This is a genomic window from Azospira sp. I09, assembly GCF_009177135.1.
Taxonomy (GTDB): domain Bacteria; phylum Pseudomonadota; class Gammaproteobacteria; order Burkholderiales; family Rhodocyclaceae; genus Azospira; species Azospira oryzae.
Genome location: NZ_AP021844.1, coordinates 1,966,345 through 2,024,015 on the forward strand (window position 1 = coordinate 1,966,345; position 57,671 = coordinate 2,024,015).

The window sequence follows — 57,671 nt, forward strand, 5'->3', positions numbered from 1 at the left end:
ATTGCGGGCCCGCAGGCGCTTCAGCACCTCCAGCCCGGGCAGCTTGGGCAGGCCCAGGTCGAGGATGAGCAGGTCGTAGGAATTGGTCATCAGGGCCGTATCGGCCTCCAGACCCGTATAGGCGCAGTCGACGGCGTAGCCGCCCTGCCGCAGGGAACGGGAAAGCCCGTCCGCGATGATTTTGTCGTCTTCAGCCAGGAGTATGCGCATGGAGGATAAGAGCCTGATCCGCGTAAGTTTTATGTAAGCCCGCGCCCTTAATCTGGCGCCGCTGTTCTCCTTTTATGGTCTTAGGAGTCTCGCTTCGGCGGGACTCGGGGGGCGGTTCGATTCCTGCACCGAATCGTCCCCTGCCATCTTTCTTGCGCGCTTTTTCTGTGCGTGCTGCGTTCCCGCCTCCGCTTCGTCCTCGCTCGGCCACTGGCCAAAAACCGCCTCTGGCGCCGCTTTCCGCCGCACGGACGTTCCTTACGGGAACCTTTTCAGTGTAACAAATTCGCCCCTCTCCGGTTGCTGCGCCGCGTCATGGACAGCACTGCCAGTTCCATCCGGACGGCATCATTTCATTCAAATGAATGAAATGGCACAATGGAGCCATTCAAAGCGCCGGCCATCCCCCAGGCGCCGCATCCTCCGCGGAGAATCCCCATGCCCTCCCCTGCCCCCACCTCCATCGCCCGCCGGGCCGTGCCCCTGGTCCTGGTCGCCGTGCTGCTGCTCGGCGGCGCCATCGCCTACCGCCTGCGTCCGCCGGCCCTTCCCCCCGGCATCGCCACGGGCAACGGCCGCCTGGAAGCCATCGAAGTGGATGTGGCAACCAAGGTGGCGGGCCGCCTGGCCGAGGTCAACGCCCGGGAAGGGGACAGCGTGCCGCTCAACGCAGTCCTCGCCCGCCTCGACGCCGAGGACCTGGCCGCCCAGCTGCAGGCGGCCGAAGCCCAGATCCGCCAGGCCCGGGAAAGCACCCGGGAAGCCAAGGCCGGAGTAAACAGCGCCGCCAGCCAGCGGCGCCTGGCCCAGTCCACCCTGAAGCGGACCGAAGCCCTGGTGCAAAAGGGCTACGTCACCGGCAACAAGCTGGACCAGGACCAGAGCACCCTGCAGACCGCCGACGCGGCCCTGGCCGCGGCCCAGACCCGGGTGGCCGAGGCCGTGGCGGCGGTGGAATCGGCCCAGGCCAAGGCCGAGGCCCTGCGCGTCAGCCTGCGCGATACCGCCCTGCGGGCGCCCCTGGCCGGTCGGGTGCTGTACCGCCTGGCCGAACCGGGCGAGGTATTGGCCGCCGGCGGCAAGGTGCTGACCCTGCTGGACATGAACGACATGTACCTGACCATCTACCTGCCCACGGCGGAAGCGGGCAAGGTGGCCGTGGGCGACGAGGCCCGCATCGTCCTCGACGCCCTGGAGGCGCCCATTCCCGCCCGGGTCAGCTTCGTCGCGCCGAAGGCCCAGTTCACGCCCAAGGAAGTGGAAACCCGCAACGAGCGGGAAAAGCTCATGTTCCGCCTGAAGCTGCGGGTGGAGCCGGAATGGCTGGCCCAGCACGCCGACCTGGCCAAGCCCGGCATGCCCGGCGTCGGCTACGTGCGCACCGCCGCCGACGTGGCCTGGCCCGCCAAGCTGCAGCTGCGCTGATCCCGCCTCCGGCCCTGCTCCAACCACTCCCACTCCCGGCCCGCCACCATGGCCTCACTGGACACCGCCGCTCCCATCGCCCGCCTCGCCGGCGTCAGCCTGCGCTACGGCCAGGTTGATGCCCTGGCGGACGTCACCCTGGACCTGCCCGCCGGCGGCATGGTGGGGCTGATCGGCCCGGACGGCGTCGGCAAGTCCTCCCTCCTGGCCCTGGTGGCCGGGGCCCGCAAGATACAGACGGGACGGGTGGAAGTGTTCGGCGAGGACATGGGCAGCGCCCGGGTGCGGCCCCGCCTGCAGCCGCGCATCGCCTACATGCCCCAGGGCCTGGGCAAGAACCTCTACCCCACCCTGTCGGTGGCGGAAAACGTGGATTTCTTCGGCCGCCTCTTCGGCCAGGGCAAGGCCGAGCGGCAGCGGCGCATCGACGAACTGCTCGCCGCCACCAACCTCTCCCCCTTCCGTGACCGGCCGGCGGCCAAGCTCTCCGGCGGCATGAAGCAGAAGCTGGGACTGTGCTGCGCCCTCATCCACGACCCGGACCTGCTGATCCTGGACGAGCCCACCACCGGCGTCGATCCCCTTTCCCGGCGCCAGTTCTGGGAGCTGATCGACCGCATCCGGGCCCGCCGCCCGGGCATGAGCGTGCTGGTGGCCACCGCCTACATGGAAGAGGCGGAGCGCTTCGACTGGCTGGTGGCCATGGACGCCGGCCGCATCATCGGCACTGGCAGCGCCGCCGAGCTGAAGGCCCGCAGCGGCGCCGCCACCCTGGAGCAGGCCTTCATCAGCCTGCTGCCGGAGGAACGGCGCCAGGCCCACAGCCAGCTGGTGATCCCGCCCCTGCCGCCGGACGGCCACGACTTCGCCATCGAGGCGGAGGGCCTGACCCAGCGTTTCGGCGACTTCACGGCGGTGGACCGGGTCAGCTTCCAGATCGGCAAGGGCGAGATTTTCGGCTTCCTCGGCTCCAACGGCTGCGGCAAGACCACCACCATGAAAATGCTCACCGGCCTGCTGCCGCCGACGCAGGGCAAGGCCAGCCTGTTCGGCAAGACGGTGGACGCCAACAACCTGGAGACGCGCAAGCAGGTGGGCTACATGTCCCAGGCCTTCTCCCTCTACGGCGAGCTGACGGTGGCCCAGAACCTGGACCTGCACGCCCGCCTCTTCCACCTGCCGCCGGAGAAGATCGGCCCGCGCATCGCCGCCCTCGCCGAACGCTTCGACCTGACGCCTTACGCCGACGCCCCGGCGGCGGACCTGCCCCTGGGCATCCGCCAGCGTCTCTCCCTGGCGGTGGCGGTGGTGCATGAGCCCCGCCTGCTGATCCTGGACGAGCCCACTTCCGGCGTCGATCCCATCGCCCGGGACCAGTTCTGGGCCCTGCTGGTGGAGCTATCCCGGGAACAGGGGGTAACCATTTTCATCTCCACCCACTTCATGAACGAGGCCGAGCGCTGCGACCGCATCAGCCTCATGCACGCCGGCAAGGTGCTGGCCAGCGACACCCCGGCCGCCCTGCAGGCCGCCCGGGGCGCCGATTCCCTGGAGGCGGCCTTCATCTCCTACCTGGAGGAAGCCAGCGGCGCCGCCCCGGCCCAGCACCAGGACCCGACACCCGCCGACGCCCTGCCCGCGCCGACGGCAGCGGCGCGGGCGCCCCACCGGCACAAGGCCTTCAGCTTGCGCCGCCTGCTCGGCTACGCTTACCGGGAAGCACTGGAGCTGCGCCGCGACACCATCCGCCTCACCTTCGCCCTGCTCGGCTCGGTGCTGCTGATGTTCGTGCTCGGCTACGGCATTTCCATGGATGTGGAAGGCCTGCGCTTCGCCGTGCTGGACCGGGACCAGTCCCCCGAGTCCCGGGACTACATCGACAACATCGCCGGCTCCCGCTACTTCCTGCAGCAGCCGCCCATCGCCGACAGCGCCGAGCTGGAGCGGCGCATGCGCGATGGGGAACTGACGGTGGCCCTGGAAATCCCCCCCAATTTCGGCCGGGACCTGCACCAGGGCCGCTCGCCGGAAGTGGGGGCCTGGGTGGACGGGGCCATGCCCTACCGGGGCGAGACCACCCGGGGCTACGTCCAGGGCCTGCACCAGCAGTACATCGTCAAGCTGGTGACCGAGGCCACCGGCACCGCCCCCACCCTGACCTGGACCGACGTGGCCCTGCGCTACCGCTACAACCAGGACTTCCGCAGCATCTACGCCATGGTGCCGGCGGTGATCCCCCTGCTGCTGGTGTTCATCCCGGCCATCCTCATGGCCCTGGGCGTGGTGCGGGAAAAGGAGTTGGGCTCCATCACCAACCTCTACGTGACCCCGGTCAGCCGCCTCGAATTCCTCATCGGCAAGCAGCTGCCCTACGTGGTGGTGTCCATGCTCAGCTTCTTCGCCCTGGCCCTGCAGGCGGTGCTGGTCTTCGGCGTGCCGATCAAGGGCAGTTTCCTCGCCCTGGCCTGCGGCGCCCTGCTCTACGTGGTGTGCACCACCGGCCTGGGCCTGCTCATCTCCACCTTCACCAAGACCCAGATCGCCGCCCTCTTCGGCACCGCCATCCTGACCATGCTGCCGACGGTGCAGTTCTCCGGCCTCACCACCCCGGTGGCCTCCCTGGTGGGCGGCGCCTACTGGATCGGCCAGTTCTTCCCCGCCACCTACTTCCTGGTCATCAGCCGCGGCGTGTTCACCAAGGCCCTGGGCTTTGCCGACCTGGGACAGCAGTTCCTCGCCCTGGCCTGCTTCATTCCGGTGCTGACCCTGATTTCCCTGGCCCTGCTGCCCAAGCAGGAGAAATAGGAAACGACCATGGACCGCCACGGCACGCTGGCCAACATCTTCCGCCTGGGGCTCAAGGAGCTGCGCAGTCTGTGGGCCGACAAGGTGCTGCTGGTACTGATCGTCTGGGCCTTCACCGGCGGCATCTACAGCGCCGCCAAGGGCGTCTCCCAGGAACTGCGCAACGCCCCGGTGGCGGTGGTGGACGAGGACCGCTCGCCCCTTTCCACCCGCCTCATCGGCGCCCTGACGCCGCCCTACTTCAAGACGCCGGACCTCATTTCCATGGCCCAGATGGACCGGGCCCTGGACCAGGGCCGCTATTCCTTTTCCCTGGTCATTCCCGCCAATTTCCAGCGGGACCTGAAGGAAGGCCGGCGCCCGACCCTGCAGCTGAACATCGACGCCACGGTGATGAGCCAGTCCTTCATCGGCGCCAGCTACATCCAGAACATCGTCGCCGGGGAACTCAACGAATACCTCACCGGCAAGCGGGACAGCAGCGCCCCGCCGATCCGCCTCACCACCCGGGTGCGCTTCAACCCCAATCTCACCGGCTTCTGGTTCGGCGGCGTCATGGAGGTGATCAACAACATCAACATGCTGACCATCATCCTGGTGGGGGCCGCCTTCATCCGGGAGCGGGAGCACGGCACCCTGGAACACCTGCTGGTGATGCCCCTGACCCCCTTCGAGATCATGATGGCCAAGGTCTGGGCCAGCGGCGCCGCCGTGCTGCTGGCCGCCAGCGTCGGCCTCATCGCCGTGATCCAGGCCATCATGCAGGTGCCCATCGCCGGCTCCGTGCCCCTGTTCCTCTGCGGCGCCGCCCTCTACCTCTTCTCGGCCGCCTCCATCGGCATTTTCCTCGGCACCATCGCCCGTTCCATGCCCCAGTTCGGCCTGCTCTTCATCCTCACCATCGTGCCCCTGCAACTGCTCTCCGGCGGCGTCACGCCCCGGGAGAGCATGCCGGAAGTGGTCAGCGACATCATGCTCGGCGCCCCCATCACCTACTTCGTGCGCCTGGCCCAGGCCATCCTCTACCGGGGCGCCGGCCTCGACACGGTGTGGCCCGAATTCCTCGCCATCACCGGCATCGGCGCCATCTTCTTCCTCATCGCTCACGCCCGCTTCCGCAAGTCGGTGACCCAGACCCAGGTGTAGGACGCGCCATGGCCGAACTGCCCGAACTGCACAGCGACGACACCCGGGAACGGCTCCTGGCCGCCGGCCTGGCCCTCTTCGGCCGCCACGGCTACGACGGCGTCACCACCCGCATGCTGGCCGCCGCCGCCCGGGTGAACCAGTCGGCCCTTCCCTACCACTTCGGCGGCAAGGAAGGGGTGTACCGGGCTGTTGCCGAATTCATCGCCGCCGAGATGGGGCCCCGCATCCAGAGCCTGACCCGGGAGGCGGAACGACGCCTGCAGGACCCGGCCACCGACCCGGGCGAACTGCTGGTGCAGGTGGTGCGGGACCTGGCCGCCGCCTCCTTCGTCCCCGGCCATCCCCTGGCCTGGTTCATCTTCCTCACCCGGGAGCAGTTCCACCCCACGCCGGCCTTCGACGTGCTCTACGAGCGCTTCACCCGCCCCGGCCACACCCTGGTCAGCCGGCTCCTGGCCCGGGTCAGCGGCCAGCCGGAGGATTCGCCCGAGAACCTGCTGCTGGCCCACGCCCTCATCGGCGCCATGGTCGCCTTCGGCTCCGCCCGCACCACCCTGCAGCGACGCCTGGGCTGGTCGGAAAGCGATTACGAGCCGGCCCAGCTGCAGGCCATGCTGGCGGTCATCGAGCAGCACTGCCGAGCTACGGTGGCGGGCCTGCGACGGCAGGCCTGAGAGACAGCAGGGACGCCACTCTCCAGGCATCCATGGCGGAGATGGCCGCCGATACTGGCTCCCGGGCCAGGCCCCATTACACCGCCAGCCGGTAACCGACGCCGGATTCGGTGAGGATGTGCCGCGGCATGGCCGGGTCGTCCTCCAGCTTGCGCCGCAGGCCGGCCATGTACACCCGCAGGTAATGGGCGTGCTCCACATGGCTGGGGCCCCACACCTCCCGCAGCAGCTGGCGGTGGGTGAGGACCCGGCCGGCGTTGGCCACCAACTGGCTCAGCAGCCGGTATTCGATGGGGGTCAGATGCACCGCCTCGCCGTGGCGGCTGACCTGGCGCCGGGCCAGATCCACCTCCACCGGGCCGAAGGCGAACACCGGCGGCATGTCGCCGCCCCGGCCGGCGCGGCGCAGCAGGGCCCGCACCCGGGCCAGCAGTTCGGGAATGCCGAAGGGCTTGGTCAGGTAGTCGTCGCCGCCCGCATCCAGGGCCGCCACCTTGTCGCTCTCGTCGCTGCGGGCCGACAGCACCAGCACCGGCACCCCGGACCAGTTGCGCAGGTCCCGGATCAGATCGACGCCGTCGCCGTCGGGCAGGCCCAGGTCCAGCACCAGCAGGTCGGGCTTGCGGGTGCCGGCCTCGATCAGGCCCCGGGCGGCGGTGTCCGCCTCCCACACGGTGCAGCCCTCCGACTCCAGGGCGGCGCGGACGAAACGGCGGATCTGGGGCTCGTCCTCGACGATCACCACCACCGGGGCAAGGCGCTCCTGGCCGGCGGCGGGATTCACAGCAGCTCCGTCGGCAGGGCCGGGGGCTGGCCCAGGGGTAGGGTGAACACGAAGCGGGCGCCGGGGCCGTCGCTACGGTTCTCCGCCCACACCTTGCCCTTGTGGGCATCGACGATGGCGCGGACGATGGCCAGGCCGAGGCCGACGCCGGGAATGGCCGACTCGTCCTGGCCCCGGGTGAATTTCTCGAACAGGCCCGCCTCCTTGCCCGGCGGCAGGCCCGGCCCGTTGTCGCTGACGCTCACCAGCACCCGCTCCGCCTCCCGGCGGGCGCCGATCTCGATGAGGCTGCCCGGCGGCGTGTACTTGGCGGCATTTTCGATGAGATTGCAGAACACCCGTTCCATCAGCACGGCGTCGAACTCCAGCAGGGGCAGGTCGGCGGGCAGGTCCACCCGCACCCGGTGTTGGGCCAGAACCGAGGCCCGGGCCTGGAGCGCCGCCCCCACCACTTCCTCCAGAGGCTGCCACTCCTTCTTCAGGGTCACCTGGCCCGACTGCAGCCGGGCCATGTCCAGCAGATTATGCACCAGGGCGCTGGTGCGCATGGCCTCGCCCCGGATGGCCTGGGCCAGCTCGGCCTGGGCCGGCGGCAGGGCGCCGCCCAGGCTGAGGGAGTCGGCCAGCCCCACCAGGGCCGTGAGGGGGGTGCGCAGGTCGTGGGAGAGGGCCGCCAGCAGGCCGTTGCGCAGGCGCTCCGACTCCATCTGCACCAGGGCTTCCTGGGCCACCTCGATGTAATGCACCCGCTCCACGGCGATGGCCACCAGGGTGGCGCAGGTCTCCAGCAGCCGCTCCTGTTCCGGCGAGGGCAGCCAGGGCTGCTCCCGGGGCAGCACCGCCAGCACGCCCCGGGTGCGCATCGGCGCCTTCAGGGGCAGGTAGCGCATGGGGGCCGAGGGCAGGGTGTCGGTGGAGTGGCCGGCGGCCTCGCCGTGGTCCGCCGCCCACTGGGCGATACCCAGGTCCACCGGCAGGTCGGCCGGCAGCCCTTCGGGCAGGCTCAGGCGCTCCTGCTGGCCGGGCACCAGCAGCAGGGCCCGGGCCTGGAAGCCCTGCTGCACGAAGCGCCGGGTGATGTCGTCGATCTGCTCCACGGTGAGGGCCGCCGACAGCTCCCGGGCCATCTCGTAGAGGGCGTCGCTGCGCCGCTCCCGGCTCTGGGCCACGTCCACCTGAAAGCGCAGGCCGGCGGTGAGCTGGGCGGTGATGAGGGCCACCGCCAGCATCACGGAAAAGGTCAGCAGGTACTGCACGTCGCTGACGGCGAAGGAGAGGCGCGGCGAGACGAAGAAGAAATCGAAGGCGGCGACGGAGAGGAAGGCGGCCAGGATGGCCGGGTTGCGCCCCAGCTTGACTGCGGCGAAGAGCACCGCCAGGAGGAACAGCATGACGATGTTGGCCAGGTCCAGGGCGCCGTGCAGGGGCGTCGCCACCAGGGTCACGGCAGCCACGGCGGCCGCCGCCAGGCCGTAGCCCCGCACATTGACTGCGGCGGGCCGGGCCGGACCGTCCGGGAGCGGCGGCGCTTCGCCGTCCACGCCATCGCTGGCCACCTGCATCACGTCCAGGTCCGGCGCCTGGCGGGCCAGGCGCCGCGCCAGGGAAGTGCGCCAGGGCAGCCAGCGGCGCCAGTCGCCGGGCAGTTCCCGGCCCAGCAGGACCTTGCCCAGATTGTGTTCCCGGGCGTACTGGATGGCCGCCGCGGCGGCATCCTGGCCCGGCCGGTTGGCCGTCTCGGCCCCCAGCTCCTGGGCCAGGCGCAAGCTCTTCAGCACCCGCCCCCGCTCCCCTTCGGGCAGCCGCTGGTAGCGGGGCGTCTCCACATAGAGGGCGTGCCAGGGCACCTCCAGCTGGGTCGCCAGGCGGGCGGCACTGCGCACCAGTCGCTCGCTGCCGGGGCCCGGACCGATGCACACCAGCAGGGATTCCCGGGTCGGCCAGACGGTGCTCACCGACTGGTCGCGGCGGTAGGCCCGCACGTCGTCGTCCACCCGGTCGGCGGTGCGGCGCAGGGCCAGTTCCCGTAGGGCCAGCAGATTGCCCTTGCGGAAGAAGTTGGCCATGGCCCGCTCGGCCTGCTGGGGCACGTACACCTTGCCGGCCTTGAGCCGGGTCAGCAGCTCCTCCGGCGGCAGGTCCACCAGCACCACCTCGTCGGCGGCATCGAAAAGGCGGTCGGGTACCGTCTCCCACACCCGGGCGCCGGTGATGCGGCCCACCACGTCGTTGAGGCTTTCCAGATGCTGCACATTGACCGTGGTGAACACGTCGATGCCGGCAGCCAGGAGTTCCTCCACGTCCTGCCAGCGCTTGGGGTGGCGGCTGCCAGGGGCATTGCTGTGGGCCAGCTCGTCCACCAGCACCAGGTCCGGCGCCCGCTGCAGGGCGCCATCCAGGTCGAATTCCTGCAGGCGGCGGCCCCGGTGCTCGACCTGCCGGGAAGGCAGCAGCTCCAGGCCCTGGACCAACTCGGCGGTTTCCCGCCGGCCGTGGGTTTCCACCACCCCCACCGCCACGTCCACGCCCTGGGATTGCAGGGTACGGGCGGCGGCCAGCATGGCGTAGGTCTTGCCGACACCGGGGCTGGCGCCGAAGAAAATTTTCAGGCGGCCGCGGCGGGCCTGGATTTCCTCCGCCTCCAGGCGGGCCAGGAGGGCGTCGGGATCGGGGCGTTGCAGAGGATCGGACATGGGTGGAGTTTATTCCTTGGCGGCAGCGCGCAGGGCCAGCTCGGCCAGGATGCGCTGCCGCACCTGCTGGCGCAGGCGGTGTTTGCACTGGGGGCCGCAGGTCAGCTGGCGGCCGTAGGCGAAGGGATGCTCGACGGCGTTGATCGGGTGCCGGGTGCCGCAGACGGGACAGATATGGATGGGCATGGCCGTACCCTCACAGGCGCTGCTCGGCGTAGCGGGCCAGGGCCGCCGGCTGGTCGGCGATGCTGGCGGCCACCAGATAGACCTCCCGCCCCGGCCCGTCGCCGAGGGCCACGGCCAGGGCGATGCCGGCGGCCCCGGCCGCCACCGCCAGCCGCAACGGCGCCTCCCAGGCCGCCAGGTAGCTGGCCAGGGCACGACGCCCGACGCTGTCGCGGGAGAAGGAAACCTGGCCGAGGGCTCGGCCCTGCTGGCGGGCAGCCAGTTGCAGCTGGTCGCCGTCGATACGGATTCCGATACAGACATTGGCATTCATAGGACACCTGGGAACGAAGGGTGGCGCGGCACCCGATGCCCACAGATTAGAAAAGGGGCCGTTGCAATGGGGTCAAAAATAGCCGAAGCCGTATCAAGATGGCGTTAAGAATCGCCCCCCAAATTCGGCAGCAACAAAAAAAACCGGCCCGGGCGAAGCCTGGGCCGGCACAAGAAACAGCTTCCCCGGGGGAGGTGGAAGCTGCTGTCGGAACCCGTTAGAAGGAACGTCCCACCTGGAGGACGAGACGGTCCTTGTTCAACTCCCGGGTTTCGCCATTGGCAGCGGAAAGGCCGCCTACCGGAGGCCGGTAGAAGCGGTCGTTGGTGGCGCCGACCCAGGCGCCGGAGAGGCTCCAGCCGCCGCTGAAGGTCCTGGTCAGACCGAGGCGGTAGTCGGTGTAGTCGGCGCTGATGCCGCCGTAGGTGGCTTTGACGTCGGTGCGGCCCAGGTGCAGGTTGAGGGTCAGGTCCTCGGCCAGGGGCACGTTGGCGCTCAGGTCGTGGTAGAGGCTGCCCTTGGTGTCGCCGCTGTAGCCGGTCTTGGCGTTGGCGCCGAAGTAGTCCGTGAGGGACACGGACAGCTTGTAGCTGAGCCAGCGCCAGGAGAAGCCGCCGTTCAGCTCGAAGTTGTCGAACTTCTGCCCCGGCAGGGAACAGGGGGCCGCCCAGGCGGCGGAGGGACAGGTCCCTTTGTCCACATTGGCACCGGGATACCAGTAGCCGTAGCCGCCGACGGTATAGCCCCAGTCGTCGTCCAGCTTGCCGTTGTAGCCGGCGTAGTAGTCCACCTCCAGGTTGCCGCCCGGGTAGGAGTTGCCGGAGACGTTGGAGGCCCACAGGCCGGCATAGAGGCCGTTGCGGTGGGCCAGGTCCACGCCGCCCTGGAGGGCGGGGCCGCCCCAGGTCTGGTCGATGCCGCGGAAACGGTATTCGCTGACCAGGTTGAGATTGCTGCTGACGGTAAGGTCCGGGGCGGCCTCCGCCTCAGCCCGGACAGTGCCGGCGGCAAGCAGAAGCAGGGGCAGAAGTACAAAGTGCTTGGAGTTGTTCATGGGTTTTTCCTGTTTTGGGGTGAAGGGGAAGAAGCCGGGGGACGGTGTCCCAGCAGCCAACCGGCCAGGGCGATGGGGGCGAAAATGGCCAGCAGCGCCAGCAGCAGGTGGCAGAAGTCCAGGAGCGGGCCGGTCATGGCGGGGCCTCAGGGCGCCACCTGGTCCAGGGCCCGGTTGAGGGCCAGGACATTGACCCGGGGCTCGCCCAGGAAGCCCCATTGGCGCCCTTCCGTGTGGCGCTCCAGCAGGGCCAGCACCCGGGCTTCGGGCAGACCCCGCAGGCGGGCCACCCGGGGCGCCTGCCAGCGGGCTGCGGCGGGGCTGATGTGGGGGTCGAGGCCGCTGGCGGAGGCCGTCACCAGATCCACCGGGATGGGGGCCTGCTGGCTAGGGTCCGCCGCATTGAGAGCAGCGATGCGCTCCTGTACCGCCGCTTCCAAGGCCGGGTTGAGGGGCCCCAGGTTGGCGCCGCCGGAGCTGCCGCCGTTGTAGGGCATGGGGGCGGTGGCGGAGGGGCGGCCCCAGAAGTAGCGGGGGTCGGAGAAGGGCTGGCCGATGAGGCGGGAGCCCACGGCCTGGCCATTCTCCTTGAGCAGGCTGCCGTTGGCCTGGTCGGGCATGGTGGCCTGGGCCAGGCCGGTGACCAGGGCCGGGTAGGCGGCGCCGGTGAGGGCGCTGAGCAGCGCCAGGAGGATCAGGGCGGGTTGCAGTTCCTTGAGCATGGAAGTCTCCTTAGGCCAGATGCAGGCCGACAAGCATGAGGTCGATGGCCTTGATGCCGGCGAAGGGCACCACCAGGCCGCCCAGGCCGTAGACCAGCAGGTTGCGGCGCAGGATGGCGGCGGCGCCCTGGGGCCGGTAGGCCACGCCCTTCAAGGCCAGGGGGATGAGGGCGACGATCACCAGGGCGTTGAAGATCACCGCCGAGAGAATGGCCGAGGCCGGCGTCGCCAGGCCCATGACGTTGAGCACGCCGAGGGCCGGATAGGTGGCGGCGAAGGCGGCCGGGATGATGGCGAAGTACTTGGCCACGTCGTTGGCGATGGAGAAGGTGGTGAGGGCGCCCCGGGTCATCAGCATCTGCTTGCCCGTCTCCACGATCTCGATCAGCTTGGTGGGGTTGGAATCCAGGTCCACCATGTTGCCGGCCTCCTTGGCCGCCTGGGTGCCGCTGTTCATGGCCACCGCCACGTCGGCCTGGGCCAGGGCCGGGGCGTCGTTGGTGCCGTCGCCGGTCATGGCCACCAGGCGGCCGTCCTGCTGGTGCTGGCGGATCAGCTTGAGTTTGGCCTCCGGCGTGGCCTCGGCCAGGAAGTCGTCCACCCCGGCCTCGGCGGCGATGGCGGCGGCGGTGAGGGAGTTGTCGCCGGTGATCATCACCGTCTTGATGCCCATGCGGCGCAGTTCGGCAAAGCGCTCCTTGATGCCGCCCTTGACGATGTCCTTCAGTTCCACCACCCCCAGCACCCGCGCGGCGCCGGCGCTGGATTCGGCCACCGCCAGGGGCGTGGCGCCGCGGCGGGCGATGTCGTCCACCGCCTGCTGCACGGCGGCGGTCCATTCGCCGCCCAGGGCCAGGATGTGGGCCTTGACTGCATCGGCGGCGCCCTTGCGGATGCTGCGCCCCTGCCAGTCGATGCCGCTCATGCGGGTCTGGGCGGTGAAGTGCACGAAGCTGGCGCCGTCGGCGTGGATGTCCCGGCCCCGCTGGTGCAGGCGCTCCTTGGCCAGGGTGACGATGGAGCGGCCTTCCGGCGTTTCGTCGGCGAGGGAGGCGAGCAGGGCCGCCTCGGCCAGTTCCTTCTCGCTGACGCCGGCGGCGGGGGCGAAGGCGGCAGCCTGGCGGTTGCCCAGGGTGATGGTGCCGGTCTTGTCCAGCAGCAGCACATCCACGTCGCCGGCGGCTTCCACCGCCTTGCCGGAGGTGGCGATGACGTTCTTTTCCATCATCCGCCCCATGCCGGCGACGCCGATGGCCGAGAGTAGGCCGCCGATGGTGGTGGGAATGAGGCACACCAACAGGGCCACCAGCACCGTCACCGTGACCGGGCTGCCGCTGCCGGTGACGCCGACGCTGTAGATGGAGAAGGGCAGCAGGGTCGCCGTGGCCAGGAGGAAGGTCAGGGTCAGGGCCACCAGCAGGATGGTCAGGGCGATCTCGTTGGGCGTCTTCTGCCGCCTGGCCCCTTCCACCATGCCGATCATGCGGTCGAGGAAGGTCTCCCCCGGATTGACGGTGATCTTCACCACCAGCCAGTCGGAGAGCACCCGGGTGCCGCCGGTGACGGCGCTGAAGTCGCCGCCGGACTCCCGGATCACCGGGGCCGATTCGCCGGTGATGGCCGATTCGTCCACCGAGGCCACGCCTTCCACCACCTCGCCGTCGCCTGGGATGACGTCGCCGGCCTGGACCAGCACCACGTCGCCCTTGCGCAGGTCCTCCGAGGGCACGGTATGGAAAGGGGCGCCGGCGTGGGCTTCCCGCAGCTTCTTGGCCCACACGGTCTTCTTCAGGCCCTTCAGGGCGGCGGCCTGGGCCTTGCCCCGGCCCTCGGCCACGGCCTCGGCGAAATTGGCGAAGAGCACGGTGAACCACAGCCACAGGGTGATGGCCAGGATGAAGCCGGCGGGGGCCTCGCCCTCCCCGGCCAGGGCCTGGAGCCACAGGCCGGTGGTGAGCAGGCTGCCCAGCCAGACCACGAACATCACCGGGTTCTTCACCTGGTAGCGGGGGGAGAGGCGCTTGACCGATTCCCAGGCGGCTTCTTGCAGCAGGGCCCGGTCGTAGAGGGATTGGCTTGTTGTTTTCATCGAGGACTCCTTAGCGGACGCCGACCATCTGCAGGTGTTCCACCACCGGCCCCAGGGCCAGGGAAGGCAGGAAGGTCAGGGCGCCGACCACGATCACGGTGCCGATCAGCAGCACCACGAACAGGGGCGTATGGGTCGGCAGGGTGCCGGCGGAAGGGGGAATGCGCTTCTTCGCGGCGAGGGAACCGGCGATGGCCAGCACCGCGGCGATGATGGTGAAGCGGCCGAAGAGCATGGCCAGGCCCAGGGCGGTGTTGTAGTAGGGCGTGTTGGCGCCCAGGCCGGCGAAGGCGCTGCCGTTGTTGTTGGCGGCGGAAGAGAAGGCGTACAGCACTTCCGAGAAGCCGTGGGCACCGGGGTTGAAGACGCCCGCGGCACCCGCCTCCAGCATCAGGCTCAGGGCCGTGCCCAGGAGCACCGCCAGGGGCGTGGCGAGGATGGCCACGGCGGCCATCTTCATCTCGTAAGCCTCGATCTTCTTGCCCAGGTATTCCGGAGTGCGGCCGATCATCAGGCCGGCGACGAAGACGCCGACGATGGCGAACACCAGCATGCCGTAGAGGCCGGAACCGACGCCGCCGAAGACCACCTCGCCCAGCTGCATCAGCCACATCGGCACCAGGCCGCCCAGGGGCGTGAGGGAATCGTGCATGGCATTGACGGCGCCGCAGGAGACGGCGGTGGTGACGGTGACGAAGAGGGAGGTGGCGCTGATGCCGAAGCGGGCCTCCTTGCCTTCCATGTTGCCACCGGCCATCAGCTCGCTGCCCTGGGTGGCCAGACCGAGCCGCTCGAACAGGGGGTTGCCGGCCTGCTCGGCCCACACTTCCACCGCCAGCAGGGCCACCAGGATGGCGGTCATGGCGGCGAGGATGGCCAGGCCCTGGCGCAGGTCGCCGACCCAGCGGCCGAAGGTGAAGCAGAGGGCGGCCGGGATGAGGACGATGGCCAGCATCTGCAACAGGTTGGAAACCGGGGTCGGGTTCTCGTAGGGATGGCTGGAATTGGCGTTGAAGAAGCCGCCGCCGTTGGTGCCCAGGTGCTTGATGGCGATCTGGCTGGCCGCCGGCCCCAGGGCCAGGGTCTGCTCCCTGGCGGTGGCCGCCTCCAGCACCGGCTTGCCCGCGGCGTCGAGCACGGGCTGGCCGTCGGCGCCGACCGTGGGCTGTTCATAGTCCACCGCCTGGGTCAGGGGCACGCTGACGTAGGGCGCCACGCTCTGCACCACGCCCTGCCCCACCAGAGCGAGGGCCAGGATCAGGGACAGGGGCAGCAGCACGTAGAGGGTGGAGCGCACCAGGTCGATCCAGAAATTGCCGATACCGCCGGCCTCCTTGCGCTGGAAGCCGCGCATCAGGGCCACCACCACGGCCATGCCGGTGGCGGCGGAGAGGAAGTTCTGCACCGCCAGGCCGAGCATCTGGGTCAGGTAGCTCATGGTGGTCTCGCCGCCGTAGGCCTGCCAGTTGGTGTTGGTGACGAAGCTGACAGCAGTGTTGAAAGCCAGGTCCGGCGTGGTGTTGGCCATGGCCTGGGGATTGAAGGGCAGCCACAGTTGCAGGCGCTGCAGGGCGTAGACGGCGAGCACGCCGAGCAGGCTGAAGGCCAGCACGGCGCCGGCATAGCGGCGCCAGCCCATGTCGTCGCCGTGACGCACGCCGGCCAGGCGGTAGCAGAAGTTCTCCAGCGGCCGCAGCCAGGCCACGAAGGCCGGCAGGTCGCCCCGGTAGATGCGGGCCATGTACAGCCCCAGGGGCCAGGCCAGGAGAAAGAGGACGGCGAAGAAGAAGCCGTACTGCAGGAGGAGGTTGGCGCTCATGAGAAATCCTCCGGGTAGAACAGCACGGCCAGCAGATAGGCGAAGAGGCCAATAGCCACCGCCAGGGCGATCAGGTAAAGGGGCGCCATCACGACCTCCGCAAGCGGTCGAAACAGGCCACCAGGCCAGCCGTCAGGGCAAAGAAGCCGACGGCCAGGCCGATGTAGAACAGGTCCATGGAAATCCTCCGTATGCAGATGGAACATCACGCTCGAACTGTAGGCGGGGAGGAATCAAGACCTTGCTAAAGCTGGGGAGGGGCTCGTTAAGATGGCGTAAAGACGCCGGACCGGCTTCAAGACCTGGCTGAAAAGGCAATAGGGACGGCCATCTTCAGGCAGCCATAGCCGAAATGCCCGTCCTTGCTGCCTCCCAGCCGAGGCGATGAGAGCAGAGACAACGTGCGGGAAGGAGGAGCGCAGGCTCGGGCGGGGCGCCATGACACCCGGCGGCAAGAGGAAATGAAGGACGACGGGGCCTGCCGCGACACTGCCTTCGGACGGGGCTCTCCGGGACCGGCTACGCCGAAAGGAAAGGGACGGGCGCCGCCAACGGCGCCGCTGCGGCGGTTCTAACGGAAGGAACCGGAGCGCCTCAGCCCCGGGGCAGCAGGCGCTCCAGTTGCTGGGCGAAGGCGTGGCGGTCGGACTGGCTCATGGCGGCAGGGCCGCCGGTGTCGACGCCGGAAGAGCGCAGGGTGTCCATGAAATTGCGCATGGAGAGGGCGGCCTGGATGGAGCCCTTGTCGTAGGGCTCGCCCCGGGGCGTCAGCACCCGGGCGCCCTTGGCGATGACTTCCGCCGCCAGGGGAATGTCGGCGGTGATGACCAGATCCCCCGCCGCCACCCGGGCGACGATCTCGTTGTCCGCCACGTCGAAGCCCTTGGGCACCTGGATGCTGCGCAGGTAGGGCGAGGGCGGCGCGTAGAGGGCCTGGTTGGCCACCAGGGTGACCAGGATTTGGGTGCGCGTCGCCACGCGGAAGAGGATTTCCTTGATGGCCTTGGGACAGGCATCGGCATCGACCCAGATTTGCATGGTCTGCGGGTTCCGAACGGGAGAATGGCCGGCAGCTTACCGCAAGCGCCCCCAACTGGCAGCGGGGCGGGCCGGATTCCGTCCGCCGCCCGGAACCGGGACCGGGGAACTTCGCCGGACGGGAGTGCCGCTGCCGCCGGCGGATGGAGCCCCGCCGGCGGAGCTGCTGCGGCGGTGTCGGCAGGCAATCCCAAAAGAAAAAGCCCGGCTTCAAGCCGGGCTTTTTTGCAGCAGATGCTGGCAGGGGCGAATTACATGCCCATGCCCATGCCGCCCATACCACCCATGCCGCCCATGTCGGGCATGCCGGCGGCGGGCTTGTCTTCGGCCAGCTCGGCCACCATGCAATCGGTGGTCAGCATCAGGCCGGCGACGGAAGCGGCGTTCTGCAGAGCGGTGCGCTCGACCTTGGTGGGGTCCAGCACGCCCATTTCCACCATGTCGCCGTACTCGCCGGTGGCGGCGTTGAAGCCGAAGTTGCCCTTGCCTTCAACCACCTTGTTCACCACCACGGAGGGCTCGTCGCCGGCGTTGGCAACGATTTCGCGCAGGGGCTGTTCCAGGGAGCGCAGCACGATCTTGATGCCGGCGTCCTGGTCGTGGTTGTCGCCCTTCAGGTTGCCCAGGTTGGCGCGGGCGCGCAGCAGGGAAACGCCGCCGCCGGGGACGATGCCTTCTTCAACGGCAGCGCGGGTGGCGTGCAGGGCGTCTTCGACGCGGGCCTTCTTTTCCTTCATTTCGACTTCGGTGGCAGCACCCACCTTGATCACGGCCACGCCGCCGGCCAGCTTGGCCACGCGTTCCTGCAGCTTTTCGCGGTCGTAGTCGGAGGTGGCGGCTTCGATCTGGGCGCGCACCTGGGCCACGCGGGCCTTGATGGCGTCTTCGGAACCGGCGCCGTCGATGATGGTGGTGTTTTCCTTGCCCACTTCGATGCGCTTGGCTTGGCCCAGGTCGTCCAGGGTAGCCTTTTCCAGGGTCAGGCCCACTTCTTCGGAGATCACCTGGCCACCGGTCAGGATGGCGATGTCTTCCAGCATGGCCTTGCGACGGTCGCCGAAGCCGGGAGCCTTGACGGCCACGGTCTTCAGGATGCCGCGGATGTTGTTCACCACCAGGGTGGCCAGGGCTTCGCCTTCCACGTCTTCGGCGATGATCAGCAGGGGACGGCCGGCCTTGGCGACTTGTTCCAGCACGGGCAGCAGGTCGCGGATGTTGGAGATCTTCTTGTCGAACAGCAGGACGAAGGGATTGTCCATGACGGCAATCTGCTTGTCCGGGTTGTTGATGAAGTAGGGGGACAGGTAGCCGCGGTCGAACTGCATGCCTTCGACGACGTCCAGTTCGTTGTTCAGGGACTTGCCGTCTTCAACGGTGATGACGCCTTCCTTGCCGACCTTTTCCATGGCATTGGCGATGATGGTGCCGATGTCAGCGTCGGAGTTGGCGGAAATGGAACCGACCTGGGCGATTTCCTTGGTGGTGGCACAGGGCTTGGAAATCTTCTTCAGCTCTTCGATGGTGGCGGCGACAGCCTTGTCGATACCGCGCTTCAGGTCCATCGGGTTCATGCCGGCGGCCACATACTTCATGCCTTCGCGCACGATGGCCTGGGCCAGCACGGTGGCGGTGGTGGTGCCGTCACCGGCCAGGTCGGAGGTCTTGGAAGCGACTTCCTTGACCATCTGGGCGCCCATGTTGGCGAACTTGTCCTTCAGTTCGATTTCCTTGGCCACGGACACACCGTCCTTGGTCACGGTGGGGGCGCCGAAGGAGCGCTCCAGCACCACGTTGCGGCCCTTGGGGCCCAGGGTCACCTTGACCGCGTCGGCCAGGACATTGATGCCTTCGACCATGCGGGCGCGGGCGGAATCACCGAATTTGACTTCTTTAGCTGCCATTGAAATTCTCCAGAATCTGTTGAATGGGAAAGGGGGAGAGGCTTAGGCCTCGACCACGCCCATGATGTCTTCTTCGCGCATGACCAGCAGTTCCTGGCCGTCCACCTTGACGGTCTGGCCGGCGTACTTGCCGAACAGGACGCGGTCGCCCACTTTCACGTCGGGGGCGTTCTGCTTGCCGGAATCGTCACGCTTGCCGGGGCCAACGGCCAGGACTTCACCCTGATCGGGCTTCTCACCGGCGGAATCGGGGATGACGATACCGGAAGCGGTGGTGCGCTCAGCTTCGACGCGCTTGACGATCACACGGTCGTGCAAGGGACGGATTTTCATAGGGATAGCTCCTTGTAACGAAGTTATTGCAGGGATTCAGGGGCCTATCGGCCCGGTCAGGCGGGGTGGTGAAGGCCTAGCCTGTTAGCACTCACCCCGAGCGAGTGCTAATAATAGGGGCGCCTCCCGGTGATTTCAAGGGCGGCCAGACACAATTGTTTTTCGGAAAAAAATCGGCAGACAAAAAAATATACCGGCAGACAAGCGAATGGCCCGTTTGACTGGTATTTCCAGGCTTTTTAACGGGGGAACGAACCTTGTCTGAACACCTGAGGCCACTAACCTTCGTTCCCCAAATTTTTCCAGACCAGACCCTATTCAGTTGGATCTGGATGTATCACCGGATGTCTGGGAACGCATCGATCAGCTACTCCGCTCAGCAAATCCTGGGGGCAACCAGCGGGAAATTCCATTTCCACATTCCCTCCCACCTGGACCACCTGTGCTTGGTCACCGAAGGTCTCTTGGGCCCCCCGGAACAGGTCATCCAGAACATGACCGTACTGCCGGCCTATCTCTGGTTTCGCACCGATAGCTTGAAAGCCTCCATCATTGAGAAAGTCCGGTCTCCAAATGTGGCCGGTGTCTCCCAAGCCCTCCGATTGTGGGACCAACGCGACTATGGCGCCATTCCCGCCCGGTGCTGCCCCAGTTGCATTAGCGCAGACCTGGACGATTACGGTATGGCGTACTGGCACCGGAAGCATCAGCTTCCCGGCGTCGTTGTGTGTACAACCCATGGTGAGCCCCTATACAGCCTCCCAGTCGGCCCCCGCCTGGCCAATGTTGGCCGCAGAGCTAATCCCGAGCATGTCGTGGTCCAAGGCGAACGCATCCAAATCGGGGGCAGTAGCTCAATCGACGGCTATGTGAGGATCGCCGAGTTCTCCGAGGCCCTAGCTCAATCCATGTCTCCAGATGAGTCTTGGGCTACACGAATGAGGGCCAGCTGCATTACTGCTCTTTACAGGAACGGATTCATTTCCGACGGGGAGCCCCTAGAGCCGACCCGGGCAATAGCGCTGTTTCAAACAGAACTGTATGCTCGTTTCTCCTCTCCCGACCTGGCATCCTCCACTCTATACGGGGCTAGCAAGCTGCTTTTTGAACTGATCATGGGGCATAGCCGAACGGTTCGTGCAGAGGATTATCCGGTGTTGCTCGGAGGCCTCTTCGAAAGCAAAGAGGGGAGCGGGTTATGGCTAACAGAAAGGCGCCTCCCCTAAGACCATCACCATTTTATACAGATGGTCCAGACGTCTGGATTGTTAGAAAGCCGCATAGAAACACCAGAAAAAAACTAAAAAAACTCGCAAGCAATAGAAAAATGCCAACCATTGTTGGCAGACACCTCGTAAAAAGCTACGTACGCTCGCAGCAATACGAAATTTAAATAATATTAAAAACACACTATATGTAGTAGTACGCCACCGAATAAGACACTACATACAGTGTACATATCTCTGAAATCGTCGTAATTTATAAAAATGACGACTGTTTCTTCTTCTTTACCACTCAGCACGGTTTCAACTGGCGGGGTGTGCCTTCATCCATACCACTACCCGGACGAGACACACAGCTCTCAGGCTGGGCGATACCATGCCCACAGCGCGAATAGCACGACCTCAATCACCTTCCGAGAGCTTTATGGCTGCAAGCCATTCAGGACCACTCATGTCGTTCCGGCCAACTTAGAACAATGGGCTATTCGTCAAACAGGAGATGCCGCACAGATACTGGCCCATTCGCTGAGAGAAACAACCCTTTTCCCTCTCTTCGAAGTTTTTAACAGCATCAAGATTGACCTAACCCCAGATATTGCTGGGCTCGCCAAGCAAATTCAGCAGTTACCCAAACGAATAGTTGGGCAATCCGCCGATATCCGTCTGTGTTGGGACTGCTTGCAGGAGGACCTCGCCACCCACGGCGAGCCCTACATTCATCGCTCTCATCAAATCCCAGGAGTCACCGTCTGCTGGAAACACAGCACAGAGCTACTGGTGACTTGCCCGCACTGTAAATGTCCATTCGAGCATCCGCTTAAGGCGGATCTGATCACCCATCTCTGGAAGCCCTGCGTATGCGGCCACTTCATCGCGCAAGAAGCACCTTGCAGCGTGAAAGCAACGGATGAAAGGCAAGTTCGATATGCATTGTTTGCTCACCAGTTGCTCAACGCTGCCACCACTGAAATCTCCTCCGAGGTCTTAAGCAGTATCTATCGATGGCGGATTCAGGAATTAGGGTTAAACCAGAAGAGCAAGGTCAATCAGCAAAGATTAATGACCGAGCTTGAAAAACACTATGGTTCCACAATCCTCTCGGAAATTGATTTCGCTTATGCCGGTAGACGACTCTGCAACTGGCTAGGCACATGCCTATCTACCAGAGCTCAAGAAGCCCCCCTTCAACGCCACCTCCTCCTAGCGCAGTTCTTGTTTGGCAATAAGGAGGGATTCTGGAAAGTACATGACCTCATCGTGGCCATGCCAGAACAGGAGCGCCCCCGAGCCCTCCGTAGGCTGAAGATTAAGGGCTCTGGCACATCGATATCTGGAGCAGCCGAGAAACTCTCAAAGGGACAGTTGGGACTTCTAAAGCACCGACAGGAACATCCCAACTGGTGCCTAGAAGACTACTGGCGAGAAAGGCCTGGTCTCATCGCTCAGGTTCTCCGAAAGGACTCAGAGCAGGGCCTAGCTTGGATTAACCGAATCTTTGGGATAGCGACAGCACCGGAAACCTCCTGCGAAGCCCCCCAGGTTTCGCCAGATGACGCGATCTTGGCAGAAAGAATAAAAGCTGCGGCCGACAGCCACTACCAGTCAACGCAGTGGCCTAGGAAACTGTCACGCAACGGATTGCTTCATACGATTGGCTGGAAAGGCGGCAAAAGTGCATCGCCCAAAAAATACCCCAAGGCAATAGCGATGCTCCAGGCCTGTGCCGAGTCAAGCTGGCACTTCTATGCTCGTCGCATTCTATGGAGCATTTTCCATTTCAGAGACTCACGGCCTCCTGCCTACAAAGTCGTTCAATTCTCGAAAATTGAAGACAACCGGGGAAAGGACCTGGTTGCGCTATTTCGGGAGCTTGTCCCAAGCGGAGAGCTGCAACGAAATCAAATCGTAAGCATCCTCACGGCTTATGGAATCAGCAAGGACTGGGAAGGGCTCCCTCCCAAAGACTCCTACTACATAACAGGACGACGCTATTTTCGGCGCACCGCCTTGCCACACTCTCTCTAGCCCATTGAGGACTCATTAAGTCGCCATCACGAAAGGAATCGACATGTAGCAAATAAAAAGCCGCACCTAATCTAACTTAGGTACGGCTCTGGAACTGCTGATGCACCCCGCGCCAACGGGGAGCTTTGTGAACATTGCTCATGGAGTATCGCAATCACCAAGTCCAGAGTCAAGGGGTTGTTACGCCTATAAAAAGCATAGGCGTAACAACCGTCAGCACATCAAAAAATGACGAGGACACGCGATGCCAAAATACAAAATTACTGAGGTACGCCTACGTAATTGGATTAGTGGAGGAAGGGGCCAAGGCCTCGGAAATGACTATAAGCCTTGGATTCAAATCAGCAGACAAGACTTCCCCTCTTGTGGCAATTCATCCGTATTCGTCAATCCATTTTCAGGCCGGCAACACCATCTGCTCTCTGATGTGGAACGAGCAGTTTTCCTACAAAATTTAATCCATCCAAACGTATCCGACATCCGGGAGCAATTCCCGATCTGGCCTTGGGAGCATACGGCCCCACTGACTGAACTTAGAAGTCGACTTGGCCAGTACAGTTACCCCAGCCCCAGCATCGCAGCAGGGTCCGTGGATATTGCAAAAAGGATTGGGTTCAAGCATGCCCAGTACCGAGGTTTAGATTTCCCCTTCATCTACACCACGGATCAGTTGGTAACCATTTCCTGGCCGGGCAGGCCTTCAACGCTCCTCGCACTAGCTATCAAGGACTACCGAACGCTTAAATACGGGGGAATTTCCCGGGCCTCCAAAGCGAGCGCAACAAAGAACAAGCGCCGACGGATGTTTCAAAAGCTCCGATTAGAAAAGGCGTACTGGGAGGCCCAAGGAGTTCCATGGCTACTTGTCACCGATCGCCAGATCTCTCAAACCGTCACATCAAACGTGGAATGGGCGCTTTCGGGGGCACTAAGAAAGCCCAATGAAAATGACCTGGGTGCGATCAAGCGACTGTCCTGGGCCTGGCGGCAACTCCCCCAAGGGGAGCTCTGTACATCAATGCTTGAGGCTGCCGCACAGCTGATCGGGGAACGTCGCACCGACACCATCCGGCTGTTCAAGCTATCCCTGCTACTTAACGCGCTCCCCGTAGACCTGACCCATCCCATCCACCTGCTGAGGCCCATTCAAGCTCTGAGAGGAGCCCGAGACCACTTCGGCCCAACCTGGTCATTCCTGAGCAAGCAGGTGACCAGATGAATACCTCGGAAGCTATTACCACATGCTCCACCAGCAGTATTGCCAATCAGATATGCAGAGGCAATGTTCTGAGCATTGGGAAGAGTAACGTCAAACACCTGACGCCAGGCCTATACCGGGTTGTGTGGGCAAATCGACGGTCGAATCGCGCCTATCTCATGCGATTTCCCGACGCCAGCCAAAGCCAACAAATAAGTACGGGAAACAGCCGCAGGAAAATCCGGTTGAAAAAGCCATTCCCGACCCCACTAGACACGCTGGAAAAACTGCTGTCTGGCCACCTTGCCACGAAGGTTAAGGCTGTTATTCCCAAACACCTACGGCGAAGCCTAGATGCACTTACCCAAACAGAACAGAGAATCCTGGACAAGGGACGGCTGATTGTCAGTCACCTTGCGACAGACAAAGACATGCTCTTTGCGCTGGAGAGGGGAATGCTCGGCAAGTACATCGTGGACATTGTCCGGACCTTTGCCAAGCATTCTGCCTACCAAGGCCAGAACATTGGCCGTGACTATATCTATCAGGTGATTTATCGCTACTGGCTGTATGGAAACAGCACTGAAGGCCTTATCGGAAACACGCAGAACTGCGGAGCTCCTGGTTGTTACCGGAATCCGGGAGAAAAGAAGCGGGGGCGCCCCACGAATCTCGTCAGGACAGGTCACTCGCCTAACAGCAAAGGCTTCAATACGACACAGGAGGTCCGGGAAAAAATATGGGTTGCCTGGGAGGCATATGGAGGCGAAGGCCAAGGCTACACAAAGGCCTACCGAGAAATGATCAGAAGGCACTTTCTCGATTGGGAATTAGCTTCAACCAGCCTTTGGGAGCCGAAACCAACCGACAGGAAGATACCGTCAATAGACGTATTCCGTTACTACGTCAAACGGCGCTTTGGTTTCGATGAACTTCAGGCGCAACTCATCCCTCCGCATATATTGGTGCAAACCAAGCAAGCCATCCGTGGGAAGGAATTCGACAATCTTTTTGGCCCAGCCCAACGCTACATGATTGATGCCACGGTTGCCGATGTATGGCTGGTCAGTTCATTCAACAGTTACTGGCTGATTGGAAGACCTATCGTCTACTTCGTTAGAGATGTCTGGTCAGGAATGATCGTAGGTCTTCATGTAGCCCTGGAAGGTCCCAGCTGGAAGACGGCGAGAATGGCGATCTATAACGCCTTTTCACGCAAGGGAAGCTACCTCAGACACTACGGATTCAATCTCACAGATGACGACTGGCCATGCTTCCACCTATGTACCGATCTCATTCATGATCGGGGGGAATTACTGTCTATTCCGAGCTTCGATAGCGCGCGTGATCTTCGACTCTCTTTACGCCCCTGCCCTCCAGGCTCGCCGCAAGAAAAGGGCTCAATTGAGACGTTGTTTCATTGGAACAATACAGAAACGGTCCAATGGCTACCCGGGGCGGTAATAGCTCGCAATCAAGAGTGGGGACGCAGAGATACCCGGATGGATGCATCTTTAACAATGTACCGATTTACCCGCATTCTGATCAGTGCCGTACTGAAGTTCAATCAGACCTGTGTTCTCTCCAATAGATTAGTTGGAGAGCTTGGAGGACTGGATATCAATCCGACCCCCATTAACTTATGGCGATGGGGACTTGAATACCTTAATGGCTCCCCCACCGATGCCGGTAGCGAAGCCCTATGTCGTGGGCTACTCCCCACGGAAACCGCCAGCATACATGCCGATGGAATTCGCTTTGCCGGGATCACGTATGCAGGCGGATTTCTTGAGAAGACTCGTTTGCGCGAGTACGCCCGAGATCGCGGAGCACAAGCAGTGGAGTGCAGGTATGACCCAAATCACCCAGACCTTTTGCATGCATTGAATCAAGAAACTCAGCTATTTGAACAGTTGGTTGCATTGCCAGGACAGCGTATCGACTCCATGAACCGCCTCGAAGAGATTTGGGACAAAGATGCCTACCAGCAACTGGAACAAGATATGCACCGGGAAGAAAACCTCTTGAACTCTATCAGCCACGACCAATTCGTTGCGCAGGAAGTAGCCGCTAGCACAGAGGACAAGAGTAAATACCTGAAACCATCGTCGAAGAAGGAGCACCTTGGCAAGGTAAAAGAAAACCGAAAAATGGAACGAGAGCTGCCCCCCTCGTTACTTAGTGGGACTCCTAACACGGCAATACCCTCACCATCCGTTGCTTCACTCCCCTCAACCACACCTTCCGTTCCCCAGGACATCCTGGATCTTCTGCTCACACCTACAGGGGAGTGATGATGGCCAACTTTATGAACAGTGCAGTAGCCTGCTATACCGAACAAGGACCAAGTGCCTACCGAGGCAACCCACTAATTGAGGCATTACCGCCAATTCGTACTCACAAAGAAGTTCTCGATTACTTTAAGTACCTTCCAGACCTGAACATTGAGGAAGACTTAAAACTTCCACTTGAACAACGCTTGCAATGCGTCTTTGATATCGATGATGTAATCATCCCATCTCCGGCGGTTTTTGAGGTTGAAGAAGGACTATCCGCCATGTTGCGCCGCGGCTATCTATCCAGAAGCCCTTACGACCCAGGCTTCCGTCGTACTGCACTCAATGTCCGAAAAGCTCTATCGACAGCCCCACCTCCACCCAAGCATTTCTCAAAAACGACCCTGTCCATGCTGGTCACTGGGGTCAGTGGGTGTGGAAAGACAACACTCGTGGAGCGTCTTCTGGAGGCATACCCCCAGGTAATTGATCACCGTCGGTACAAGGGTCATTCACTACCGCTAAAGCAGCTTGTATGGATTAAAGTCAATGCCAGCTTTGATGCAAGTCTCCGGGGCCTAATCCTATCGATTTTTGAAGCAATTGATGATGCGCTCGGCACTGAGTATCGACAGCAGTACGAAAGGGCCAAGGCCACAAATGACAGCCTGATCGGCGTGCTCGGACAGGTATTTATGACCCATTACCTTGGGGTCCTATTTGTTGATGAAATTCAGTGCCTTCTTCTAAGGGGGAAGGATGAGGCAAAACTGGCACTGAATTTTTTCTTAAAAATTGGAAATGTTTGTAAAGTCCCCATCATCTTTAGCGGGACCTACGCTGCAGTCACCCTGTTCTCATCTGTAGCTAGAAATGCTCGTCGAGCATGCAGCGCTGGTTACCACGACCTTAAGCTTGTGGAGGATGCCACCGACCCATTTTGGAACCAATGGTACCTAGGGGTACTGTGGAAAAGATATCAGTGGGTCCCAAAACCACTTCCACTATCCCCAGAAATCTCTTCTGAAATGTTCAACCTCACGCAAGGGATCATGGCCATCGTGGTTGCACTTCATCGGGCATGTCAGATTTATGCCATCCGAAACGGACTAGAGTCCGTGGACATAGAGACGATCAAAAAGGTCTACGACGAGCAGTTCGTCATGCTGCATAAAGCACTTGCAGCGTTACGTTCAAAAAGCAGAGCTCATCTTGAGCAATTCGAGGATTTATTGCCTCCAAAGGAACAATTGAAGATGTTGCTATCTCCCTCGACCTCCGACGTACTTATCCAACGGCTAACTGAGATGCGACAGCAGTTGCTGGAGGAAAGCTCAATTTAGGCTCGGGACGATTCAAAGTTGTCCATGAACCTAACATTGTGACCGACACACAAATGCCCAAGTCTGCATAGTGGCAGTCAAAAAACTACAGTTTCGGTTGTAAATTCTAACGATAAAAGCTAATGAACAATGATGTTGGCTAATCGCCATAAAGCGAAAGCCACTCTTACGAGTGGCTTTTTCGTCTGGTTTTCGGCCGAAGCGTACAGCTAACTCTCGCTTTCGATCGACAGCCTTGAATGGATTGCTGACGGTCGTAGAAACTCATTCCTCGTATTCAAATGCGCTGGCAGGATCGACGGTGGCAGAGCGATAATGCCAAGCGGATTGACTGTCGACGGTAGTGGGGGCGAATATGCATATTCAGCACGTAGAGATCGGAAATTTCCGCAAGCTGCAAAGCGTACGCGTGGATTTTGCCGATGAAACAACGGTTTTTGTTGGCGCGAATAACAGCGGTAAGACGTCTGCGATGGTGGCCCTTCGCCACTTTCTCGTAGATCGAACGGACTTCTCGATTAACGATTTCACCCTTTCCAACTGGGCGAAGCTCGATGCTCTGGGGGCATCCTGGGAGAAGCCTGTTGCCGGCGATGCTGAACCGGGCTTCGACTGGGACGCTGTCTTGCCCCACCTTGACCTCTGGCTGAACGTTCCTAAGGAGGATCTTCACCATGTCCAAAAGATTCTTCCAACCTTGGATTGGGCAGGAGCACACATTGGCGTTCGTCTTCGCTACGGACCAAATGATGTGCAGGCATTCAGACAGGAGTACCTGACAGCCAAGCTGGCGGCAGCTGATGTTTTGAATGCCACCGCATCGATCGATGGAGGTGACAAGACGACAGTGCAACTGGTGGAAGGTTTTGCGTTGTGGCCGAGATCCATGATGGACTTCTTGTCACTCAAGCTGCGGGCGCTCTTCGAAGTCCGGGCATACCTTCTTGATCCGGATAAGGTCGTCTTACCAACGAATGGCATCGCGTCACCGCAGGCTTTGCCGGTTGGCAGCGAACCGATTGAGGGGGACCCTCTCAAGAAGATCATCCGGATCGATGAAATTAGCGCGCAACGTGGCTTCGGTTTGGTTACGACCTCTGCTCGCTCAGACGATCCGAACGAGGAGATGAAATCGAGAGGCGGGAAAAAGCTGTCTATGCAGCTTCGAAACTACTACATCCAGCATCTTGACCCATTTGATCAGCCCGAGCCGAAGGATATTGAGGCCTTGCAGGCATTGCACGAAGCGCAGACCGCGTTTGGGAAACGCCTGGAGTCCTGCTTTTCAACGGCATTGAAGGAACTTGAGGATATTGGCTACCCAGGAGTCACTGATCCGAAGCTCACAATTACCACATGTATCCAACCTATCGACGGCCTAAATCATGCCTCGGCCGTCCAATATGAAGTACCGACGCACCTCGGCGCAGCGGGGGGAGCACACCGGCTTCCAGAGGACTCGAATGGCCTGGGCTACCAGAACCTTGTGTCGATCGTATTTGCCCTGATGAGCTTTCGCGACAAATGGATGAAGGTCGGCAAGGCCGCAAAGTCAGGCGATGTGGAGGGCGCTTTGATTCCTCCGCTTCACCTGGTGCTGGTGGAGGAGCCAGAGGCTCACCTACACGCGCAGGTTCAGCAGGTCTTCATCAAGCAGGCTTATGACGTTCTGCGCAAACATGAAAAGCTCAAGGGATCGAGTGACCTTCGTACTCAGCTGGTGGTCAGCACGCATTCCAGCCACATTGCACATGAAGCCGACTTCGCCTCTTTGCGGTACTTCCGCCGGCTTCCCCTCAAGGCAATTGACGGCGCCGTGCCCCTCTCTTGTGTAGTCAATCTTTCTGAGACTTTCGGAAGCGAGGACGAGACGGCTCGCTTCGTTAGGCGATATCTCAAGGCCACCCACTGCGACTTGTTCTTCGCAGACGGGGCAGTGCTCGTTGAGGGACCTGCCGAGCGCATTCTTGTACCGCATTTTGTTCGCAACCGTTCACAGTACGATTTCTTGAAACGCTGCTATGTCACATGGCTTGAAATCGGCGGAAGTCATGCTCATCGCCTGAAACCCTTGATAGAGCATCTGGGCCTGAATACGCTGATCATCACGGACATCGACGCTAAGGACGCGGACGGCAAGGCTGTGCCTCCGGTTCGAAGCACCGGGCTCAAAGCGAGGAACGAGACACTGAAGACGTGGGTCCCAAAAGAGGAGGGGCTCGATGCTCTACTTGATGCGAAACCTGCAGATCTCGTTTTGTCGGACAAGGCTGGCTTCGCCGTTCGCGTTGCCTACCAGCAGCCAATTCAGGCCACTTTTTTAGATGGCAAGCCGACCGAGGCCTTAGCGAACACATTCGAAGACGCTCTAGTGTATGAGAACATCAAGCTGTTCAAGTCGATGAATGGCACTGCCTTGCTTGGACGCATTCGGAAGTCTCTTGATGAAGCAGGAAATCTTGGGGAGCTCGCTGAAAGACTGGCAGCCGATCTGGCCAAGGGCGGCAAGGCTGAGTTTGCCATGGAGCTTCTCTGTAGGGCCGAAATCGACAAAATGGTTGTTCCAGCCTACATCGATCAAGGATTGCTTTGGCTGGCTAACCAGCTCAAACGCAAAGAAGAGGGAGTGTCGGGAAAGGTCCCGGTCGGAGCGGTGAGCGCGGGCGACAAAGTCGTAGCGGCAGAGGTGGCCGAATGAACCAAACCGCGGAGATTGCAAACGATGACCATACGGATGCCCACGTCGATGAGGAAATTGCGGATTGCCTAAATCTCGATGCCCCAAGGAGCTTCTTTCTCTTTGCTGGCGCGGGTTCCGGAAAGACAAGCTCGCTCGTTGCTGCGCTCCAACATGCTCAGCGCACCATGAGCGACCGGCTCAGGGTCAAGGGACAGCGGATCGCTGTGATTACCTTTACGAACGCCGCAAGCGATGAGATCAAAAGGCGATTGCTGTTCGATCCTTTGATCGATGTTCGAACCATTCACAGTTTTGCTTGGTCGCTTATAGAGGGGTTGAATCACGACATCCGCGAATGGTTGCGTGTTGATCTTGCAGAAGACATCAAACAGCTGAAGGCGGAAGAAGCCAATGGCCGACCGGGGACCAAGGCGTCGGTGACGAGATTGAGCAAGATTGAATCGAAGACTAAGCGCCTCGGAAACCTGGAAAACATCAAAGCCTTTGCGTATAGCCCGAGCGGTGACAACCGTGGGCGCGATGCATTGAATCACTCCGAAGTCTTGCAGCTCACGGCGTATTTCTTAAGGTCTAAGCCAGCCATGCAGTGCATTCTTGCCGGCCGCTACCCGATTCTGCTTATCGACGAGAGCCAAGACACCAACAAGCATCTCATCGACGCGCTTTTTGAAGTTGAAACCAAGCTCAAAGGCAAATTTCTCCTTGGACTTCTCGGCGACATGATGCAACGCATCTATGCCGACGGAAAAGAGGGGCTCGGTGACGAACTGCCAGAGCATTGGGCGACTCCAGGGAAGAAGCTGAACTATCGCTGCCCTAAGCGCATCGTTACCCTCATCAACAAGGTCCGCAGCACCACAGACAAACAACATCAGGAGCCCTGTGCTTCAGCGAAGGAAGGCGTCATCAGGTTTTTCATCCTACCAAGTAACCAGGAGGGGAAGCCTGCTGTGGAGCAGGCGATTGCGCGACATATGTCAAAAATCACGGGTGACGAAAAGTGGAGCGAGCCGAAGCTGGTTAAGACATTGACTCTTGAGCATCGTATGGCGGCATCGCGAATGGGCTTTCTCGATGCATTCGTTCCTCTGTACGATCTGGAAAGTTGGCGTACCAGTTTCCTCGATGGTTCGTTGCCGATTTCGCGGTTCTTCTCCGATCAGATCCTTTCTTTGGTTCGGGCAAAGCTGGCCAACGACCGCTTTGCGGTAGCCCGCATTGCCAAAGCCTACTCACCGCGTCTTACTCAAGCGGCACTCCGTGAATCTGTTGAACCGCAGAAGCTGCTTGAGGGTGTGAATACTGCCGTCGATATGCTCATGGACCTCTGGAAGGACGGTGCGGATCCAACGCTCTTGGAGGTTCTGCAATGTATCGCGAAGAACGAACTGCTTGAGATTCCGGAAGCTCTGAAACCTCATGCCTCGGGAGTGATAGACAAGGCTGCCGCTAGCTCTTCTGTGGATGATGAGCAAGTTGATCGTCAGACCGAACGGGATTTGGCCATCCAGGCGTTCCTAAAAGCTCCGTTTTCACAGATTGAGCCAATGGCCGAATACCTTTCCGGGAACGCACCTTTCGATACCCACCAGGGGGTCAAGGGGCTTGAATTCGACCGCGTCATGGTAATCATGGACGATGCCGAGGCAAGAGGATTCCTGTTCAAGTACGAAGACTTGTTTGGCGGCAAGGAGGTTGGCAACAAGACGGTGGAGAACACAAAGAGGCTCTTCTATGTGACTGCCAGTCGTGCTAAAGAGAGTCTTGCCCTTGTCGCGTATTCTTCGTCGCCCGAACGCGTACTGCGCTTTGTTCTAGGGCAGGGATGGTTTGTTCAGGATGAAGTTATCGTAGGCGTGCCTACCTAGGTCTGCGGACCTAGATAAGCCCAGAAGCCAATTGCTTTGCCGAATCTCAACGATATACCGATACGCAGTTAGAGAGCTCACAGGAAACGCATCGGGTCGCGAGTGCTAATTTGTGAGGTAGAAACCGCCCGTTCTACCAGCCACCTGCCGAGTGGCTGGTAATCGACGTATTGCTGACCAAGATGGGGCGGTACGTGAATGGCCGTTTTGGCCTACGATCTGTCCTCGGCCTAGATAGGCTTTCCCGGACGCGATAAGTAATGACAGCTTTACTCAATATTCCAGATAATATTCCATAGAGATATTTCACGTGGAATAATCCGTCTGCAGTCGCTCAAAGTCTGAGGCCTTACCATCCGGAACAGAGAGATGAACCGTACCGAGCGTTGGTACAAAATCGACCAAACGCCCTACAAGCGGTGGGTGATGCCAATCGATGTGTGGCGCTGCATTTAATCCACTTCACCAGTTAAGGTAGGGGTTCGGAATGGGAGGTAGTAATCATTGTTGAACACGCCGGAAGCTGATTATTTCGCCCTGCGGCGGCTCATTCTCATAGACGCCTACCGCAAAGGCGCCATCACTGAACTAAAGCTAGACGGCCACACCTCCCTTACCGGGGCGAATGGCGTGGGCAAGACGTCGCTGCTGCGACTGATCCCCTTGTTCTATGGCGAAAGCCCGAACAAGCTGGTGCAGGGCGGTGGCGTGAATCAGTCCTTCGTGCAGTACTACCTACCCCACACCACCTCTTTCATCGTTTTCGAGTACAGCCGACGCGGCAAGGTATGCATGGTGGTGTTACATGCTTCCCGCTCGGGCGAAAGCGTTTACTACCGCTTCATTGATCAACCATTTTCTTTGGAGCGGTTCCGCGACGAGTTTGGTGACCTTGTCATCGGCCCAGATCTCAACCGCCACATCCGGAAGCGAGGCGAGTTCTGCTCCGAACAAATCACCGCTCTTTCGGATTATCGGGCCATCATTCAAAACGCCGTTTCTGGAAACCGCGATCACCGGACGTTGGCGGCGAACTTCTCGTTTGTCGGGCCGGGTAGCCGTCTGAGCCATGTCGAAAAGATCGTGACCGGCATGTTTTCGCGGGTGACGAATTTCCGCGACATCAAACGGATGATCGTTTCCTGCATTGTCGATGACAAAACCAGTATCCGGCTTGAATCCAGCAAGACGACCATGAAGGACTGGGTGCGCGAGTACCGAGCCTACGCGGTGGTGATGGAACAAGCCGGTCGCATGCGGGATTTCCAAGCAGCGCAAATGCGCCACGAAGCGGCTGCGCGGCAACTTCAGCTTGTTCACACCGATTTCGCCCGTCTGCAGCAGGTGCAAGAAACTGCAATCGAGCAGGCAAAATCAAGGGTAGGTGAGATCCAGGGCGAGATGCAACTCCTGGAAGACCAAACCAACGCTAAGTTGCGCGAAATCGGCAGTAAATTAGGCGTGGCCGAAGGGCAGGTTAGGAGCCTGAGGGGCACCCTGCAGGGGCTGGAGAAGCAATACCGCGCCTACGAGAAGGAAGATCTTCCTGGCCTTGCCCGTTTGGTCGATGCCTTGCCGCAGCTGGCCGACGATCTGGAAACGAAAGACAAACGGGAGAAGGCGCTACTCGGAGAGTCGCAGGATCTGGCCAACCGTTATGCCGAGCTGCGCAATTTGCGTATCGAAGCCTTCCATACGCTTGAACGGGAAAAGAATGCGCTGAAGGAGCCAATTCGAGTCAGAGGCCGAGACGAGGAAACGCAAGCGCGGCAAGCGGCTGAGGAGGCATGGCAGGCCATCGTTGCGGAATTCGATCTACAGGAAAACGCGATCATTAACGCGAAGGAGCTGCTGGTCGAGCAATTGGGCGGGCTAAAGCAGGCAGCTGAGTATCCGCAAGCCAGCCCCCAGGTCGCTGCTACCAAAGATCAGGCGCGCACTGAGCGTGACACAGCAGCGGAGGCCGCTGCCACAGCGCTGTCGGCATATGAGGAAGCAAAGACCGCGCACCAGGCAGAGACGGAAGCGTTTCGTGCCATCGATGACCAAATCCAGGATCTACGAGAGCGAGAAAAGAAGGATCAAGCGGTGCGAGAGCACCTGCTCTCCCTAAGAGATGCCGCGCCAGGCACCCTGCTGCATTTCTTGCGTGAAAACCGTCCAGACTGGACCAGGGACATCGCAAGGGTTGTCCCCGAGGAACTGCTGTTACGCACTGATCTGACGCCCACGCTGGTCAGTGAGGAAGCTCTTTCTCTGTATGGAGTCGGCCTGGATCTGGCTGCGCTCGATGTTCCGAGGGCAGCCGACGAGGATGTGCTGAGGCAGAAAATCGAGGAAGTCGATCGGGCCATTGAGCGGCATCACCGAGATGCAATGGCCAAGGAAAAAGAACTGAAAGCCCAGTCCGAACGCGTTCGCCAGGCGAAAACTGCCTCTGACGACAAGCAACGCCTTCATGTCCAGGCCGCAAACTCAGCACGATCATGCCAGACAGCCTTCGAGGCGACGGAGCGGGCATTGGCAGAGGATATTCGTCAGGCCGGCATTCGTGCCCGACAGCAACTGCAAGAAGTCCAGCAATCTGTTGAGAAGAATAAGCAGGCGCTGAACACACTCAAGTCGACCCGAAACGCACGCAAGCAGAACCATGAAAGCGAGCTGAAAAAGCGCTTGGCGGTAATTGAAGCGCAGGTTAAGGCCGACATTGGTGAGATTGATCAGGTCATTGCATCAGCAAAATCATCCTGCGATCAGGACATCGGTGCGTTGAATAAGGAGTTGGACTCGGCGTTGAAGGCACGGGGCGTCGATACCGCTTCGCTCGAAAAGCTTCAGAAGGAGAAATCCGAGGCGCAGGAGAAGTTGCAGAAAGCCAGAGCCAGTGAGGCCAAGGTCGGCGATTGGCGGCGATGGTTGAAATCCGAGTGGGAAACCCGCTCAGAGAAAGAGGCTGAATTGACGATTGCGGAAGCCAGTGTCCAGCAGTTGCTGGAGGAGGAGTCCCGGGCACGAAAGGCACGCGAAATCAAGCATGGCGAGCTGGATAAGGCGATCAGCCAGGTCACTCAGGAAAAGGCCAAGGTAGAGAAACTACATGGTTTCGTGGTCAGGCGCCGAGAGAGGCTGACCCGTTGGCCGGCGGATCCCATCGGGCCGCTGGCCAAACCGGTGCGAGACCAAGATGCCCTGGAAGCAGATATGGATCGGCTGCTCCTGGATATCCAGAATGAGGAAGCACGAGCACGAGAGGCGTTGACACCGATCAAGCGAGTGTTCTTTGAGTCGCCGGGCACCACGCCCTATCAGTTCTATGACAAGAAGCGTCTGGAGCTGGGTCCGGATCAGGACGGTGCTTTGCCATTCCTGTGGCTTGCTCCCATGCAAGAGTGGTTCGAGGCCGAACACGAAAATACCCGCAGGTTGCTTTTGAGCCAGTGCCGTAACTTCGCCTCGGGCATCCACGAGTTCCATGATCGGCTCGATGGCTTCAAGCGCAAGGTCGGCATCTTCTCGAAGGACTTGCAGGAGAACATGGCGGCATCGACTCATTTCCGCTTCATCAGCAGTGTGGCGGTGCGTATCACCACTTCATTCGATGGCTTGGATGGTTGGGACAAAATCAAGCAGCTGGACGAGGAGTACAGCGTGTGGGCCGGCAAGGACAGCAACGATTTGCCAGGGCCCGCGTTCGCTGATGCGGTGGATCAGGTCAGCGATTGGCTGCAGGGCCGCCATACCCTGGATGTGAAGCTGGAAGACCTGCTTGGTCTGGAAATCGATATCGAGGAAGCGGGGCAGCCGAAAAAGACGGTAAAAGATGAAGGGCAATTGCGAGATGCTTCCAGTAACGGCCTTTCCTATCTCATTCTCTGCGTCGTGTTTGTCGGCTTGATCAACAAGATTCGCGCCGGCCAACCTGTACAACTGGTCTGGGCCTTGGACGAGCTGCGCGATCTTGATCTCGACAACGTGAGAGTTCTGCTGGATATGTTGGCGGATAATCAAATTCACTTGGTTTCCGCCTTTCCCGACCCCGAGCCTGAAATCCTGGCCCTACTGAAGAATCGGTACGCCATCCAGGAAGGGCGTCGCCTTGCAACGTTCCAGCCGGAGGTGGCCAATGTTTGAAGCGACGGTCATCAAACTTCTGGAAGGGGCGTTTGTTTGCCGGACGGCATACCCTGATCTGTTTTCCTTTCTGGAGGATGAATCAACCCGCCGCCAGGTGGACGGTTATCTGACCCAGATCGGCCGGCGTCTGGCCGCGACTGCCCATGGCGAGGCGTACTACGCAGCCCACCGAGCGGTTGGGCCCAGCGAACGAACGGAAATCAGATCCCTGTTCAAGGAAGTGAAGCACGAGCTTCGGCCTGTGCTGGGTTTCCTTAACCTGATCATGCAGGCACAGCGTGCTGACCGAACCATTGGTACGGGCGATGTGATCGATTTCCCCAAGACGCTGCTACACATCTCCGAGAACCCGCATCTAGGTGAGATGTTGCGGGGCTTTGCGGCGCTGGGGAAAGAGTTCGCATCCAGTGATGCCAGCTTGCGCACCTTGCTGGATCGTTTGTTGCAGCAGATGGTGAAGACTGGCTACCTCATCCCGGATCGACAGGGCGATCGCTTCGAGGTCACTGGCAAGATCGATTACTTCTACGAAGTCGTTGATTTCCTTGCCGAAAATGAGCAGGCCATTCGCGAGGCACAAGACCAAGAATCAGAGGGCGAGACAGGGAGGTTGTTTTGAGTCGTGATGGTGTAAAGCACCTGATCGGCCGCCTGGCCACTCACCAGCATCTGGTTTCCCACGCCTATTACAACAGCGAGTTGATTAAGGATGAGGAAAACGCTCAAGGGATTGAATTATTGCAACAGCACAAGGTGCTGATCCCGCGGGGCGATGATGCCTACACTCTTCACACTACCTTCCGCCGCTTTCTGGACGCGGCCCTGAACATCGAACGGCTGTACAGCATTGGCTCCGATCTTGGCGTCGCGTTTGAGCGGCTTGAGCAGCTGACGAATGCACTGTTCGATATCGCTCATGAAGGGCAAATGGAAGAGCGCGAGCGGATTGAAGACGAGATCCGCCAATCCATCTATGAGATATCCGACAATTTGGCTGCCGATCTGGAGCATCTAAGAACTTTGGTGGAGAACCGGTTCGGCAATGTGAGTACTCTGGCCGAGAAGAAGCGCCAGAATGCCTATTACATTGGCCGCACGGAGAAGGTAGTACGGGCAATCGAACTTTTTACCCTGTCCGACCTGGGCGAGAGGATCCAGACCCAGGGCGCGTTTGCGAACATTGCCGCCATGTTTCGTGCCCAATTGCAGGAACGCCTGCCTTCATTCCGGCAGAACCTGAGCGATATCCTGGAAATTTTGAAGCAGTATCTGTTTGAGTACCGTGAAATCGAGGAACAGACTCGACGGGTGCGTAGCCTATGGTTCTATCTTGAACGTCATCCTGTCTATGAGTTGCAGGACTGGGACGAATCGGCGCATCCCCAACCCTGGCTGCTGAAGGCATCAGGTCTATCTATACGCAGCCATCCGTGGGTCCGAGATCCGGAATACACCGATGCTCTTGCCGCTCTCGCGAGCGATATTGCACCGCCGACCCTTCGCTTACCTATTGAGCGACCTCGCGGAACGCTCATTGAGGAGGATCAAGCGCCGACGGTAATCCTTCAGATCAAGCCCTACCAGCGAGCTATCGAGAATCTCATCGCCACCTGCAAGTCGCAGAATCTCTGTGCATCTGCCTTGGAGTGGTATTCCGACCACCCTGCCGACCTCGGCGGCATGAGCGTTTCGGTCTGGTTGCAATGCGTACTTGAAGATCTCGGGCCAAGAAAGAAGAAGGAACTCGGAATTACTGTGGTCGCCGAAGAGTCGCTCGACCCCATATTTACCGGCAATGTCGTGGTCTGCGATGTACATGTGGGGCCAGCATGATGGACAAACGGCTCATCAATACCTTGCTGCGGATCTTTCATTCCCCTGAGACCCGCTTTACCTCCGGGCGAGCAATCAGTGATTTCTGTGTTGAGTACAACCTCGGAGTACGGCGGGGGAATTCTCTCGTATTCAATGATGCACATAAGGCAGAGATCGGGCGAATCCTCAAGGGGGAACTGGGTATCGACCCATCGACAACGACAGCCGATAGCTGGAAAGGCTTGGGTAGAGCAGAAAGTCTGATGCTCGCCAGGGACGAAAAGCTGACCAGTCGTACTGTCGGGGATCACAGATTGAGGGTGAAAGCATTGCCCGGACGCGTTCTGCAGGTTGCTGGTGGTAGCTGGTCCCTGCCGGATCGAGCCGATCTGGGGATGGATCTCAATGTAGTTCTCGGGAGCGAAATCGGTCACGATGCTTTGCTGATAATCGAGAACCTGCAAACCTTTGATGACATCCACGCGGTAGATTCGGAGGTGATGGACAATTTGACCTCGCATGATCCCCTTGTGATTTATCGTGGCGATAACCAAGGTGGCGCGCGAGCTGATGCTGTTCATGCGCTAATCAGTGGTACGGGGCTGCCGGTTATCGCATTTGTTGATTTTGATCCCGCCGGCCTGATCATTGCATCTGGCTTGCCAAGGCTGGATATGGTTTTGGCCCCCCCTCTGCAGGACTTGGCGGAAATTATCCAGGTCAGTGGTATTGCCAAGCGCTATCTCGAGCAAGTGGCGATGGCCGCTCACGCTATGCAGCGGATTCAAGGAGACGCTCGTATGACCCCTCTATGGCGCGTCATTCATGCTGCTGGCAAGGCGCTTCCACAAGAGTATTTTCATCGCCGCTCGAAATAGCCGATGGTGCTCACGATTTGAGCCAGCCTCTTTCGGACTATAGGCCCATGCAACAACAACCGGATATACGTTGATATGGGAACTGTCCGGAAAGTTGTGTACGGCAGTTATTGCTTTTCACGAAAAGGTGTCAGCGGCCCAATCCATTCCATGGGTGTGCGTTGAAATGCCGCCCGCCAGCAGCACCACATTGACATCCAGGGGCTCTGGCCTCCATCTCTCATGACGGCACTCCAGGTGCAGGTCGGAATATAGGGTGACCCTTGTCATAATCTCTCTAGCGACTTGGAACCAGGTCCTATCAAACCGTGCAAAACCGTCCGTCGACAAACTTTCCCACAGTTCTCTTACCGTCCAGTTCCTGGATCATCAATCCGGGTTTATCCTCACACCCAAAGTACAAGGGAACTCCCTTCTCTCTGGGCAGCTTCACCCCTGGCTGAAGCAAGGCGTGCCGAGCACGCTTTAGGGCAGCCTGTCCCTCTTTGATATTGGCCTTTTTGACCGCCTCAGGTGGCGGAGTGACCTCCACGGTCACAGAGCCAAATGTGATGGATACCGTCCCCGCCTCACCTGGTAGTCTCGAAGACCTTGTTCGCTTTAGACTTGGCTTCATGTTTAATTCCCCATATGGCGCTACCGATCACTCTATTCGCATCTTTTGCGGTCAACGGCTAGCGCTTTTACGCTCTAATCGTAGCTGAATCCCCGATTCCTAGGGGTCGCAGCAGTGGTTTGAATTCAACGCTCAGCCATGATTCTATTTTTGGACACGGAATTTACTGACTTTCACCAACCTGAATTGATCTCCATCGGGTTGGTCAGTGAGTGTGGTCGCCATGAGTTTTATGCTGAGTGCAGTGAACTTGATCTGACACGCTGCAGTGATTTCGTTCGCTCGGCTGTTTTACCGAGGCTTGGCCGAACAGGCCCCCTCCCGGGGCTACTGGATCGGACTGCTTTGGGGGTAGAACTTCAGAAGTGGCTTGAGAAGGTCCATGCCCTTGATGGCGGAAGAACGATTTCGGTGTTGTACGACTTCGACACAGACTTTGATTTGTTCCGCCAAGCGCTGGAGGTTCCCTTGCCAACCTGGCTGGAGGGGGCCAATGTCGCAGACGAGGTTAATGCTATTAGCTGGGCCAGGAATGGGCTGGAGGAATCTCAAGACGCTCACCACGCCCTACATGATGCGCGAGAATTGCGTTTAGATTGGCTGGAGGCCAAAGCCAAAGGTCAATAGTGTTGAACCACCGTGGACACGGCATCGGACCTTGAAGCATCCTCAATGCAAAGTTCTCTCCCGGACTGAGACCATGATCCTCTTCCTCGACTTCGACGGTGTTTTACACCCCTTCTTTCCGAGAAATGATCGTTCCGATGCTGAGAACCAGTTCTTCTCTTACCTGCCTCGCCTGGAGGCGGTGCTCCGGGACTTCCCAGAGTGGAAGGTGGTGATCACAAGCTCTTGGCGGGAGAACCGTCCCTGGGAGGATGTCATCCGCGCTTTCTCCCCCGACATCGCTGAACGCATCCTCGGCCCAACGCCGGTCATCAAGGCGAAAGAGCATCCCTATCCACTTCATCCCAGACACGATGAGGTGCTGGCATACCTTCAGGAACATGACCTCCTAGAAGTCCGTTGGATCGCCTTGGACGACGACCCTCGGTTGTATCCGGCCGACTGCCAGAACTTGCTTCTATGCGATGACGGATTCAGAGAGGCAGAGGAAACCGCGCTGAGAGCGGCAATGGAACTGCAATAGGCTGAACACCCCAAAGCAGCGATTGGCCTCTCATAGGTCAGAATCCGACAGCGGAAACTCCATCAACACAGCCGGAGACACCTCCAGCGCCTGGGCCAACTTGCAAATATTGACCAGCGCAATATTCCGCTGCCCCCGCTCGACACCGCCCAGATAACTGCGAGCTAACCCACTCTCTAACGCCAGCTTCTCCTGGGACCACCCACGACTCTTCCGGACCTTGGCCAGGTGTTTGCCAAACGGAATTCTCGGATCGAAGGTGTCCATCTTTCCCGGAGCCCAAAAGGGAAAGATGCTATGAATTCAACCACTATGAGACGACGCTATATGAGTGACAATTTCCACTTCGCATGCTAGTTTTGTCACTCATAGAATTCATTTCTCGTCTGTGAGTGCAAAAAAATATGAATCTTTCCGTTTGGAAGCGCGCCTTTCTCACTTTCATGATGGCAACTGCCGTCTCCGCTCAAGCCCACGAGCGGGACATCGCAGCCGCTGCCAAGCGGTTCTTCGGGTTACAGGTCACCGCTGTTCATGAATCCCTTATTCCGGGACTCTATGGCATCAACACCAACCCCAATGAAGTCGGCCCCCGGCTATTCATGGATGACAAGCTCACCGTGTATGGGAACTTCGCGACCGGTTATACCCACCTGGAAGGTCCGGCGAAAGGCCGGGACCTGACTCCTTTGGAAGCCCAGGACCTTTATCGCTCCATGTTGGCGAGTCTGCCGAAGGACAAGTTCATCACCTTGTTTCCGGACAATAGTTTCTTGAAATGAAATGGAGAATCTTGAAACTAAATAAAAACAAGGAGATAGCCGTTTTGCTGCAAAAATGAGCTGATGGTAGTAAATAAAGTCGGCCGGACAACAATGGAAAAGAGGCCCCGCAATTGCGTGGCCTCTTTTTCATTTGGTTGCCATAGCTCAATCGATATCGCCCCGAGTGAAAGGCTTCAATGTGGCTACTATGGTTGCGTTACTTCACTAGCTCCGGCTGCTTTATGTGTGATGAGTGCATTATTGCTTCGATGATGTGGCTACAAAGCCGGAAGGGGTCATGTGGCAGTTATGTCGAGAGATCGTTCGCTTACTGGCACGTATGCCCGATGACCACGATGTGGAATGTTGGGGGCTAGACTGCACTTGGTCAGGCGTATCCGGATTCCCCACTGGACGGCTCAAACGCAACAGCGGCAGGCCAACTTGTCTAGGATATGATGGTTATCGCCAAGTTTGCAGAGGGACTCAAAATGCCGATCGAGCTCTTCAAAAAGGATGTATCCCAAGGAAAACTCATCAGGTCGCTGGAACATCGGGCGTTTCAGTTGATCAACAATCTCCCGCTCGCGGGCCGCTGGCGCCACTAGATAAAGATGTTCCTCCTTTCCCGGAATGGAAAGGGCCATATCGGTGAGGCGCAATATTCCGGAATAGATGGAGGTACTTTTTTCAACCTCAAAGGCGGCGGCAATCTGCGCCTTCCCCTTGTACAGCCAAAGGACATCGATCAGTTCCGCCGTAGCGTGCACCTCCGGAGACAATCCCAAGTCTGGAAGGTGCTCTAGGCAGTGGAATCCCAGCGGGCGGCCTTGGTATTGCGCACTACGGTCATTGCGTGCGACCAAGACGTCATATCCCAGGGTACGCCCTAGTTCAGAAAGTTGGTGCTGAACCTTGGTGTGCAGCCGTTCCTCCACAACATCCTGTTCAACCTGTGCGTGCCGTTTGCGGCGACTTTTCTCCAGTTTTTCCTGCTCCGCAGCCAAAGTCTGCTGGCCATTAGAATCGGGGGCCAAGCGTCCTACCCCGATCTCAAACAACATGCCACTGAACGCGCCAAGATCCTTGGAAAGTGTTCCAAGCGTCGAATTGGCTTCGATGATCGTCTCGCGCATTTCCAGGTAGCTGTCCCAAGACCCTAACTTCTTCTTGGCCTGAAAGAGGGCATTGAAACCGTTGAGCATCGCCGTATTAAATGGCGGAAACAGTGTGGGATGAAGAAAGTAGAGGATATTGGCGACCGCTGGCCCCAGGCCCTTGATGCTGCGGCCGGCAAGCTTCAAAACTTCCCTTTCCAGAATCCGGATGTCGGCGGTTTCCAGGCAGGCGAAGAGAAATTCCCCGAACGCCCCCTTATTTTCATCGTTCTCGTAGATATCCGGGATGCGAAGCTTAGGCTTCCAATAGAAGGGATGGGCCGCCCCTTCAAACACCTGCTTTTGCTCAGCAATACAGCTCAGCACAAATTCCAGCGATGATCCTTTGAAGTCGTTGGGGAAACGCTTCTGCTTGATGTCTTCGACAACCGTACCAACACCGCGCCGGATGCTTCGAAACGCTTTGAGGCGATCTTCACTACTAACAAACCAAGTGTTGTAAACAGACTCGGGGTCAGCCTTATAGGCTTGCGCTATGGGCAGGAGAAGTTGCTTCATGACGAAGCATTATGAAAGGGCGGAATTACTTTTGCTAGTACAAAAGGCAATCAGAACGCCTCATTCCCCTAATTACCTAGGCGTAGTTCCATGCATTTGACCAATTCCTTGGCTCAGCGCATTTCCCTCAATCGTTCTGAAGCTACGGCGATAGACTAAGACCCGTCATGGAAAGATGGTTACTATCGCCAGCCAGTTCTTCCAGGATGGGGCAATCGGGTCGGTGATTTCCTTGGCAACAACTGACTAGATGCTGGAGCGCCTTTTTCATTGCAAGAAGCTCTTGGAGCTTATTTTCGAGCTCGTCTAGATGCTCCTTGGCCAGGGCTTTTACCTCGCGGCTGGTACGGTCTCGGTTCTGCCAAAGACTTAGCAAATTCCGAATTTCATCAATGGAGAATCCGAGATCTCGAGATCGACGAATAAACTGCAGGGTCCGGATGTCAGCTAATCCGTATTGGCGGTAGCCCGCCGCAGTCCTACTGGCCGGTGGCAACAACCCTACACTCTCATAATGACGAATCATCTTGGTCGAGATGCCGGCGGCCTTTGCTACCTCTCCAATATTCATTTTAGCTCCCTGGCTAGATTCAATCAGGATGTCTGATATCACTGGCGCTACGCCAGCGGCGAAGTAATAGCGCATTCATTACTACGCTAACACTACTGAATGCCATCGCTGCCCCTGCAACAACAGGACTTAGCATTCCGGCAGCTGCGAGGGGAATACCGAGGATGTTGTAAGCAAAAGCCCAAAAAAGACCCTGTTTGATTTTTCCGTAAGTGCGGCGAGAAACATCGAGAGAATCGGCAACCAGGCGGGGGTCTCCTCGCATTAAGGTGATTCCGGCTGCCTGCATCGCCACATCGGTCCCAGTGGACATGCTGAGCCCAACATCAGCGGCGACCAAACTGGGAGCATCGTTCAGTCCATCTCCAACCATTGCCACAACGTATCCACGGTCACGGAGGTCCTGAATGATTGAGGCCTTATCCTCTGGCAACAATCCAGCCCAGACTTCATCAATACCCAGATTCTCGGCAACGGCGTTGGCGCTTCCCTGATTATCCCCAGTCAACATCACTGTTTTGATGCCTAGCTTATGCAAGTTGGCCACCGCTTGGTAAGAAGCACCTTTCACAGCATCACCAAAAGCTAGAAGGCCCAATGTCTCTGTTTCATTTCCGCGGCTACGAAGTAGCCAGGAGATAGTTCGCCCTTGCTTTTCAAGGGCAGCCGCACGTTCCAGTAGTCGAGCGGGGGCTGTTCCAGACTCCAACATTAGTCGGGTGCTACCCAGCATCAGGATTTCCCCACCAACTACTCCTTGCACTCCACGTCCAGGAAGGGCTTTGGCATTCACCGTGTCGGGTACTGCTAGTCGTTGTGATTTGGCCATTTCCAGGGCAGCATGGGCCAAGGGGTGGTCACTGGTCTTTTGCAGCGCAGCCGACAACTGAAGGATGTTGTTCTTGTCCATGCCTTCAACAGCCTCGACAGCGACCAGCATTGGCTTTCCCTCCGTCAATGTTCCCGTCTTATCAAAAGCAACGGCTGTCACCGAGTGGGCAATTTCGAGTGCTTCAGCGTCTTTGATCAGGATGCCATGTCGGGCCGCCACACCGGTACCCGCCATTATTGAGGTAGGGGTGGCAAGGCCAAGGGCGCATGGACAGGCAATCACTAAGACTGTTACCGCATTGATCAATGCGACCTCCCAGTCCGCCAGGAGTAGCACCCAAACGATAAATGTCAGTATGGCGATGGAAAGGACTACTGGTACGAAGACAGCGCTGATTCGATCAACGATACGCTGAATCGGAGCTTTGGCTGCTTGCGCAGATTCCACCATCCGGATGATGCGGGCTAGAGTGGTTTCTGTACCGATGGCGATGGTTCGCAGAACCATTAATCCTTCACCATTCACCGATCCGCCTGTCACCTGATCACCAGGAGCCTTCGCGATAGGGAGGCTTTCTCCGGTAATCAGAGCTTCATCGACGTGGCTTTGTCCATTGATGACAGTCCCATCCACTGGGATCCGCTCTCCTGGCCGTACCACCACCTTGTCTCCGATTGCAACTTGCTGGACAGGAATAGAGACTTCCTGCCCTTCTATCAGGACGCGAGCCACCGTTGGGCGAAGTGCGTTAAGGGACCTTATAGCGTCGGTAGTTTGTCGCTTGGCTCGTGCTTCCAGCCATTTCCCCAGAAGCACCAAAGTGATGACAGCCGCAGATGCCTCAAAATAAAGATGGGGCATTCTGGTATCTGCATTTCTCCAAAGCAGATACACCGATAAGCCATAGGCAGCAGAAGTTCCCAGGGCCACCAATAGGTCCATATTGCCGGCACGGGCCCGAACTGCCTTCCACCCGGCCCGGTAAAACCGTAAGCCCAGCCAGAACTGAACGGGGGTTGCCAAGGCAAGTTGCCACCAGCCATCCAACATCCATTCCTTCCCCAGGAGCTCAAGCAGCATCGGTGCAAGTAGCGGAAGTGTAAGGACGATACTAACTGCGACCGGCCACCATTCCGGAAAACGTCGCTTCACAGCGGGAACTTCTCCAGCTGTCTCGGGGCTGGCGGCATACCCGGCTTTCCCAATGGCTGCGGCAAGCGTGGCAAACGATACGTCGGGCAACGTGATCACCGTCGCCTTTTCAGAGGCCAAATTTATTGAAGCCTCTTGCACTCCAGGCACCTTTAAAAGGGCTTTCTCCACCCGGGCGACACAGGAGGCACAACTCATCCCGTCGACTAAAAGGGTGTGGTTCGTAGTGCGAATAGTTGAAGTAAAGGCAGACATGGAACTCTCCAGAAGCGTTATAGCGCCTATGCTGAAGATTTCCATGGTGGGAAGGTCAACGGTTCAAACTAAAAAAAATCGACTTCATCCAAATAGCGACATCACGGTGTTGACCTTCCCCCTGTAGGAAGGAAGAAAGTGGTCAGGGTAACTTCCCAAAAAATGAAAGGAGAAAACCGTGATTACCTTCAAAGTTGATGACATGACCTGTGGCCATTGCGTCAGTAAGCTCACCCAGGCGCTTCGGGATCTGGACAAACATGCCAAGATCACAATCACTCTGGAACAGCATCTGATATCTATTGAATCAGTAAGCGTTAGTGTTGAAGAGGTGGAAGGTGCAATTTCTGAAGCTGGCTATATGCCCCTCAGGGTCGAGAATGCTTAAGTAGTGGCAGGCTGCTTACTGCTGAATAGACGGCAGCCGTAGTTCAAAGGTTGTCAATCCATCCTCAGAGCGCACCGTCGCATTGCCTCCGTGGGCGCGCAGGATAGATCGCGTAATAGCGAGGCCTAAGCCGGCTCCTTCGGAGTCCCGTTGCCTTGACGGATCGGCCCGATAAAAGCGGTCAAATAACCGAGGAAGATGCTCCGGAGAGATAGTTTGGCCTGTATTGCTAATGCTGATAGTTGCCATTCCATCGACGTTTGTTAGCAACACGGCAATGACGCCACTCCTAGGGGTGTGTCGGAAAGCATTGGATAGCAAGTTGCCAATAGCTCGCCGGAGCATCAACCTATCACCTGCTACGGAAGCCTCTCCTTTGATGGATAGGGTTACGCCCCTTTCATCTGCCAGAGCTTCATAAAACTCCAGTAAGTCATCGGTTTCCTCACGCAAGTTCAGCAGCCCAAGTTCCGGCACGACTAGATCGTTTTCAGCTTTAGCCAGAAACAACATATCTGCGATGGTTCGGGAAAGCCGCTCGAATTCTTCGGAGTTCGATACCAATACCTCTCGATATTCCTCGGCAGTGCGAGTTTTCGATAGTGTGACTTGTGTCTGGGTAAGGAGGTTACTAACTGGTGTGCGCAACTCGTGTGCAAGGTCAGAGGAAAATTCGGAGAGTCGACGGAAGGACGCCTCAAGGCGACCGAGCATTTCATTTAGCGTCCTAGCTACTTCCGCAAGTTCGATGGGGAAGTCTTCTGCAGTCAGCCGGCGGTCTAAGTGGTCGGCCGTAATCCCCGCAGTATCGCGGCATATTTCCCGTAAGGGGGAAAGCCCCCCTCTGGCAGCCAGCCAGCCGAATAGACCACTAGCTATCGCGGCCAAGGCGACTAAGCCCCAGAACGTCTTATTGAAAGAGTGCATGAAATGTTCATGGACTTGCAATTCAGTGGAGACTGCAACGATGGCACCTCCGGTAACAGTGCCGGATATGCCTCGGAAAAGCTGCCCATCTTCATTTCGCCAGAGCTTAGGGTGAGTTCTAAGGTCAGTGCCTGGCGCCTTCATGATCGATGGGAAATCAACACTGCCATGGGAATAAATCGGCTTGCCGGAAGCATCCCAGATAGCTACTGCCAGTCCGTGATGTCCAACCAGTGCTGCGTCCAGTCGGTCACTCAAGGCACTCTGACTGTGTTCCCATAGAGCATGGCTGACGAGCTCGAACTTCCCCACCAAAAGTTCTGTGTCCATTTCTTCAAAGTGGCGCTCAACCAGAGCACCTACCGCTAGCCCAAGTGTAGTCAGCACCAGGGCGGAAACAACAGTAAAAAGCAGTGTTAGCCGAAGCGTTATAGACTTCTTGCCTAAGGGCTTCATTCCCCATCCTCCAGCACATACCCCATGCCTCGTGCTGTCCGGATCAGCTTTAGCTCGAATCCGTCGTCCACTTTGGACCGCAAGCGACGAATGGCGACCTCAATAATATTGGTGTCGCTGTCGAAATTCATATCCCAGACCTGGGATGCGATGAGGGATCGGGGCAGCACCTCGCCACGTCGGCGTAGCAAAAGTTCCAGTAAGGAAAATTCCTTGGATGTCAGGTCGATCTTTCTCCCTCCACGAGTGACCCGACGCCGGCGAAGATCCAGTTCCAGATCTGCAATTCGCAAAACATCATCCTCGCGGGCCTTTGTACCACGGCGCAAAAGCGTTCTAACTCTAGCGAGCAGTTCTGCAAAAGCGAAGGGTTTTACGAGGTAATCATCCGCCCCCAGTTCTAGGCCTTTGACCCGGTCATCCACCGAGTCGCGAGCAGTAAGGAAAAGTACGGGGATTTCCTTGCCGGCCTTACGGATTCCTTGCAATACCTGCCATCCATCAATACCGGGAAGCATTACGTCGAGAATGGCCAAGTCATAGGCTTCAGTTAGGGCCAGATGTAGTCCATCGAACCCATCCCGAGCTAGGTCAACTACAAACCCGGCTTCTGAGAGCCCCTTATGCAGATAGTCACCTGTTTTGGGTTCGTCTTCTACGACCAGTATCTTCACATCACTCTCCTGAAGGTCGAATAGGCGCATTGTGAGGCTGAAATCACCCAGAAAGCATCCGCATTACATAAATGTAATGTTGATGTCAGTCCCTCGTTATGCGGCATCTACCAGAATCCTGGCTACTCCTAAATAACTGCATTCCAATGCAAAAGCCCTTTCTTACCGTCGTAGGCGTAGCTGCAGTATTTGTAAGCGTGGTCGGAGCATCCATCAGCATGGGGTTTCCCTCCTTTGCCGCGGATGAGCCCCATTCTGAGTTAGTGACATCTCTCATCACTTATGCAAGAGAGCGTTCCATTAGCCGAGAGGTTAAAGGAGTAGATGTTCCTGCGGATCTAGGCTCTCCTGAACGAGTCCGCCGTGGTGCAGGGAATTACGAGGCCATGTGCGTCGACTGCCATCTATCCCCCAGTGCTGGAAATAGCGAAATCCGCCAAGGGCTATATCCCACTCCGCCCAATCTATCGGTAGTGCGAGAAAACGCCCATGACCCGAGTTCTGACGCCCGGGACTTCTGGATCATCAAACATGGCATCAAGGCCTCCGGCATGCCTGCCTGGGCAAAAGGAGGGATGGATGATGCAGCTATTTGGGATTTGGTTGCTTTCCTGAATGTCCTCCCCACGCAATCTACCGATAGTTACCAGCAACTGGTGAGTGCCAGCAACGGCCATTCTCATTCTGGAATTCCGGATGCCCATGGTGCCAGTAGTGGTCCCAGCCACCATTCGGTAAATGAACACAGTCCAGGCCACGTACATAACCATTGATTACAAAAATGTAATCTGCGAGTCAGCCAACTGTAGGGGACGAGTCCTCAAACTGGGGACTTACAACGCAGGAGCTAGACAGTTATGACCCTACAAATGACATTTCGGCAGTTGCTAATGGTCGCCGCTGTAGCGGCTTCCGGTGCTGCTTACGCGCAAGCCGCTACTCATGTTGAAGTCTTCAAGAGTCCTTACTGCGGTTGCTGCAAGGAGTGGGTTGAACACATGCGTAAGGCAGGTTTCGATGTAACAACCCAGAATGTGACCGACGTTCCTGCTGCACGCAAGGCAACCGGAATGCCCGAAAAATTTGGCTCCTGTCATACCGCCAAAGTTGGCGGCTATGCCATTGAGGGCCATGTTCCTGCTGCAGATGTTCAGCGCCTTCTTAAAGAAAAGCCAAAAGCCATCGGCCTTGCTGTCCCCGGGATGCCCCAAGGCTCTCCGGGTATGGAGACTAATCACCCGCAGCCGTATGACACCCTACTCGTCATGCCTGACGGTAGCTACAAGGTTTTTGCCAAGCACTGAGTTCATAATTAGGAGATTGACATGAAAAAGATGATTGTTCCGTTTGTTGCCGTTGCTCTGCTGGGGCCCGCTATTGGTATGGCAGCATCTGGCCATGATGATCATGGCAGCCACGGTGGAATGCACATGGACGCCACTCAATCTGCCCTGATTGATGGCATCGTCAAAAAGGTGGATAAGGCAGGTGGAAAACTGACGGTATCGCATGGTGCTTTGCCGAATGGAATGCCTCCTATGACTATGGCGTTCCTGGTCAAAGATGCATCTTGGCTTGGCAAGGTGAAGGAAGGGCAAAAAATCCGCTTTGCCTCAGAAAACATTGATGGGGCGATGACCATCGTTCGCCTGGAGCCTCAAAACTAGGTGACTCTAGTTTGAGCGCGGTGTAATCGGAAACTTCCACGAGGGTCCAAACATGAAATCAATAAAAACCTCGCGCAACATCCTGTGCGCCGCGCTTATTGCAGCCTGGAGCATAAGTGCCGGAGCCCAGGTTCAACCGGGCAGCACGGTGGAGAGCCTTCTCTCGATTGCTCGGGAGAACAATCCTGAATTTGCCAGCATGCGCTACGAAGCCGATGCCGCGGCGGAGCGGATAGTTCCGGCAGGGGCCTTACCCGATCCCCGGCTGCGTACCGAGTTGATGGATATCACAAAGGGGGGGGCTCAGAGCCCAACGCTTGCCCCCAACCGTGTTGGTACGGCTCGTTATACCCTGATGCAGGATGTTCCGTGGTTCGGTAAACGCGATCTCAAACGTGAAATTGCAGAACTAGAGGCTGCTGGGGCCAAAGGGCGTGCTTACGGCGTCTGGAGCGAGGTTTCTGCCAAAATCAAGACGACCTATGCCCAGCTGTACTATCTAGCTCGCAATGAAACCCTGACCCAAGAAATATTGGATCTTATGGTTCGCTTGGAGCGCATAGCTCGAGTTCGCTACGCAAACGGATTGGCTGCCCAGCAGGATGTTATTCGTGCTCAGGTTGAGCAAACTGCAATGCGCAATGAACTCATTGCCCTGGAAACTGAGCATCACCACCTTACTACCCGGATGAATGCTCTGCTCGGACGGCCGGCATCGGCGTCCCTGGCATCTCCCGAGATCCTGCGCCCTTTACCTCCGCCGGCCAAATTGGATTACGCCAGTTTAGTAGAGCGGGCCGAGGCCAAGAACCCGATGCTCTCGGCTGAAGGGCATCGCATCAAAGCCGCCGAGAAGAGCCGAGATCTGGCTTACAAAAATCGATATCCCGATTTCACCCTGGGTCTTGTTCCCAACCAGATGGGAAATGATGTGAAGCAATGGGATTTGATGTTCGAAATCAATATCCCATTACAACAAGCCAGCCGCCGTGCCCAGGAGCGTGAGGCAGAAGCAATGGTTTCGGCTAGTCGTGCCCGACGCGAAGCAACTGCTAACCAACTGCTCTCGGATCTTTCTGAGAGTTTGGCAGCGCTGGAGGCTGCGGTACGGACGGAGCGTTTGTCGACAGACAACCTACTGCCACAGGCTGAATTGACATTTAAGGCCGCCCTCGCTGGTTATGAGACTGGCAAGGTGGATTTCACCACGTTGCTGGATGCCCAGCGCCAAATCAGACAGGCCAAACTCAACCAGATTAAGTCCCGTGCCGAGGCTCAAGTACGTCTGGCTGAGGTAGAACGTATTCTCGGAGAAGAACTATGAACAAGGGAGTCATTTCAGTTGCCGTAGTTGCTGTTCTGGCTGCAGGTGGTGGGTATTGGGCAGGACAGAATAGTGGAAATGCTCCCCATGCCCACGACACCGTGGCTAGCCCCACTGACTCTGGGAAGGCAGAGCGGAAGATTCTCTATTACCGCAATCCGATGGGTTTGCCGGATACCTCCCAGGTACCAAAAAAGGATCCCATGGGGATGGACTACATCCCGGTATATGAGGGGGAGCAGGACGACGAGCCGGCATCAGCAAACCAAATCAAGATCAGCACGGAAAAGATTCAGAAGCTGGGTGTTCGAACCGAAGCGGCGACCCTTGAGAGTCTTGATAAGGTGGTTCGGGCTGCTGGCAGAATCGAACCCGATGAACGCCGCACTTACGCTATTTCTCCAAAATATGAAGGCTATGTCGAACGCCTCTATGTGAATGCGACCGGACAGGCGGTTGGCAAGGGACAACCACTGTTTGAGGTCTATAGCCCTGAACTGGTCTCGGCACAGCGGGAGTACGCAATTGCTTCCCAAGGGCTAGAGAGCATGAAATCTGCTGATGACGCTGCCCAGTTTGGCATGCGTCAGTTAGCCGACTCCAGTCTGACTCGCTTGCGGAATTGGGATATTTCTGAGGAACAAGTCAAATCCTTGACCAAATCTGGCGATGCCAAACGTACGCTGATTTTTCGTTCTCCTGTTAATGGCATTGTGGCTGAAAAGAAGGCGGTTCAGGGAATGCGCTTTGCTCCAGGGGATGTGCTCTACCAAATTACTGATTTGGGCACCGTCTGGGTGATTGCTGATGTCTTTGAGCAAGATATTGGATGGGTGAAGTCCGGTGCCAAAGCGAAAGTAAAAATCAACGCTTACCCTGAAAAGACCTTCGAAGGGACCGTTTCCTATGTGTATCCGACCTTGAAGGCAGATACACGGACCATTCCGGTTCGGCTCGAACTCCCCAACCCTGGCAATCTGCTGAAGCCCGGCATGTTTGCCCAGGTAGAACTCCCCACTATTGCCAAGGGTGCTGTAGTCACTATCCCGAACTCGGCCGTAATTGATAGTGGTACCCGGCAAATTGTTCTGATCCAGGCGAAGGAAGGTCGATTTGAGCCGCGTGACGTAAAGCTTGGTGCCCGGAGTGAGAACCGGGTGGAGGTAATCGAAGGAGTTCGGGAGGGTGAGCAGGTTGTTGTTGCAGCCAACTTCCTCATTGATGCGGAAAGTAACCTCAAGGCTGTAGTCGGTGGATTCGGTCATTCCGGCCATGGCAGCTCCTCTCCTGGTGCAGGCCAAGATAAGCCTGTAGGCGTTGGCTACAAGGCAGAGGGCAAGGTTGAAGACCTTGATGCTAAAGCAGGGACCGTGATGCTTGCCCACGGGGCAATCCCGAGCCTGAAGTGGCCTGCCATGACGATGGAGTTCAAGGTGGCCAATCAATCTCTGCTCAAAGACCTCAAACCTGGGACCCCCATCAAATTTGAGTTTGTGGAGCGCAGTCCGGGAGAATGGGTTGTAACCACCATTAGCCCCGTTGCCGCTGTCCCAGTCCAGGCCAATCCTCACGCTGGTCACTGAGAAAAATAAAAGGAGCCCAGCGCGATGTTGGCAAAAATCATTGAATGGTCAGGGCGGAATCGCTTCCTGGTCTTGTTAGCCACGCTATTCATCATTGTTGCCGGTGTCGTTGCTGTCGTACGGACACCGCTTGATGCCCTGCCTGACCTGTCGGATGTACAGGTTATTGTCTATACCGAGTATCCCGGGCAGGCTCCCCAGGTGGTGGAGGATCAGGTTACCTATCCGCTAACTTCGGCAATGCTCTCTGTACCGAAGTCCAAGGTGGTTAGAGGCTTCTCGTTCTTTGGCGCCTCCTTTGTTTACATCATCTTTGAGGACGGAACGGATATCTACTGGGCCCGGTCCAGGGTCCTGGAATATCTCAACTTTGCCGCCGGCCGGATGCCCAAGGGTGTTACGCCCCAAATTGGTCCGGATGCCACCGGTGTTGGTTGGGTTTATCAGTATGCCGTCTTGGCAAAGAACAAGACCCTGGCAGAACTCCGTACCCTGCAGGACTGGTACCTGCGCTACCAGCTGACCAAAGCGCATGGTGTGGCTGAGGTTGCCTCCATCGGAGGCTTTGTCCAGACCTACCAAGTTACCGTAGATCCGGTAAAGCTACGGTCTTACGGCATCCCCCTGTCCAAAGTCTCCCAGGTTATTCGGGATTCCAATCGCGATGTGGGGGGGCGTGTCGTTGAGATGGCTGAAACCGAATACATGGTCCGCGGCAAAGGATATCTCCGTGGCACCGCAGACATTGAGAATCTGGTTGTTAAGGCCCAAGGCGGAACCCCCGTCATGATTCGGGACATTGCCCGAGTCGAATTGGCGCCCGATGAGCGTCGCGGGTTGACCGAGCTGAATGGAGAGGGAGAGGTTGTCTCCGGCATTGCAATGGCTCGTTATGGCCAGAATGCCCTAGAGGTCATCCATAACCTCAAGGAGAAGATCGGCGAGATTTCCTCCGGTCTTCCTGAGGGGGTAACCATTGAGACGGTCTATGACCGCTCCGAACTCATTCATCGGGCGATTGACACGCTAAAGCATACCCTGGCGGAAGAAAGCGTCATCGTGGCTCTGGTGTGTGTTGTGTTTCTACTGCACCTACGTAGCGCCCTGGTGGCAATTCTGATGCTGCCTGTAGGCGTCCTGATTTCCTTCATCTCCATGCGTTTGTTAGGGATGAACTCCAACCTCATGAGTCTTGGGGGGATTGCCATCGCCATTGGGGCGATGATTGATGCCGCCATCGTCATGATTGAGAACGCTCATAAGCACATTGAGCGGCTGCCCGAAAATCACAGCCATTCTGAGCGGGTGGAAGCAATGATTGCCGCTTGCAAGGAGGTGGGGCCGGCGTTGTTCTTCTCGCTGTTGATCATCACTGTCTCCTTCCTCCCTGTATTCACGCTGGAGGCCCAGGAAGGACGGCTGTTTTCCCCGCTTGCCTATACCAAAACCTTCTCCATGGCCGGTGCTGCTCTCCTGTCGGTCACGTTAGTTCCGGTCCTGATGATGCTGTTTATCCGCGGCAAGATCATGCCGGAAGCTAAAAACCCGGTGAATCGATTCCTCATCTGGGGATACCGGCCGATTATTGCGTGGGTGATGCGTCGGAAGACTGCCACCATCATCGCTGCGATTGTGGCGATGCTGATCTCAATCTATCCCGCTTCCAAATTGGGCTCAGAGTTCATGCCCACACTGAACGAAGGGACCTTGCTCTACATGCCGGCTTCCCTGCCAGGGATGTCCATTACTAAGGCGGCAGAGCTTCTCCAAACCCAGAACAAAATCATTAAGAGTTTCCCGGAAGTTGCCTCGGTCTACGGCAAGGCTGGTCGCGCCAATACCGCGACTGATCCGGCGCCGACAGAGATGTTTGAGACCGTAATCAACCTTAAGCCGGAGTCTGAATGGCGCCAGGGCATGACAACTGACAAGCTCATAGCCGAAATGGACAAGGCTCTGCAGTTCCCTGGTGTATCTAATGCCTGGACGATGCCGATCAAGGCTCGGATCGACATGCTCTCTACGGGGATCCGTACGCCCATCGGCATCAAGGTCTTTGGTAAAGATTTGAGTGAGATGGAGAGCCTTGCCCGAGAAATCGAAACTGTTGTGAAAGAAGTTCCCGGGACAACCTCGGCCTTTGCGGAACGAATCACTGGCGGCTATTACCTAAACATCGAGCCCGACCGTACCCAGCTTGCCCGGTATGGGCTGGCTGTTGGGGAATTGCAGGATGTGATTGGCCAAGCCTTGGGCGGTGAAATGGTCACCACTACCGTTGAAGGACGGGAGCGCTTCGGTGTGACTGTTCGCTATCCCCGGGAGTTGCGTTCCGATCCGCAGCAAATTGCCCAGCAGGTACTCGTGCCAACTGCGGATGGAGCCATGATTCCGCTTGGGCAACTGGCCAAGGTCCAAGTAGCCAAGGGAACGCCAGGTATCCGAACAGAAAACGCACTGCTTTCCGCTTACATATTTGTGGATATCCGTGATCGGGACATCGGTGGTTATGTTGCAGATGCCAAGAAGGCCGTTGCTGAAAAGGTGAAGTTCCCTCCCGGCTATTACGCCACCTGGAGCGGCCAATTTGAATCCATGGAACGGGCTATCGAGAAGATGAAGGTTGTGGTGCCTGTCACCCTGCTCATCATCTTCCTGTTGCTCTACCTCAATTTCAAACGTCTGACCGAAACGCTCATTGTGATGCTGTCAGTCCCGTTTGCCCTGGTGGGAGGGGTCTGGCTCATGTGGCTGCTGGGCTACAACCTGTCGGTTGCAGTGGCGGTTGGCTTTATCGCACTGGCCGGCGTGGCTGCGGAGACCGGGGTAGTCATGTTGATCTACCTCGACCATGCCTGGGAAGAACTCAAGACCAAGCGTCGGGCATCTGGCCAGGAGCCCAGCCTGGGCGACTTGTACGAAGCGATTATGGAGGGTGCAGTAGAGCGAGTCCGTCCGAAGATGATGACCGTGGTGGCCATCATGGCGGGCCTCCTGCCCATCATGTGGGGTACCGGTACCGGCTCGGAAGTCATGAGCCGTATTGCAGCCCCCATGGTTGGTGGAATGATTTCCTCGACAATCCTCACTCTGGCAGTGATTCCCGCGATCTACGCCCTGATTAAGCAGTGGCGGTTGAAGAATGGGAAAGAGAGTTAAGCGCATTAGGAGAAATATCATGAGAACCAGGATATCCCTTCCGATCCTCTGTCTGTGTCTGGGATTGTCGTCTGCAGCCTTTGCCAATGACGAACATCATCCGGAAAAGCCTCAAACCCCAGCTTCAGCTCCGGCGCCCCTCCAGCAAAGTGGGGGAATCAATACGCTTAAGTCTGATGTCATCAGACTCCGCTTGCAGGTCCAGAAAATCGCAAAGGCCAAAGACGACCAGGAGCGTAAGCGACTGCTGACTGAATACATGCATACCCTCCACGAGAGCATGCAGACGGCAGAAGGTATGGTTGGAGGAATGGAGGGCTGCTCGATGATGGACGAAATGTCGGGAGGCCTGCCTGCGGGCGGTAACCATGAGCATCATATGGAAATGATGAAGCGCATGATGGCGCCAGATAAGCACTGATCTTTATCTGCAGAGGAACTGTTTAGGTTGCGCATACCCGACTAGCAGCCGTGGGGAGGAGCTGAAATGAGTGACATTGATCCCGTATGTGGAATGACCGTAAAGCCGGATTCCCCCCATGCGTCTGATTTTGGGGGGACGCACTACCGGTTCTGTAGCGGCAAGTGCAAGGCAAAATTCGATGCTGATCCGCGGCAGTATCTGCATCCCCGCCAGGAGGAAAAGGCGCCCACCGGTGCTGAGTACACCTGCCCAATGCATCCGGAGGTTCGTCAGCTGGGGCCTGGAACCTGTCCCAAGTGCGGTATGGCTTTGGAGCCGATCATTCCGGAACTGGAGGCAGAGGAAGGCAATTCGGAGTATCGGGATTTCCGGTTTCGCTTCTGGGGCAGCCTACCGCTAACGCTCTTGGTAGTAATGCTGGCGATGGCGGGGCATCAACTCGAATTCCTGGCACCACAGCTACGGACCTGGGCGGAAATGGTGTTGTCCGTTCCCATCGTTTTCTGGGCGGGAGCCCCTTTCTTCATCCGTTGCTGGCAGTCCCTGGTCGACCGGACCCCCAACATGTGGACGCTTATCGGAATCGGTACCGGCGCCGCCTTTTCCTACAGCGTGGTGGCAGCCTTGGCCCCGGGACTGTTCCCGGCCTCGTTTGAAGCTCACGGCCGGATCGGGGTGTATTTCGAGGCGGCGGCGGTGATTATTTCCCTGACGCTGTTGGGGCAAATGCTGGAATTACGGGCCCGCTCCCAAACCTCTGCAGCGATCAAGTCCTTGCTGGGGCTGGCGCCCAAAACGGCGCGTCGGATCAATGCTGACGGGACTGAAGAGGACATCCCCCTTAATTATGTCCACGTGGGGGATACTCTGCGAGTTCGCCCGGGAGAAAAAGTCCCGGTGGATGGTGAGGTTACCGAGGGCTCCAGTGCGGTGGATGAATCCATGCTGACGGGTGAGCCGATCCCGGTGACCAAGCGGCCTGGGGACAAGGTGATTGGTGCCACAATGAATACCTCTGGCAGCCTCATTATTCGCTCCGAAAAGATCGGCTCCGAAACAATGCTGGCCCAGATTGTCCAGATGGTTGCCCAGGCCCAGCGTTCCAAGGCCCCAATGCAGCGCATGGCCGATGTGGTGGCTGGCTATTTCGTAATTGTTGTTGTCGCTATTGCCCTTCTGAGCTTCTTTGGGTGGGGCTTCTTCGGCGGAGAGAAGGGTTGGCTCTTTGGGCTAATCAATGGTGTCTCCGTGCTGATTATTGCCTGCCCCTGTGCCCTGGGGCTGGCGACACCCATGTCCATCATGGTGGCAACGGGTAAGGCCGCTACCCAGGGGGTATTGTTTCGAGATGCCGCGGCTATTGAGCGGCTCCGGGAGATCGATACGCTGATCGTGGA

47 protein-coding genes (2 of these 47 only partly in view) are annotated in these 57,671 nt (G+C 58.7%); 27 read left to right on the forward strand and 20 right to left on the reverse strand.

Features of this window, described 5'->3' with window-relative positions; all coding sequences use genetic code 11:
* Positions 1-210: the 5' end (the start) of a response regulator transcription factor gene (locus tag AZSP09_RS09150; protein WP_014235386.1), read on the reverse strand. 474 nt of this gene lie to the left of the window's left edge; 210 of the gene's 684 nt are visible here — the first part of the coding sequence; it begins with the start codon at positions 208-210; its stop codon lies beyond the left edge, outside the window.
* Positions 211-648: 438 nt separating this feature from the next.
* Between AZSP09_RS09150 and AZSP09_RS09155 the strand changes: the two genes are divergently transcribed.
* The 4 genes from AZSP09_RS09155 to AZSP09_RS09170 are packed head-to-tail and all read left to right on the forward strand — an operon-like array spanning position 649 to position 6,263.
* Positions 649-1,635, forward strand: a complete 987-nt coding sequence (locus tag AZSP09_RS09155) for an HlyD family secretion protein (RefSeq protein ID WP_152089843.1) — start codon at positions 649-651, stop codon at positions 1,633-1,635.
* Between the two features lie 48 nt (positions 1,636-1,683).
* Positions 1,684-4,440 carry a ribosome-associated ATPase/putative transporter RbbA gene (gene rbbA / locus AZSP09_RS09160; RefSeq protein WP_172974731.1) on the forward strand — a complete coding sequence of 919 codons (2,757 nt, stop codon included), beginning with the start codon at positions 1,684-1,686 and terminating at the stop codon, positions 4,438-4,440.
* A 9-nt stretch (positions 4,441-4,449) separates the two neighbouring features.
* Entirely contained in the window at positions 4,450-5,586 is a 1,137-nt protein-coding gene (locus AZSP09_RS09165; RefSeq protein WP_152089844.1) for an ABC transporter permease, read from the forward strand.
* A gap of 8 nt (positions 5,587-5,594) precedes the next feature.
* Complete coding sequence (locus tag AZSP09_RS09170; RefSeq protein WP_152089845.1) at positions 5,595-6,263, forward strand: CerR family C-terminal domain-containing protein; 669 nt, start codon at positions 5,595-5,597, stop codon at positions 6,261-6,263.
* A gap of 76 nt (positions 6,264-6,339) precedes the next feature.
* Here the strand turns inward: AZSP09_RS09170 and kdpE are convergent, their stop codons facing one another.
* From kdpE to AZSP09_RS09225, 13 genes are all read right to left on the reverse strand, one after another.
* Complete coding sequence (gene kdpE, locus AZSP09_RS09175; protein ID WP_014235391.1) at positions 6,340-7,047, reverse strand: two-component system response regulator KdpE; 708 nt, start codon at positions 7,045-7,047, stop codon at positions 6,340-6,342.
* Entirely contained in the window at positions 7,044-9,740 is a 2,697-nt protein-coding gene (gene kdpD, locus AZSP09_RS09180; protein WP_014235392.1) for a two-component system sensor histidine kinase KdpD, read from the reverse strand. The genes kdpE and kdpD overlap by 4 nt, the downstream gene beginning before the upstream one ends.
* A gap of 9 nt (positions 9,741-9,749) precedes the next feature.
* Positions 9,750-9,926, reverse strand: a complete 177-nt coding sequence (locus AZSP09_RS19955; RefSeq protein WP_014235393.1) for a hypothetical protein — start codon at positions 9,924-9,926, stop codon at positions 9,750-9,752.
* A 10-nt stretch (positions 9,927-9,936) separates the two neighbouring features.
* A complete protein-coding gene (locus AZSP09_RS09185) occupies positions 9,937-10,239 on the reverse strand; it encodes a hypothetical protein (protein ID WP_014235394.1) in 303 nt (100 codons plus the stop codon).
* Positions 10,240-10,456: 217 nt separating this feature from the next.
* Positions 10,457-11,293 (reverse strand): TorF family putative porin, encoded by an 837-nt coding sequence (locus AZSP09_RS09190; RefSeq protein ID WP_152089846.1) that lies wholly within the window; start codon positions 11,291-11,293, stop codon positions 10,457-10,459.
* Positions 11,290-11,430, reverse strand: coding sequence for a hypothetical protein (locus AZSP09_RS19960; RefSeq protein ID WP_172974732.1), 141 nt, complete (start codon positions 11,428-11,430; stop codon positions 11,290-11,292). The genes AZSP09_RS09190 and AZSP09_RS19960 overlap by 4 nt, the downstream gene beginning before the upstream one ends.
* Before the next feature lie 9 nt (positions 11,431-11,439).
* Positions 11,440-12,015 (reverse strand): potassium-transporting ATPase subunit KdpC, encoded by a 576-nt coding sequence (kdpC, locus tag AZSP09_RS09195; RefSeq protein WP_152089847.1) that lies wholly within the window; start codon positions 12,013-12,015, stop codon positions 11,440-11,442.
* A 10-nt stretch (positions 12,016-12,025) separates the two neighbouring features.
* Entirely contained in the window at positions 12,026-14,104 is a 2,079-nt protein-coding gene (gene kdpB / locus AZSP09_RS09200; RefSeq protein ID WP_152089848.1) for a potassium-transporting ATPase subunit KdpB, read from the reverse strand.
* A 10-nt stretch (positions 14,105-14,114) separates the two neighbouring features.
* Positions 14,115-15,923, reverse strand: coding sequence for a potassium-transporting ATPase subunit KdpA (gene kdpA / locus AZSP09_RS09205; RefSeq protein ID WP_152089849.1), 1,809 nt, complete (start codon positions 15,921-15,923; stop codon positions 14,115-14,117).
* Positions 15,920-16,012 carry a K(+)-transporting ATPase subunit F gene (gene kdpF / locus AZSP09_RS09210; protein ID WP_109040963.1) on the reverse strand — a complete coding sequence of 31 codons (93 nt, stop codon included), beginning with the start codon at positions 16,010-16,012 and terminating at the stop codon, positions 15,920-15,922. The genes kdpA and kdpF overlap by 4 nt, the downstream gene beginning before the upstream one ends.
* A gap of 505 nt (positions 16,013-16,517) precedes the next feature.
* Positions 16,518-16,961: a YaiI/YqxD family protein gene (locus tag AZSP09_RS09215; protein ID WP_014235402.1), complete on the reverse strand. Its 444-nt coding sequence runs from the start codon at positions 16,959-16,961 to the stop codon at positions 16,518-16,520.
* A gap of 251 nt (positions 16,962-17,212) precedes the next feature.
* A complete protein-coding gene (gene groL, locus AZSP09_RS09220; protein ID WP_014235403.1) occupies positions 17,213-18,862 on the reverse strand; it encodes a chaperonin GroEL in 1,650 nt (549 codons plus the stop codon).
* Between the two features lie 42 nt (positions 18,863-18,904).
* Positions 18,905-19,195, reverse strand: coding sequence for a co-chaperone GroES (locus tag AZSP09_RS09225; RefSeq protein ID WP_014235404.1), 291 nt, complete (start codon positions 19,193-19,195; stop codon positions 18,905-18,907).
* A gap of 257 nt (positions 19,196-19,452) precedes the next feature.
* Between AZSP09_RS09225 and AZSP09_RS20740 the strand changes: the two genes are divergently transcribed.
* The 13 genes from AZSP09_RS20740 (at position 19,453) to AZSP09_RS09290 (ending at position 40,422) form a co-directional block, all read left to right on the forward strand.
* Positions 19,453-20,421, forward strand: coding sequence for a TniQ family protein (locus AZSP09_RS20740; RefSeq protein WP_172974733.1), 969 nt, complete (start codon positions 19,453-19,455; stop codon positions 20,419-20,421).
* Between the two features lie 261 nt (positions 20,422-20,682).
* The gene (locus tag AZSP09_RS09235) at positions 20,683-22,443 is read left to right on the forward strand and encodes a TnsD family Tn7-like transposition protein (protein WP_152089850.1); all 1,761 of its coding nucleotides are present in this window, start codon (positions 20,683-20,685) and stop codon (positions 22,441-22,443) included.
* Positions 22,444-22,687: 244 nt separating this feature from the next.
* On the forward strand, positions 22,688-23,662 hold the full coding sequence (locus AZSP09_RS09240; protein WP_152089851.1) for a TnsA endonuclease N-terminal domain-containing protein: 975 nt from the start codon (positions 22,688-22,690) through the stop codon (positions 23,660-23,662).
* Positions 23,659-25,935, forward strand: a complete 2,277-nt coding sequence (locus AZSP09_RS09245) for a Mu transposase C-terminal domain-containing protein (RefSeq protein ID WP_152089852.1) — start codon at positions 23,659-23,661, stop codon at positions 25,933-25,935. The genes AZSP09_RS09240 and AZSP09_RS09245 overlap by 4 nt, the downstream gene beginning before the upstream one ends.
* Positions 25,935-27,260: an ATP-binding protein gene (locus AZSP09_RS09250; RefSeq protein WP_152089853.1), complete on the forward strand. Its 1,326-nt coding sequence runs from the start codon at positions 25,935-25,937 to the stop codon at positions 27,258-27,260. Before AZSP09_RS09245 ends, AZSP09_RS09250 begins: the two co-directional genes overlap by 1 nt.
* Before the next feature lie 355 nt (positions 27,261-27,615).
* Positions 27,616-29,958 (forward strand): AAA family ATPase, encoded by a 2,343-nt coding sequence (locus AZSP09_RS09255; protein ID WP_152089854.1) that lies wholly within the window; start codon positions 27,616-27,618, stop codon positions 29,956-29,958.
* A complete protein-coding gene (locus AZSP09_RS09260) occupies positions 29,955-31,829 on the forward strand; it encodes a UvrD-helicase domain-containing protein (protein WP_152089855.1) in 1,875 nt (624 codons plus the stop codon). The genes AZSP09_RS09255 and AZSP09_RS09260 overlap by 4 nt, the downstream gene beginning before the upstream one ends.
* 507 nt (positions 31,830-32,336) lie before the next feature.
* Positions 32,337-35,960, forward strand: coding sequence for an ATP-binding protein (locus AZSP09_RS09265; RefSeq protein WP_172974734.1), 3,624 nt, complete (start codon positions 32,337-32,339; stop codon positions 35,958-35,960).
* On the forward strand, positions 35,953-36,582 hold the full coding sequence (locus AZSP09_RS09270) for a condensin complex protein MksE (RefSeq protein ID WP_152089857.1): 630 nt from the start codon (positions 35,953-35,955) through the stop codon (positions 36,580-36,582). Before AZSP09_RS09265 ends, AZSP09_RS09270 begins: the two co-directional genes overlap by 8 nt.
* Entirely contained in the window at positions 36,579-37,796 is a 1,218-nt protein-coding gene (locus AZSP09_RS09275; protein ID WP_152089858.1) for a hypothetical protein, read from the forward strand. The genes AZSP09_RS09270 and AZSP09_RS09275 overlap by 4 nt, the downstream gene beginning before the upstream one ends.
* Positions 37,793-38,656, forward strand: coding sequence for a DUF7281 domain-containing protein (locus AZSP09_RS09280; protein WP_152089859.1), 864 nt, complete (start codon positions 37,793-37,795; stop codon positions 38,654-38,656). The genes AZSP09_RS09275 and AZSP09_RS09280 overlap by 4 nt, the downstream gene beginning before the upstream one ends.
* A gap of 754 nt (positions 38,657-39,410) precedes the next feature.
* On the forward strand, positions 39,411-39,899 hold the full coding sequence (locus AZSP09_RS09285) for a 3'-5' exoribonuclease (RefSeq protein WP_152089860.1): 489 nt from the start codon (positions 39,411-39,413) through the stop codon (positions 39,897-39,899).
* A 73-nt stretch (positions 39,900-39,972) separates the two neighbouring features.
* A complete protein-coding gene (locus tag AZSP09_RS09290) occupies positions 39,973-40,422 on the forward strand; it encodes an HAD domain-containing protein (protein WP_152089861.1) in 450 nt (149 codons plus the stop codon).
* A 30-nt stretch (positions 40,423-40,452) separates the two neighbouring features.
* Here AZSP09_RS09290 and AZSP09_RS09295 read toward each other — a convergent pair whose 3' ends face one another.
* Positions 40,453-40,689 carry a helix-turn-helix domain-containing protein gene (locus AZSP09_RS09295; RefSeq protein WP_152089862.1) on the reverse strand — a complete coding sequence of 79 codons (237 nt, stop codon included), beginning with the start codon at positions 40,687-40,689 and terminating at the stop codon, positions 40,453-40,455.
* Between the two features lie 137 nt (positions 40,690-40,826).
* Here AZSP09_RS09295 and AZSP09_RS09300 point away from each other — a divergent pair, with 137 nt between their 5' ends.
* A complete protein-coding gene (locus AZSP09_RS09300; RefSeq protein WP_152089863.1) occupies positions 40,827-41,204 on the forward strand; it encodes a hypothetical protein in 378 nt (125 codons plus the stop codon).
* A 401-nt stretch (positions 41,205-41,605) separates the two neighbouring features.
* Here the strand turns inward: AZSP09_RS09300 and AZSP09_RS09305 are convergent, their stop codons facing one another.
* From AZSP09_RS09305 to AZSP09_RS09315, 3 genes are all read right to left on the reverse strand, one after another.
* Positions 41,606-42,862 (reverse strand): hypothetical protein, encoded by a 1,257-nt coding sequence (locus tag AZSP09_RS09305; protein WP_014236166.1) that lies wholly within the window; start codon positions 42,860-42,862, stop codon positions 41,606-41,608.
* A 142-nt stretch (positions 42,863-43,004) separates the two neighbouring features.
* Entirely contained in the window at positions 43,005-43,508 is a 504-nt protein-coding gene (cueR, locus tag AZSP09_RS09310) for a Cu(I)-responsive transcriptional regulator (RefSeq protein ID WP_232058772.1), read from the reverse strand.
* Complete coding sequence (locus tag AZSP09_RS09315; RefSeq protein WP_152089864.1) at positions 43,453-45,672, reverse strand: heavy metal translocating P-type ATPase; 2,220 nt, start codon at positions 45,670-45,672, stop codon at positions 43,453-43,455. The genes cueR and AZSP09_RS09315 overlap by 56 nt, the downstream gene beginning before the upstream one ends.
* Before the next feature lie 178 nt (positions 45,673-45,850).
* On the opposite strand from AZSP09_RS09315, the gene AZSP09_RS09320 reads away from it, so the two are divergent.
* A complete protein-coding gene (locus tag AZSP09_RS09320; RefSeq protein ID WP_014236169.1) occupies positions 45,851-46,060 on the forward strand; it encodes a heavy-metal-associated domain-containing protein in 210 nt (69 codons plus the stop codon).
* A 15-nt stretch (positions 46,061-46,075) separates the two neighbouring features.
* Here AZSP09_RS09320 and AZSP09_RS09325 read toward each other — a convergent pair whose 3' ends face one another.
* Both AZSP09_RS09325 and AZSP09_RS09330 read right to left on the reverse strand, forming a co-directional pair.
* On the reverse strand, positions 46,076-47,443 hold the full coding sequence (locus tag AZSP09_RS09325; RefSeq protein ID WP_152089865.1) for a heavy metal sensor histidine kinase: 1,368 nt from the start codon (positions 47,441-47,443) through the stop codon (positions 46,076-46,078).
* Positions 47,440-48,117 (reverse strand): heavy metal response regulator transcription factor, encoded by a 678-nt coding sequence (locus AZSP09_RS09330; protein ID WP_014236171.1) that lies wholly within the window; start codon positions 48,115-48,117, stop codon positions 47,440-47,442. Before AZSP09_RS09330 ends, AZSP09_RS09325 begins: the two co-directional genes overlap by 4 nt.
* A gap of 146 nt (positions 48,118-48,263) precedes the next feature.
* Between AZSP09_RS09330 and AZSP09_RS09335 the strand changes: the two genes are divergently transcribed.
* The 8 genes from AZSP09_RS09335 to AZSP09_RS09370 form a co-directional block, all read left to right on the forward strand.
* A complete protein-coding gene (locus tag AZSP09_RS09335; protein WP_232058773.1) occupies positions 48,264-48,890 on the forward strand; it encodes a c-type cytochrome in 627 nt (208 codons plus the stop codon).
* Between the two features lie 84 nt (positions 48,891-48,974).
* Positions 48,975-49,421 carry a DUF411 domain-containing protein gene (locus AZSP09_RS09340; RefSeq protein ID WP_232058774.1) on the forward strand — a complete coding sequence of 149 codons (447 nt, stop codon included), beginning with the start codon at positions 48,975-48,977 and terminating at the stop codon, positions 49,419-49,421.
* Between the two features lie 21 nt (positions 49,422-49,442).
* Entirely contained in the window at positions 49,443-49,784 is a 342-nt protein-coding gene (locus AZSP09_RS09345; RefSeq protein ID WP_152089867.1) for a copper-binding protein, read from the forward strand.
* A 52-nt stretch (positions 49,785-49,836) separates the two neighbouring features.
* Positions 49,837-51,108, forward strand: a complete 1,272-nt coding sequence (locus AZSP09_RS09350) for a TolC family protein (protein ID WP_014236175.1) — start codon at positions 49,837-49,839, stop codon at positions 51,106-51,108.
* Positions 51,105-52,691 (forward strand): efflux RND transporter periplasmic adaptor subunit, encoded by a 1,587-nt coding sequence (locus tag AZSP09_RS09355; protein ID WP_152089868.1) that lies wholly within the window; start codon positions 51,105-51,107, stop codon positions 52,689-52,691. The genes AZSP09_RS09350 and AZSP09_RS09355 overlap by 4 nt, the downstream gene beginning before the upstream one ends.
* Before the next feature lie 24 nt (positions 52,692-52,715).
* Positions 52,716-55,850 (forward strand): efflux RND transporter permease subunit, encoded by a 3,135-nt coding sequence (locus tag AZSP09_RS09360; RefSeq protein WP_014236177.1) that lies wholly within the window; start codon positions 52,716-52,718, stop codon positions 55,848-55,850.
* Between the two features lie 19 nt (positions 55,851-55,869).
* Positions 55,870-56,271 (forward strand): hypothetical protein, encoded by a 402-nt coding sequence (locus tag AZSP09_RS09365; RefSeq protein ID WP_109040443.1) that lies wholly within the window; start codon positions 55,870-55,872, stop codon positions 56,269-56,271.
* A 66-nt stretch (positions 56,272-56,337) separates the two neighbouring features.
* A protein-coding gene (locus AZSP09_RS09370) for a heavy metal translocating P-type ATPase (protein WP_152089869.1) crosses the window boundary here: on the forward strand, positions 56,338-57,671 show its 5' portion. 949 nt of this gene lie beyond the right edge of the window; the window shows 1,334 of its 2,283 coding nt (coding positions 1-1,334); the start codon lies at positions 56,338-56,340; its stop codon lies off the right edge, out of view.

Bases quoted from the DNA above. Each gene is read 5' to 3' on its own strand.
- AZSP09_RS09355 (WP_152089868.1), top strand. From the start codon at position 51,105: ATGAACAAGGGAGTCATTTCAGTTGCCGTAGTTGCTGTTCTGGCTGCA.
- AZSP09_RS09305 (WP_014236166.1), bottom strand. From the start codon at position 42,862: ATGAAGCAACTTCTCCTGCCCATAGCGCAAGCCTATAAGGCTGACCCC.
- kdpF (WP_109040963.1), bottom strand. From the start codon at position 16,012: ATGGCGCCCCTTTACCTGATCGCCCTGGCGGTGGCTATTGGCCTCTTC.
- AZSP09_RS09280 (WP_152089859.1), top strand. From the start codon at position 37,793: ATGATGGACAAACGGCTCATCAATACCTTGCTGCGGATCTTTCATTCC.
- AZSP09_RS09325 (WP_152089865.1), bottom strand. From the start codon at position 47,443: ATGAAGCCCTTAGGCAAGAAGTCTATAACGCTTCGGCTAACACTGCTT.
- AZSP09_RS09350 (WP_014236175.1), top strand. From the start codon at position 49,837: ATGAAATCAATAAAAACCTCGCGCAACATCCTGTGCGCCGCGCTTATT.
- AZSP09_RS09225 (WP_014235404.1), bottom strand. From the start codon at position 19,195: ATGAAAATCCGTCCCTTGCACGACCGTGTGATCGTCAAGCGCGTCGAA.
- kdpB (WP_152089848.1), bottom strand. From the start codon at position 14,104: ATGAAAACAACAAGCCAATCCCTCTACGACCGGGCCCTGCTGCAAGAA.
- AZSP09_RS09255 (WP_152089854.1), top strand. From the start codon at position 27,616: ATGCATATTCAGCACGTAGAGATCGGAAATTTCCGCAAGCTGCAAAGC.
- AZSP09_RS09190 (WP_152089846.1), bottom strand. From the start codon at position 11,293: ATGAACAACTCCAAGCACTTTGTACTTCTGCCCCTGCTTCTGCTTGCC.
- AZSP09_RS09345 (WP_152089867.1), top strand. From the start codon at position 49,443: ATGAAAAAGATGATTGTTCCGTTTGTTGCCGTTGCTCTGCTGGGGCCC.
- AZSP09_RS19960 (WP_172974732.1), bottom strand. From the start codon at position 11,430: ATGACCGGCCCGCTCCTGGACTTCTGCCACCTGCTGCTGGCGCTGCTG.
- AZSP09_RS09235 (WP_152089850.1), top strand. From the start codon at position 20,683: ATGACGACTGTTTCTTCTTCTTTACCACTCAGCACGGTTTCAACTGGC.
- AZSP09_RS09215 (WP_014235402.1), bottom strand. From the start codon at position 16,961: ATGCAAATCTGGGTCGATGCCGATGCCTGTCCCAAGGCCATCAAGGAA.
- AZSP09_RS09335 (WP_232058773.1), top strand. From the start codon at position 48,264: ATGCAAAAGCCCTTTCTTACCGTCGTAGGCGTAGCTGCAGTATTTGTA.
- kdpD (WP_014235392.1), bottom strand. From the start codon at position 9,740: ATGTCCGATCCTCTGCAACGCCCCGATCCCGACGCCCTCCTGGCCCGC.
- AZSP09_RS09360 (WP_014236177.1), top strand. From the start codon at position 52,716: ATGTTGGCAAAAATCATTGAATGGTCAGGGCGGAATCGCTTCCTGGTC.
- AZSP09_RS09155 (WP_152089843.1), top strand. From the start codon at position 649: ATGCCCTCCCCTGCCCCCACCTCCATCGCCCGCCGGGCCGTGCCCCTG.
- AZSP09_RS09170 (WP_152089845.1), top strand. From the start codon at position 5,595: ATGGCCGAACTGCCCGAACTGCACAGCGACGACACCCGGGAACGGCTC.
- AZSP09_RS09300 (WP_152089863.1), top strand. From the start codon at position 40,827: ATGAATCTTTCCGTTTGGAAGCGCGCCTTTCTCACTTTCATGATGGCA.
- AZSP09_RS09295 (WP_152089862.1), bottom strand. From the start codon at position 40,689: ATGGACACCTTCGATCCGAGAATTCCGTTTGGCAAACACCTGGCCAAG.
- AZSP09_RS09270 (WP_152089857.1), top strand. From the start codon at position 35,953: ATGTTTGAAGCGACGGTCATCAAACTTCTGGAAGGGGCGTTTGTTTGC.
- AZSP09_RS09365 (WP_109040443.1), top strand. From the start codon at position 55,870: ATGAGAACCAGGATATCCCTTCCGATCCTCTGTCTGTGTCTGGGATTG.
- cueR (WP_232058772.1), bottom strand. From the start codon at position 43,508: ATGCGCTATTACTTCGCCGCTGGCGTAGCGCCAGTGATATCAGACATC.
- kdpC (WP_152089847.1), bottom strand. From the start codon at position 12,015: ATGCTCAAGGAACTGCAACCCGCCCTGATCCTCCTGGCGCTGCTCAGC.
- AZSP09_RS09245 (WP_152089852.1), top strand. From the start codon at position 23,659: ATGAATACCTCGGAAGCTATTACCACATGCTCCACCAGCAGTATTGCC.
- rbbA (WP_172974731.1), top strand. From the start codon at position 1,684: ATGGCCTCACTGGACACCGCCGCTCCCATCGCCCGCCTCGCCGGCGTC.
- groL (WP_014235403.1), bottom strand. From the start codon at position 18,862: ATGGCAGCTAAAGAAGTCAAATTCGGTGATTCCGCCCGCGCCCGCATG.
- AZSP09_RS09315 (WP_152089864.1), bottom strand. From the start codon at position 45,672: ATGTCTGCCTTTACTTCAACTATTCGCACTACGAACCACACCCTTTTA.
- AZSP09_RS09290 (WP_152089861.1), top strand. From the start codon at position 39,973: ATGATCCTCTTCCTCGACTTCGACGGTGTTTTACACCCCTTCTTTCCG.
- AZSP09_RS09165 (WP_152089844.1), top strand. From the start codon at position 4,450: ATGGACCGCCACGGCACGCTGGCCAACATCTTCCGCCTGGGGCTCAAG.
- AZSP09_RS09285 (WP_152089860.1), top strand. From the start codon at position 39,411: ATGATTCTATTTTTGGACACGGAATTTACTGACTTTCACCAACCTGAA.
- AZSP09_RS09185 (WP_014235394.1), bottom strand. From the start codon at position 10,239: ATGAATGCCAATGTCTGTATCGGAATCCGTATCGACGGCGACCAGCTG.
- AZSP09_RS19955 (WP_014235393.1), bottom strand. From the start codon at position 9,926: ATGCCCATCCATATCTGTCCCGTCTGCGGCACCCGGCACCCGATCAAC.
- AZSP09_RS09240 (WP_152089851.1), top strand. From the start codon at position 22,688: ATGCCAAAATACAAAATTACTGAGGTACGCCTACGTAATTGGATTAGT.
- AZSP09_RS09250 (WP_152089853.1), top strand. From the start codon at position 25,935: ATGATGGCCAACTTTATGAACAGTGCAGTAGCCTGCTATACCGAACAA.
- AZSP09_RS09340 (WP_232058774.1), top strand. From the start codon at position 48,975: ATGACCCTACAAATGACATTTCGGCAGTTGCTAATGGTCGCCGCTGTA.
- kdpA (WP_152089849.1), bottom strand. From the start codon at position 15,923: ATGAGCGCCAACCTCCTCCTGCAGTACGGCTTCTTCTTCGCCGTCCTC.
- AZSP09_RS09260 (WP_152089855.1), top strand. From the start codon at position 29,955: ATGAACCAAACCGCGGAGATTGCAAACGATGACCATACGGATGCCCAC.